58 protein-coding genes (2 of these 58 only partly in view) are annotated in these 57,369 nt (G+C 46.5%); 33 read left to right on the top strand and 25 right to left on the bottom strand.

The genetic code is table 11. The annotated features are described in order from the left end of the window. The 4 genes from rpoD to rpsU all read right to left on the bottom strand — a co-directional run. A protein-coding gene (rpoD, locus tag OH458_RS17430) for an RNA polymerase sigma factor RpoD (RefSeq protein WP_269979261.1) crosses the window boundary here: on the bottom strand, positions 1-236 show its start. It extends 1,624 nt beyond the left edge of the window; only the first 236 of its 1,860 coding nucleotides appear in the window; its start codon is at positions 234-236; its stop codon lies off the left edge, out of view. Positions 237-334: 98 nt separating this feature from the next. Next, positions 335-2,092: a DNA primase gene (dnaG, locus tag OH458_RS17425; RefSeq protein ID WP_038214537.1), complete on the bottom strand. Its 1,758-nt coding sequence runs from the start codon at positions 2,090-2,092 to the stop codon at positions 335-337. A 100-nt stretch (positions 2,093-2,192) separates the two neighbouring features. After that, positions 2,193-2,636, bottom strand: a complete 444-nt coding sequence (locus tag OH458_RS17420; RefSeq protein ID WP_269979260.1) for a GatB/YqeY domain-containing protein — start codon at positions 2,634-2,636, stop codon at positions 2,193-2,195. A gap of 26 nt (positions 2,637-2,662) precedes the next feature. Then, positions 2,663-2,878 carry a 30S ribosomal protein S21 gene (rpsU, locus tag OH458_RS17415; protein WP_001145625.1) on the bottom strand — a complete coding sequence of 72 codons (216 nt, stop codon included), beginning with the start codon at positions 2,876-2,878 and terminating at the stop codon, positions 2,663-2,665. A 231-nt stretch (positions 2,879-3,109) separates the two neighbouring features. On the opposite strand from rpsU, the gene tsaD reads away from it, so the two are divergent. Both tsaD and OH458_RS17405 read left to right on the top strand, forming a co-directional pair. Further along, on the top strand, positions 3,110-4,126 hold the full coding sequence (tsaD, locus tag OH458_RS17410) for a tRNA (adenosine(37)-N6)-threonylcarbamoyltransferase complex transferase subunit TsaD (RefSeq protein WP_269979259.1): 1,017 nt from the start codon (positions 3,110-3,112) through the stop codon (positions 4,124-4,126). Between the two features lie 132 nt (positions 4,127-4,258). Continuing rightward, positions 4,259-5,074, top strand: a complete 816-nt coding sequence (locus OH458_RS17405; protein ID WP_269979258.1) for an alpha/beta fold hydrolase — start codon at positions 4,259-4,261, stop codon at positions 5,072-5,074. Between the two features lie 25 nt (positions 5,075-5,099). Here OH458_RS17405 and plsY read toward each other — a convergent pair whose 3' ends face one another. Continuing rightward, positions 5,100-5,714: a glycerol-3-phosphate 1-O-acyltransferase PlsY gene (gene plsY, locus OH458_RS17400; RefSeq protein WP_038137680.1), complete on the bottom strand. Its 615-nt coding sequence runs from the start codon at positions 5,712-5,714 to the stop codon at positions 5,100-5,102. 146 nt (positions 5,715-5,860) lie between these two features. Between plsY and folB the strand changes: the two genes are divergently transcribed. The 11 genes from folB to rpoS all read left to right on the top strand — a co-directional run bounded on the left by folB (position 5,861) and on the right by rpoS (position 13,560). After that, positions 5,861-6,214, top strand: coding sequence for a bifunctional dihydroneopterin aldolase/7,8-dihydroneopterin epimerase (gene folB, locus OH458_RS17395; protein ID WP_038191337.1), 354 nt, complete (start codon positions 5,861-5,863; stop codon positions 6,212-6,214). Further along, positions 6,211-6,705: a 2-amino-4-hydroxy-6-hydroxymethyldihydropteridine diphosphokinase gene (folK, locus tag OH458_RS17390; protein WP_269979257.1), complete on the top strand. Its 495-nt coding sequence runs from the start codon at positions 6,211-6,213 to the stop codon at positions 6,703-6,705. Before folB ends, folK (OH458_RS17390) begins: the two co-directional genes overlap by 4 nt. Before the next feature lie 9 nt (positions 6,706-6,714). Further along, positions 6,715-7,518: an undecaprenyl-diphosphate phosphatase gene (locus OH458_RS17385; protein ID WP_038137674.1), complete on the top strand. Its 804-nt coding sequence runs from the start codon at positions 6,715-6,717 to the stop codon at positions 7,516-7,518. 113 nt (positions 7,519-7,631) lie between these two features. Beyond that, positions 7,632-7,910 (top strand): cell division protein FtsB, encoded by a 279-nt coding sequence (gene ftsB, locus OH458_RS17380; protein ID WP_038137671.1) that lies wholly within the window; start codon positions 7,632-7,634, stop codon positions 7,908-7,910. Between the two features lie 24 nt (positions 7,911-7,934). Then, the gene (ispD, locus tag OH458_RS17375) at positions 7,935-8,618 is read left to right on the top strand and encodes a 2-C-methyl-D-erythritol 4-phosphate cytidylyltransferase (protein ID WP_269979265.1); all 684 of its coding nucleotides are present in this window, start codon (positions 7,935-7,937) and stop codon (positions 8,616-8,618) included. 3 nt (positions 8,619-8,621) lie between these two features. Further along, the gene (gene ispF / locus OH458_RS17370) at positions 8,622-9,098 is read left to right on the top strand and encodes a 2-C-methyl-D-erythritol 2,4-cyclodiphosphate synthase (RefSeq protein ID WP_269979256.1); all 477 of its coding nucleotides are present in this window, start codon (positions 8,622-8,624) and stop codon (positions 9,096-9,098) included. Positions 9,099-9,154: 56 nt separating this feature from the next. Next, entirely contained in the window at positions 9,155-10,198 is a 1,044-nt protein-coding gene (truD, locus tag OH458_RS17365) for a tRNA pseudouridine(13) synthase TruD (RefSeq protein WP_269979255.1), read from the top strand. Next, positions 10,198-10,956 carry a 5'/3'-nucleotidase SurE gene (surE, locus tag OH458_RS17360; RefSeq protein WP_005476467.1) on the top strand — a complete coding sequence of 253 codons (759 nt, stop codon included), beginning with the start codon at positions 10,198-10,200 and terminating at the stop codon, positions 10,954-10,956. The genes truD and surE overlap by 1 nt, the downstream gene beginning before the upstream one ends. Before the next feature lie 2 nt (positions 10,957-10,958). Next, on the top strand, positions 10,959-11,585 hold the full coding sequence (locus tag OH458_RS17355; protein ID WP_038137661.1) for a protein-L-isoaspartate(D-aspartate) O-methyltransferase: 627 nt from the start codon (positions 10,959-10,961) through the stop codon (positions 11,583-11,585). A 2-nt stretch (positions 11,586-11,587) separates the two neighbouring features. Further along, the gene (locus OH458_RS17350) at positions 11,588-12,493 is read left to right on the top strand and encodes a peptidoglycan DD-metalloendopeptidase family protein (protein WP_269979254.1); all 906 of its coding nucleotides are present in this window, start codon (positions 11,588-11,590) and stop codon (positions 12,491-12,493) included. 71 nt (positions 12,494-12,564) lie between these two features. Further along, positions 12,565-13,560 carry an RNA polymerase sigma factor RpoS gene (gene rpoS, locus OH458_RS17345; RefSeq protein WP_269979253.1) on the top strand — a complete coding sequence of 332 codons (996 nt, stop codon included), beginning with the start codon at positions 12,565-12,567 and terminating at the stop codon, positions 13,558-13,560. 80 nt (positions 13,561-13,640) lie between these two features. On the opposite strand, the gene OH458_RS17340 is transcribed toward rpoS, so the two are convergent. Beyond that, on the bottom strand, positions 13,641-14,909 hold the full coding sequence (locus tag OH458_RS17340; protein WP_005476496.1) for an HlyC/CorC family transporter: 1,269 nt from the start codon (positions 14,907-14,909) through the stop codon (positions 13,641-13,643). A gap of 122 nt (positions 14,910-15,031) precedes the next feature. Then, positions 15,032-15,826, bottom strand: coding sequence for a cytochrome C assembly family protein (locus OH458_RS17335; RefSeq protein WP_005476452.1), 795 nt, complete (start codon positions 15,824-15,826; stop codon positions 15,032-15,034). Between the two features lie 208 nt (positions 15,827-16,034). Here OH458_RS17335 and ffh point away from each other — a divergent pair, with 208 nt between their 5' ends. The 5 genes from ffh to rplS all read left to right on the top strand — a co-directional run bounded on the left by ffh (position 16,035) and on the right by rplS (position 19,626). Then, positions 16,035-17,414, top strand: coding sequence for a signal recognition particle protein (ffh, locus tag OH458_RS17330; protein WP_269979252.1), 1,380 nt, complete (start codon positions 16,035-16,037; stop codon positions 17,412-17,414). Between the two features lie 207 nt (positions 17,415-17,621). Next, complete coding sequence (gene rpsP / locus OH458_RS17325; protein ID WP_005438039.1) at positions 17,622-17,870, top strand: 30S ribosomal protein S16; 249 nt, start codon at positions 17,622-17,624, stop codon at positions 17,868-17,870. 27 nt (positions 17,871-17,897) lie between these two features. Then, positions 17,898-18,446, top strand: a complete 549-nt coding sequence (rimM, locus tag OH458_RS17320) for a ribosome maturation factor RimM (protein WP_005476454.1) — start codon at positions 17,898-17,900, stop codon at positions 18,444-18,446. 27 nt (positions 18,447-18,473) lie between these two features. Next, complete coding sequence (gene trmD, locus OH458_RS17315; protein ID WP_038137653.1) at positions 18,474-19,223, top strand: tRNA (guanosine(37)-N1)-methyltransferase TrmD; 750 nt, start codon at positions 18,474-18,476, stop codon at positions 19,221-19,223. A 49-nt stretch (positions 19,224-19,272) separates the two neighbouring features. Next, entirely contained in the window at positions 19,273-19,626 is a 354-nt protein-coding gene (gene rplS, locus OH458_RS17310; RefSeq protein ID WP_269979251.1) for a 50S ribosomal protein L19, read from the top strand. A 283-nt stretch (positions 19,627-19,909) separates the two neighbouring features. On the opposite strand, the gene yacG is transcribed toward rplS, so the two are convergent. The 8 genes from yacG to nadC all read right to left on the bottom strand — a co-directional run bounded on the left by yacG (position 19,910) and on the right by nadC (position 26,959). Next, the gene (gene yacG, locus OH458_RS17305) at positions 19,910-20,104 is read right to left on the bottom strand and encodes a DNA gyrase inhibitor YacG (protein ID WP_038137647.1); all 195 of its coding nucleotides are present in this window, start codon (positions 20,102-20,104) and stop codon (positions 19,910-19,912) included. Between the two features lie 51 nt (positions 20,105-20,155). Next, on the bottom strand, positions 20,156-20,896 hold the full coding sequence (gene zapD / locus OH458_RS17300) for a cell division protein ZapD (protein WP_005476491.1): 741 nt from the start codon (positions 20,894-20,896) through the stop codon (positions 20,156-20,158). Positions 20,897-20,930: 34 nt separating this feature from the next. Continuing rightward, complete coding sequence (gene coaE, locus OH458_RS17295) at positions 20,931-21,539, bottom strand: dephospho-CoA kinase (RefSeq protein ID WP_269979250.1); 609 nt, start codon at positions 21,537-21,539, stop codon at positions 20,931-20,933. A gap of 1 nt (position 21,540) precedes the next feature. Next, positions 21,541-22,410: a prepilin peptidase gene (locus tag OH458_RS17290; RefSeq protein WP_269979264.1), complete on the bottom strand. Its 870-nt coding sequence runs from the start codon at positions 22,408-22,410 to the stop codon at positions 21,541-21,543. Between the two features lie 59 nt (positions 22,411-22,469). After that, on the bottom strand, positions 22,470-23,696 hold the full coding sequence (locus OH458_RS17285; protein ID WP_269979249.1) for a type II secretion system F family protein: 1,227 nt from the start codon (positions 23,694-23,696) through the stop codon (positions 22,470-22,472). Between the two features lie 12 nt (positions 23,697-23,708). Next, positions 23,709-25,397, bottom strand: a complete 1,689-nt coding sequence (gene pilB, locus OH458_RS17280) for a type IV-A pilus assembly ATPase PilB (RefSeq protein WP_269979248.1) — start codon at positions 25,395-25,397, stop codon at positions 23,709-23,711. A 5-nt stretch (positions 25,398-25,402) separates the two neighbouring features. Beyond that, complete coding sequence (locus OH458_RS17275; RefSeq protein WP_269979247.1) at positions 25,403-25,816, bottom strand: pilin; 414 nt, start codon at positions 25,814-25,816, stop codon at positions 25,403-25,405. Between the two features lie 255 nt (positions 25,817-26,071). Next, positions 26,072-26,959, bottom strand: coding sequence for a carboxylating nicotinate-nucleotide diphosphorylase (nadC, locus tag OH458_RS17270; protein WP_269979246.1), 888 nt, complete (start codon positions 26,957-26,959; stop codon positions 26,072-26,074). A 141-nt stretch (positions 26,960-27,100) separates the two neighbouring features. Between nadC and ampD the strand changes: the two genes are divergently transcribed. Then, positions 27,101-27,649 (top strand): 1,6-anhydro-N-acetylmuramyl-L-alanine amidase AmpD, encoded by a 549-nt coding sequence (gene ampD / locus OH458_RS17265; RefSeq protein ID WP_269979245.1) that lies wholly within the window; start codon positions 27,101-27,103, stop codon positions 27,647-27,649. A gap of 62 nt (positions 27,650-27,711) precedes the next feature. Here ampD and fldB read toward each other — a convergent pair whose 3' ends face one another. Then, on the bottom strand, positions 27,712-28,233 hold the full coding sequence (gene fldB, locus OH458_RS17260) for a flavodoxin FldB (protein WP_269979244.1): 522 nt from the start codon (positions 28,231-28,233) through the stop codon (positions 27,712-27,714). A 163-nt stretch (positions 28,234-28,396) separates the two neighbouring features. Here fldB and xerD point away from each other — a divergent pair, with 163 nt between their 5' ends. The 7 genes from xerD to lpdA all read left to right on the top strand — a co-directional run bounded on the left by xerD (position 28,397) and on the right by lpdA (position 39,407). Continuing rightward, complete coding sequence (gene xerD / locus OH458_RS17255) at positions 28,397-29,293, top strand: site-specific tyrosine recombinase XerD (RefSeq protein ID WP_038214572.1); 897 nt, start codon at positions 28,397-28,399, stop codon at positions 29,291-29,293. A 28-nt stretch (positions 29,294-29,321) separates the two neighbouring features. Next, positions 29,322-30,065 (top strand): thioredoxin fold domain-containing protein, encoded by a 744-nt coding sequence (locus OH458_RS17250; protein ID WP_038191314.1) that lies wholly within the window; start codon positions 29,322-29,324, stop codon positions 30,063-30,065. A 107-nt stretch (positions 30,066-30,172) separates the two neighbouring features. Then, entirely contained in the window at positions 30,173-31,909 is a 1,737-nt protein-coding gene (gene recJ / locus OH458_RS17245) for a single-stranded-DNA-specific exonuclease RecJ (protein WP_269979243.1), read from the top strand. Positions 31,910-32,265: 356 nt separating this feature from the next. Further along, the gene (gene pdhR, locus OH458_RS17240) at positions 32,266-33,033 is read left to right on the top strand and encodes a pyruvate dehydrogenase complex transcriptional repressor PdhR (RefSeq protein WP_005475680.1); all 768 of its coding nucleotides are present in this window, start codon (positions 32,266-32,268) and stop codon (positions 33,031-33,033) included. A 48-nt stretch (positions 33,034-33,081) separates the two neighbouring features. Further along, a complete protein-coding gene (aceE, locus tag OH458_RS17235; protein ID WP_269979242.1) occupies positions 33,082-35,745 on the top strand; it encodes a pyruvate dehydrogenase (acetyl-transferring), homodimeric type in 2,664 nt (887 codons plus the stop codon). A 30-nt stretch (positions 35,746-35,775) separates the two neighbouring features. Further along, positions 35,776-37,710 carry a pyruvate dehydrogenase complex dihydrolipoyllysine-residue acetyltransferase gene (aceF, locus tag OH458_RS17230; protein WP_269979241.1) on the top strand — a complete coding sequence of 645 codons (1,935 nt, stop codon included), beginning with the start codon at positions 35,776-35,778 and terminating at the stop codon, positions 37,708-37,710. 269 nt (positions 37,711-37,979) lie between these two features. After that, positions 37,980-39,407 carry a dihydrolipoyl dehydrogenase gene (lpdA, locus tag OH458_RS17225; protein WP_005475672.1) on the top strand — a complete coding sequence of 476 codons (1,428 nt, stop codon included), beginning with the start codon at positions 37,980-37,982 and terminating at the stop codon, positions 39,405-39,407. 114 nt (positions 39,408-39,521) lie between these two features. On the opposite strand, the gene OH458_RS17220 is transcribed toward lpdA, so the two are convergent. Then, positions 39,522-40,136: a LuxR/HapR/OpaR family quorum-sensing transcriptional regulator gene (locus tag OH458_RS17220; protein WP_005475688.1), complete on the bottom strand. Its 615-nt coding sequence runs from the start codon at positions 40,134-40,136 to the stop codon at positions 39,522-39,524. 301 nt (positions 40,137-40,437) lie between these two features. Here OH458_RS17220 and hpt point away from each other — a divergent pair, with 301 nt between their 5' ends. Beyond that, positions 40,438-40,968, top strand: coding sequence for a hypoxanthine phosphoribosyltransferase (hpt, locus tag OH458_RS17215; protein WP_038137618.1), 531 nt, complete (start codon positions 40,438-40,440; stop codon positions 40,966-40,968). Positions 40,969-41,038: 70 nt separating this feature from the next. On the opposite strand, the gene can is transcribed toward hpt, so the two are convergent. Beyond that, a complete protein-coding gene (gene can, locus OH458_RS17210; RefSeq protein WP_005475685.1) occupies positions 41,039-41,707 on the bottom strand; it encodes a carbonate dehydratase in 669 nt (222 codons plus the stop codon). Positions 41,708-42,065: 358 nt separating this feature from the next. On the opposite strand from can, the gene OH458_RS17205 reads away from it, so the two are divergent. From OH458_RS17205 to OH458_RS17195, 3 genes are all read left to right on the top strand, one after another. Then, the gene (locus OH458_RS17205; protein WP_269979240.1) at positions 42,066-43,736 is read left to right on the top strand and encodes a SulP family inorganic anion transporter; all 1,671 of its coding nucleotides are present in this window, start codon (positions 42,066-42,068) and stop codon (positions 43,734-43,736) included. A 159-nt stretch (positions 43,737-43,895) separates the two neighbouring features. Further along, a complete protein-coding gene (locus OH458_RS17200) occupies positions 43,896-44,813 on the top strand; it encodes an ABC transporter ATP-binding protein (RefSeq protein WP_269979239.1) in 918 nt (305 codons plus the stop codon). A gap of 1 nt (position 44,814) precedes the next feature. Beyond that, the gene (locus tag OH458_RS17195) at positions 44,815-45,585 is read left to right on the top strand and encodes an ABC transporter permease (RefSeq protein WP_005475692.1); all 771 of its coding nucleotides are present in this window, start codon (positions 44,815-44,817) and stop codon (positions 45,583-45,585) included. A gap of 70 nt (positions 45,586-45,655) precedes the next feature. Here OH458_RS17195 and panC read toward each other — a convergent pair whose 3' ends face one another. The 7 genes from panC to sfsA form a co-directional block, all read right to left on the bottom strand. Next, positions 45,656-46,558 carry a pantoate--beta-alanine ligase gene (panC, locus tag OH458_RS17190; RefSeq protein ID WP_038191306.1) on the bottom strand — a complete coding sequence of 301 codons (903 nt, stop codon included), beginning with the start codon at positions 46,556-46,558 and terminating at the stop codon, positions 45,656-45,658. An 11-nt stretch (positions 46,559-46,569) separates the two neighbouring features. Then, complete coding sequence (panB, locus tag OH458_RS17185) at positions 46,570-47,364, bottom strand: 3-methyl-2-oxobutanoate hydroxymethyltransferase (protein ID WP_269979238.1); 795 nt, start codon at positions 47,362-47,364, stop codon at positions 46,570-46,572. 22 nt (positions 47,365-47,386) lie between these two features. Continuing rightward, positions 47,387-47,872, bottom strand: coding sequence for a 2-amino-4-hydroxy-6-hydroxymethyldihydropteridine diphosphokinase (folK, locus tag OH458_RS17180; RefSeq protein ID WP_269979263.1), 486 nt, complete (start codon positions 47,870-47,872; stop codon positions 47,387-47,389). Continuing rightward, the gene (gene pcnB / locus OH458_RS17175; protein ID WP_269979237.1) at positions 47,872-49,236 is read right to left on the bottom strand and encodes a polynucleotide adenylyltransferase PcnB; all 1,365 of its coding nucleotides are present in this window, start codon (positions 49,234-49,236) and stop codon (positions 47,872-47,874) included. Before pcnB ends, folK (OH458_RS17180) begins: the two co-directional genes overlap by 1 nt. Positions 49,237-49,316: 80 nt before the next feature. Continuing rightward, the gene (gluQRS, locus tag OH458_RS17170; RefSeq protein WP_269979236.1) at positions 49,317-50,207 is read right to left on the bottom strand and encodes a tRNA glutamyl-Q(34) synthetase GluQRS; all 891 of its coding nucleotides are present in this window, start codon (positions 50,205-50,207) and stop codon (positions 49,317-49,319) included. Between the two features lie 62 nt (positions 50,208-50,269). Further along, on the bottom strand, positions 50,270-50,716 hold the full coding sequence (gene dksA / locus OH458_RS17165) for an RNA polymerase-binding protein DksA (protein WP_005475686.1): 447 nt from the start codon (positions 50,714-50,716) through the stop codon (positions 50,270-50,272). 137 nt (positions 50,717-50,853) lie between these two features. Further along, entirely contained in the window at positions 50,854-51,567 is a 714-nt protein-coding gene (gene sfsA, locus OH458_RS17160; protein WP_269979235.1) for a DNA/RNA nuclease SfsA, read from the bottom strand. A 55-nt stretch (positions 51,568-51,622) separates the two neighbouring features. On the opposite strand from sfsA, the gene hrpB reads away from it, so the two are divergent. From hrpB to OH458_RS17145, 3 genes are all read left to right on the top strand, one after another. Then, complete coding sequence (gene hrpB, locus OH458_RS17155; RefSeq protein ID WP_269979234.1) at positions 51,623-54,082, top strand: ATP-dependent helicase HrpB; 2,460 nt, start codon at positions 51,623-51,625, stop codon at positions 54,080-54,082. A gap of 2 nt (positions 54,083-54,084) precedes the next feature. Further along, a complete protein-coding gene (gene mrcB / locus OH458_RS17150; protein WP_269979233.1) occupies positions 54,085-56,451 on the top strand; it encodes a penicillin-binding protein 1B in 2,367 nt (788 codons plus the stop codon). Between the two features lie 79 nt (positions 56,452-56,530). Next, on the top strand, positions 56,531-57,369 hold the 5' end (the start) of the coding sequence (locus tag OH458_RS17145) for a patatin-like phospholipase family protein (protein WP_269979262.1). Its footprint extends 1,441 nt past the window's final position; 839 of the gene's 2,280 nt are visible here — the first part of the coding sequence; its start codon is at positions 56,531-56,533; its stop codon lies beyond the right edge, outside the window.

Below are 57,369 nucleotides of genomic sequence, written 5' to 3'. Positions count from 1 at the left end.
GCTGCATCTTCATCGGTGATGGTTTCATCGTCATTCAGCGCTAGATCATCCGCATCAGGCGCGGTCTCAACAACACGGATACCCATGTCATTGATCATCTGAATGATATCTTCTACCTGCTCAGAATCTACGATTTCTGCTGGTAGGTGGTCGTTTACTTCTGCGTAGGTCAGATAGCCTTGTTCCTTGCCTTTAAGGACAAGTTGCTTTAGCTGTGACTGCGGATTTTGATCCATAGACGGTATCCAACTTAGTATCTGGTGAAGGAATTAGTATGCGAGTTGCAAACCACACATAATAACAAATTAATTGATTGCTGACTATTCGAACAGGGTTACGCTTTTAAATCTAGCATGAGCGCTAGCAGCTCCCTTCTTTCTTCGGTTGATAAACCGACACTTCTTTCTTTGGCCTGCAGGTTTTCAATTTGTTTTTCAACGCACTGGGCAAGAATTTTGTCCAATGAGTCTAAAAATATATCTTGTTCGTTGTCATCGTCGAGGGGGATTTCCCACCCTGCGAGACGAGATAGTAGAGCCTCATGGCTGCTATTGCGCCAATGTTCTATCAACTGGCCCGTTGTTATATTGGGATGCGAGTGACAATATTCAAGCACTTCGACAAATAAACTTAACCCTGGTACTGTCAACTCTCTCACAGTTGAGAGATCGGGTACCATTTGAGCATAGCTCGGATTTTGGATAAGCAAAGCGATCACTTCTCGCATTGGTGTGCGCTTGATCTCTTTGTGAGGCTGAGGTCGACTTTCTACCTGCTTTTTACGAGGTTGACGAAGTCGGTTGTCAAAACCGGTGCGCTCATCGAGTAGTTTTTCTAGTAACTCTTGGAAATACGGATCTGGGATCTTATCGATCAGGGCGCTGGCGTGAGCCCTCAACGCTGATTTACCCTCATTGGTTCCTAAGTTTAATCGGTGGATCTCGATTAAGTTGTCAAATAGGTAGCTAGAGAGCGGTGTTGCCTGTTCTATTTGTTGCTCGAAAGCTTGTTTACCAAACTTTCTTACATAGCTGTCCGGATCTTCACCATCGGGTAAAAATAGGAACTTTAGCGTATTGCCTGTTTTCAAATACTGAAGAGCATTTTCCAGAGCGCGCCATGCCGCTTCTTTCCCCGCTCGGTCACCATCGTAACAACACACCACAGTGTTCGTTTGCCGGAATAGCAGCTGAATATGATCGCCCGTTGTTGATGTGCCCAGTGATGCGACCGAGTAGTCCACTCCATATTGAGCCAAAGCAACCACATCCATATAGCCTTCAACCACCAAGATCTGACTTGGCTCGCGATGGGCTTGCATCACTTCATATAGGCCGTAGAGCTCTTTGCCTTTATGGAAGATAGGGGTTTCTGGTGAGTTTAAGTACTTTGGTGTGCCATCACCAATTACTCGGCCACCAAAGCCGATCACCCGGCCTCGGCGATCTCGAATGGGGAACATGACTCGACCACGAAAACGATCATAACGATTGCCCTTGTCGTTTTCGATCAGCATACCGCCGGAGACGAGCATTTCCTGCGTTTGTTGCTGTTGCCCAAAATTCTTACGGACCAGATCCCATTCGTCAGCCACGTAACCGATACCGAATTTTTGTACGATCTCGCCAGATAGGCCACGATCTTTTAGGTATTCGATGGCGATCTTACTTGATGATTGCTTAAGTTGATCGCGATAGAACTGAGCAATACTGCCCATAAGATCATACAGAGTACGTTTTTGCGCTGTACTCGCTTGGGGCTGATTGGACTGAAAACCGCCACCTTGGCGCTGCTCTCTTGGAACATCTAAACCAAGAAATGAAGCGAGTTCTTCAATCGCTTCAACAAACTCTAGGCGTTCATATTCCATCAAGAAATCGATGGCATTGCCGTGCACGCCACAACCAAAACAGTGATAAAACTGCTTCTCTTGGCTTACGCTGAACGAAGGGGTTTTCTCGTTGTGGAATGGGCAACAGGCACCGTAGTTTTTGCCTTTTTTCTTAAGTTTTACTCGTGCGTCAATGATGTCGACAATATCAAGTCGAGCAAGTAGATCATCAATAAAGCTGCGAGGGATATGTCCTGCCATAAAACCTTAGAAAAACGCAATAACCATGGAAAAGGGCTAGATACAAACAAGCCGTGCGTTCCAGAGGATAGCACGGCTTGCTGCAATTTGGGTTGGGTAATTAAGCCAGCTTAGCGCGAACTAAACCACTTACTTTACCCATGTCTGCACGCCCTTGAATTTGTGGCTTAAGAACACCCATTACTTTACCCATGTCTTGCATGCCCGCAGCACCTGATTCAGCAATTGCACTTTCTACTAGTGCAGCGACTTCATCTTCAGTCAGCGGTTGAGGCATAAATTCCTCAAGTACAGTAATTTCAGCTTTCTCAGCGTCTGCTAGATCTTGACGACCAGCAGCTTCAAATTGCGTAACAGAGTCGCGACGTTGTTTAACCATTTTTGTCAGCACAGCAAGAATGTCGTCGTCATTCAGAGCAATCTGTTCGTCGACTTCACGTTGCTTAATAGCAGACAGAGCTAAACGGATAGTGCCAAGGCGCAATTTGTCCTTGGCTTTCATCGCTAATTTTTGCTCTTCTTTGAGCGTGTCAATAAGAGCCATAACTATAATCCTTTAGGACTTAGTTATTAGTACAGGCGAACGCGACGAGCGTTTTCGCGAGCTAGCTTCTTAGCGTGACGCTTTTGAGCTGCTGCTTTAGCGCGTTTGCGAACTGTAGTTGGTTTTTCGTAGTGCTCACGACGACGCACTTCAGAAAGGATACCTGCTTTTTCGCAAGAGCGTTTGAAACGACGTAGAGCAACGTCGAACGGTTCGTTTTCACGTACTTTAACTACTGGCATATGCCTTTCACCTCAGGGGTTAATTCGTTAATGCTGGAACGTTAGTGAGCCAAACACTGATGTTCGGTCTCAAACCAGCTTGATCAAAAATGGTGCGGAATTTTAATCCGATCACATAGCCTTTGTAAAGCGTTTTGTTGAGTACAGTTTGCACAAAATTTGTTTGCAAGCCAAAGGCGCGGTAATATTGCGCCAATTTTGAATTTTAGACAAATACATCCTAGGTAACCCATGCGTATTATCGGTATCGAAACCTCTTGTGATGAGACAGGCATTGCAATTTATGATGATGAGAAAGGATTGCTTTCCCATCAACTGTATAGCCAGGTAAAACTGCACGCAGACTATGGCGGTGTGGTTCCTGAGTTGGCTTCTCGTGACCACGTTAAGAAGACCATTCCTCTGATTAAAGCGGCGATGACAGAGGCCAATCTTACACCGAAGGATATTGATGGTATCGCTTATACAGCTGGCCCGGGTCTAGTTGGTGCTCTGCTCGTTGGTGCCACGATCGGTCGTAGTATTGCGTATGCATGGGATATTCCGGCCGTTCCTGTTCATCATATGGAAGGACATTTGCTGGCACCAATGTTAGAAGACAACCCTCCGCCATTCCCATTTGTCGCGGTGCTTGTTTCTGGTGGGCACTCGATGATGGTGGAAGTGAAAGGGATTGGCGAATACACCATCCTAGGTGAGTCAATTGATGATGCGGCGGGTGAAGCGTTTGATAAAACGGCGAAACTAATGGGTTTGGATTACCCTGGTGGACCGCTCCTTTCTAAACTGGCTGAAAAAGGCACGCCAGGCCGATTTAAGTTTCCTCGTCCAATGACAGATCGTCCTGGACTTGATATGAGCTTTTCTGGTTTGAAGACGTTCACTGCCAATACTATCGCTGCCAATGGTGATGATGAGCAAACTCGAGCCGATATTGCTCTAGCGTTTGAAGAAGCGGTGTGTGCGACGTTAACCATTAAGTGTAAGCGCGCATTAGAGCAAACGGGCTTTAAACGTATTGTTATCGCTGGTGGCGTGAGTGCAAACCGTCGCTTACGTGCAGATTTAGAGCAGTTGGCCAAGAAAATTGGTGGGGAAGTTTATTATCCTCGTACAGAATTCTGCACCGACAATGGTGCCATGATTGCTTACGCAGGCATGCAGCGTTTGAAAAACGGTGAAGTCGCGGATCTTTCTGTACAAGCCAAGCCTCGTTGGCCCATTGATCAATTGGATCCGATCAACTAACGATCTCTAACAATCAATAAGGTCGCTCATTATGGCGGCCTTTTTGTTTTGTGGCAGTCTAAGTGTTCCGAGCTGTTAATAGAATTACTGATGGTAAGATCGGGCTGAATAAAAATAGTAGTGGATAACACCATGGAAAGATTTTTGATAGATGGCCGAGAAATGGCGTATCTAGATGTGGGCACTGGCCCTGTTGTTGTTTTTGGTCACAGCTACCTTTGGGATAGTGCCATGTGGGCCCCTCAAGTCGAAGCGCTGAGTCAACATTACCGTTGTATTGTTCCTGAGCTTTGGGCTCACGGCGGATCGGATGCCGCACCAGAGCAGACTCGTTCACTCGGCGATTACGCGAAGCAAATTGTCGCTCTGATGGACCATCTTGATGTAGAGCAGTTTTCTCTTGTCGGTCTGTCGGTTGGGGGCATGTGGGGCTGTGAAGTGGTTTCACTCGTGCCATCACGTGTAACGTCTTTGGTATTAATGGATACCTTTGTTGGTTTAGAGCCTGAAGTTACGCACGCTAAATACTTTGGTATGTTAGATGCAATTAGCACCGCAAAAATGATTCCTGAACCAATTGTTGAAGCCGTCACTCCGCTGTTTTTTGCCCGTAATGTTGAGCAAGATAATCCTGAGTTAGTACGTCTGTTTCGTTCTAAGCTGACGGGTTTAACGGGTGAAGCCGCGGTCGAAACCGCTCGAGTAGGCCGAATGGTATTTGGTCGCCGAGACCAAACGGAAGATATCGAGAAGTTTGCGTTGCCAGTATTAGTGGCTGTGGGGCAAGAAGATATACCTAGACCAGTGCTTGAGTCATACCTTATGCATGACACTATCTCAGGGTCGCAATTGGTTGAAATACCACAAGCCGGTCATATCTCCAACCTAGAACAAGCGGAGTTTGTCACGGATATGCTTAAGGTCTTTTTAGACAAGCATGCGAAATAACGAACAGTATCAAATCAATAAGGCCTCATTGCGAGGCCTTATTTAATTCTTGTTTCTTCTCGCCAATTTTGGGTTCAGATCCATCTAGCAACCGACGGATGTTTTGGTGATGTCTAAATACAATCAGACAACACAACATCGCCACGGGTAAGGTGTATTGGGGCTTAATCATCCAAGTGTAGAGAGGAGCGAGTAACACGGTGACAATTGCTGCGAGCGACGAGTAGCGAAAAACCAGTGCGACCGCTAACCAAGTGGCGATTACCATAGCGGTAAAATCTAAACCTATCGGCGCGATAGCTCCGAGCGCTGTCGCAACCCCTTTTCCGCCTTTAAAATGAAAGAAAAGCGGATACATGTGACCTAAACAAGCCGCAATCGCGATGACACCTAAAATCACAGGGTCGATACCCAAGAAAAAACCACTCCAGACAGGAATGGTTCCCTTTAACATGTCACAAAGCAGAACTGCGGCGGCGGCTTTTTTCCCCCCGATACGCAATACGTTTGTCGCTCCAGGATTGTTGGAGCCCATTTTACGAGGATCAGGAAGACGAAGCATTCGGCAGATCAAAACGGCACTCGATATCGAGCCTAATAAATAGGCAATGATGATCATAACAAGTGCTAGTGGTGTCATATCAAGTTAACTCGTCTTTTGAGGTGTTTGTCAGGCAACTAATTGATATTATATCGACCTTGCCAACCTCAACAATAATGGTTTGGGCACAGGAATAGTAATTCTTTTTGTCAAAATTGGGTATCCGACCTCTAAAGGAAAAACGCATGGATAAGGTATTTATCGAGCAGCTAGAAGTAATTACCACAATTGGTGTTTACGATTGGGAACAAGAAATAAAGCAAAAATTGGTGCTTGATATCGAGATGGCTCACGACAATCGCCCTGCAGGGAAAAGTGACGATGTGGTTGATGCTTTGGATTATGCCGAGGTGAGCGGCGCTGTATTAGCCCATATAGAAGGCGGGCGATTCCTTTTAGTTGAGCGAGTAGCAGAAGAGATTGCCGACCTAATCATGACCCGATTTAACGTGCCGTGGATTAAAATTCGTTTAACCAAGCCAGGTGCCGTCCCTCAAGCAAAAGGTGTTGGCGTTATCATCGAGCGAGGCGCTGCATGATAACGGCTTACGTTGGCATTGGTTCTAACATTGAAAAACGTAAGCATATTCAAGCGGCTATTGATGAGCTTAGCGCGTTAGGCCATGAACTGCGTCTCTCGACCATTTTTGAATGCGAAGCCGTCGACTTTGAAAGCCACCCGTTTTACAACCTTGTCGTAGAAATGAAAACAACGTTAGATTTGGCGGAATTCTCGCGACAACTTCGCCAAATTGAGCTCAAATGGGGCCGAGCTGAAAACGCGGCAAAATATGAACCGCGCACGTTGGATCTCGATATCATTTTATTTGGTGATGTGGTGTCTGACGCTCAACCTGAGCTACCTCGTAGCGACATATTTAAGTATGCTTTTGTCCTTAAGCCCCTTGTCGAGCTGTGCCCCGCACGAGTGGTTCCCCAAGATGGTCGAAGCATCAAACAAATTTGGCAACAGTCGACGTTTGACACTGCACTGGTGCCGGTTCCTCTATGGTTTAACCACAAATTTTAAGAGATTCTAATGAGTTATATTGAAGCCTTCTTACTCGCGTTGATTCAAGGCCTGACTGAGTTTTTGCCTATTTCTAGCTCTGCCCACCTTATCTTGCCTTCGGCAGTGTTGGGTTGGGAAGACCAAGGGCTTGCGTTCGATGTTGCGGTACATGTGGGTACATTGGCCGCTGTTATGATCTACTTCCGTAAAGAAGTCGTGACGTTACTGGGCGCGTTTTTTGGCTCTATCTTTAAAGGTGACCGAAGCAAAGAAGCCAAGTTTGCGTGGATGATTGTTATCGCAACTATCCCAGCCTGTTTACTGGGTTTGTTCCTAAAAGATTTCATTGAACTGTATTTACGCAGTGCTTGGGTGATAGCGACGACGACCATCATTTTTGGTCTGCTGCTTTGGTACGTCGATAGAAACGCGAAACTTGTCGCGGATGAATATCAAGCAGATTGGAAGAAAGCGTTGTTTGTCGGTTTAGCGCAAGCAATGGCGCTTATCCCAGGGACGTCACGCTCTGGAGCAACGATTACTGCCGCGCTGTATCTCGGTTTTACCCGTGAAGCAGCCGCACGGTTCTCGTTTTTAATGTCGATTCCAATCATCTTACTCGCGGGTGGTTACTTAGGTTTAAAACTGGTGACGAGCGGAGAGCCGATTCATTTTGGTTTCTTGATGACGGGGATCATCACCTCATTTGTTAGTGCGTACCTATGTATTCATTTCTTCTTGAAGCTGATTTCTCGTATGGGGATGACACCTTTTGTCATTTATCGATTGATTCTAGGCGTTGGCTTGTTCGGCTTTTTAATGATGTCGTAGTGTAGAGCCCAAATCTTAATTCAATAAGGACCACATCGCCCAATCTCGCGCACCGTGTGACATTGTGGTATATATGTGGTCTTTCTTTATCCCTCTTCTTTGAATCATTGTTTATGCGAATTTTTGCACTCACACTTCTTATCATTTTAGGCTGGCTGCAATTCGAACTGTGGTTTGGTAAGAACGGCATTTCTGATTTCCAACTGGTGAACGCCGACATTGAAGTTCAACATCAAGTGAACGGAAACTTGCAGACTCGCAACAATGAAATGTTTGCTGAAATCGACGACTTGCGCCAAGGTTTAGATGCCATTGAAGAGCGTGCTCGACATGAACTTGGCATGATTAAAGAAGGGGAGACTTTCTATCGTATTATAGGAGAGGATGACTAAGTGTCCGATCTCGCCCCTACGGCCATGGTTGCCATCGTGCCTGCCGCTGGCGTCGGTAGCCGAATGCAAGCTGACCGCCCTAAGCAGTATCTCACTATTCATGGCAAAACCGTATTAGAACATACTGTTGAAAAGCTTCTGTCTCACCCTTTGATTACCCGCGTTATTGTCGCCATTAGTGAGGGTGACCCATACTACCCGACATTGGCGCTTAGCCAGCGACAAGACGTGATTACCGTCGCGGGAGGCAAAGAGCGGGCAGACTCGGTACTGTCTGGTTTGAACTATGTCTGTGAGCACCAGCTTTCAACATGGGTGATGGTGCACGATGCGGCGCGCCCTTGTGTCAGCTTGACGGATATTGATCAACTCATAGCACAGTCACTCCATCATGGTTGCGGCGCAATACTCGCCGCTCCAGTGAGAGATACGATGAAACGAGCGAATGCTCAACAAACCATTGAACACACGGTAGAAAGAGAAGCTTTGTGGCATGCTTTAACTCCACAAATGTTTAAAACTGAGCAATTGACTCATGCCCTCACTTCAGCTTTATCTGAAGGAGTAGCGATTACTGACGAAGCCTCAGCACTGGAATGGTTAGGAGAATCTCCTGCGCTAGTGAAGGGGAGTGCCGAGAATATAAAAATAACCCAACCAGAAGATTTGGCACTTGCAGAGTTTTATCTAACGCGAAATAAAGGATAACGTATGATTCGAATTGGTCATGGCTTTGACGTACACAAGTTTGGTGGTGAAGGGCCCGTCATTATTGGTGGCGTAGCACTTCCTTATGAACAAGGTCTTATCGCTCACTCAGACGGTGACGTTGCATTGCATGCACTGTCTGACGCACTACTCGGCGCCATTGCGGAAGGGGATATTGGTCGTCACTTCCCTGATACTGATGATAAATGGAAAGGCGCAGATAGCCGAGCGTTGCTGCGAGACGTGTATCGTCGAGTGAAAGAAAAAGGCTACGTGCTGGGGAATGCGGACATCACAATAATGGCTCAAGCGCCGAAAATGGCACCATATATTGAAGCAATGTGCCAAGTGATCGCTCAGGACTTAGAAACCGACATCGGTAACGTCAATGTAAAAGCCACCACTACGGAGCGTCTTGGTTTTACAGGACGCAAAGAAGGCATCGCGACAGAAGCGGTCGTATTACTTATTAAAAAATAACTCAGTTACACGCCGTCTATTCTTAAGTGAATAGGCGGCGTGTAATGGAAAACATTATGTCAGATATCTTATCTTCACTGGCTTACCTCAATGGTAAACCGACAGCTACGGCAAAAATTAAAGCGCAACCAGAGCACTTCCAGGTTAACGAAGTGCTGGGTTATGAGTTTACAGGCAGTGGTGAGCACCTCATGGTACGGGTTCGTAAAACCGGTGAGAACACCAGTTTTGTGGCGAATGAGCTTGCGAAGGCATGCGGCGTAAAATCGAAAGACGTCAGCTGGGCCGGATTGAAAGATCGCCATGCCGTGACGGAGCAGTGGTTAAGTATCCATCTGCCTAAAGGCGACACGCCAGACTTCAGTGCTTTCCACGCGCAATACCCAAGTATCGAAATTCTCGAGACGACAAGACACAACAAAAAGCTGCGTCCGGGGGAGTTAGCGGGCAACCAGTTCGTGGTTACATTATCGGAAGTGAGTGATGTCGACGATGTTGTGAAGCGTCTAGAATCGATAGCCCAAACCGGCGTTCCTAACTATTTTGGTAGCCAACGTTTTGGTAACCAAGGCAATAATATTGAAGAAGCAAGACGCTGGGGCAAAGAAAATGTCCGTACTCGCAACCAAAACAAACGCAGTATGTTGTTATCTGCGGCCCGCTCGTGGATTTTCAACCGAATTGTCTCTGCGCGTATTGAGCAAGGCGTCTTCAACCAAGCCATCATCGGCGATTTGGTCCAGACTCCAACGTCTCTGGTTCAAGTTGAGGAAAATGCTCTTGATGAGGTAAACCGTACATTGCTTGCAGGCAACGCTGAGCTTACCGCAGCAATGGCAGGTGACAACGCACTTCCAACGCAAGCTCAGGCTCTTGAATTGGAGCAGCCGCACTTGGACGCAGAACCGGATCTAATGGCGCTGATCCGAGGCAACCGCATGCGTCACGATCGCCGAGCCATATCGTTAAAAGCGCAAGATTTCTCTTGGCAAACGGAAAATGACTGCGTCACTCTACAATTTTCTTTGGATGCAGGGTGTTTTGCGACTTCCATTGTTCGTGAGTTAGTTAATGAGATAGAAGTTGAACGAGTTTACTAATGGGTGAGAAAAAACTGAAAGTTCTTCTCAGTAATGACGACGGCGTACATGCTCAAGGCATTCACGCTTTGGCTGAGAGCTTAAATGACATCGCTGATGTGACGATTGTCGCGCCAGACCGAAATCGTTCGGGTGCGTCCAATTCACTGACGTTAGAGCAACCGCTGCGCGTGAATGAAATTGCGGATGGTGTGTTCTCTGTTCAGGGAACGCCGACCGATTGCGTGCACTTTGCGTTGAATGAGCTAATGAAAGACGATTTGCCGGACTTGGTGTTGTCCGGTATCAACCATGGCGCAAATCTTGGCGATGATGTTCTCTATTCGGGCACCGTCGCGGCGGCAATGGAAGGCCATTTTCTCGGTGTTCAAGCTGTTGCTTTCTCATTGGTGGGTAAGCAGAACTTCGCAAGTGCTGGCAAGATTGCCCGGCATATTGTGGAACAACACCTAGCAAAACCGATCCCGACCAATCGACTGCTCAATATTAATGTGCCAGACCTTCCTTTTGATGAATTAAAAGGTATCGCTGTTACTCGTTTAGGTGCTCGACATCACGCGGAAGCGATGATTAAGCAGCAAGACCCTCGAGGTCATGATATATACTGGCTTGGTCCTCCTGGAAAAGAGCAAGATGCCGGTGAAGGAACGGATTTTTACGCGGTCGATCAAGGGTTTGTGTCTGTCACACCTTTGCAGGTAGATCTTACTGCGCATGAATCGCTAATGAGCATGGAAAACTGGTTGAAGGATCAATAAGCATGGCAAACCCACAAGCAGATAGATTGATCGACTTTCTAGTAGCAAGTGGTATTCATAACTCTGATGTACTAGAAGCGATAAGACGCTTACCTCGAGAGCAGTTTGTTTCTCAAGCGATGATGCATCAAGCCTATGACAACAATGCTTTACCTATTGGGCAAGGGCAAACTATCTCTCAGCCGTATATTGTTGCGAAAATGACTGAAATTCTGGAACTTAGCCGTAAGAGCAAAGTCCTAGAAGTGGGGACGGGTTCTGGTTATCAAACCGCGGTTTTAGCGCAGTTGGTCGATCATGTCTTTTCGGTTGAACGAATCAAATCGTTACAATGGGAAGCGAAACGTCGCTTGAAGCAGTTGGATATCTACAATGTGTCAACGAAACATGGTGATGGTTGGCAAGGTTGGGCAGCGAAAGCGCCGTTTGATGCGATTATCGTCACCGCGGCTGCAGAATCTGTTCCAGAAGCTCTGCTGACTCAGTTGTCGGAAGGTGGCATTTTGGTCATCCCTGTTGGAACCGATGAGCAGCAGTTGCTCAAGATAACGCGCTGCGCTGACTCATTCACATCAGAAGTTATAGAAGTTGTACGTTTTGTTCCTTTGGTTGCTGGTGATCTCGCCTAGATATGTCGCTTAAGTCTCTTTCATTCATTATTGGTGTTTGCAGTGTGCTCCTCGGGTGTGCTGCGCAATCCCCTGCGCCAGTTTCAGGATTAAAGAAAGACTATGATTCAGTCTCTCGAGGTAGCTATAGAGGCAGTTACTACGAAGTCGAGAAAGGCGATACGCTTTATTTTATAGCTTACATCACAGATAAAGATGTAAATGAGATCATTGCTTACAACAAGTTGACAGCGCCATACACCATATATCCAGGTCAGAAACTCAGGCTATGGAAACCTGCATATACCCCGCCAGCCTATGGTGGTACAGGCGCAGGTGCTCCAGTTGTTGCAGTTGCGGCAGTGCCAGCGACGCCAAGTGTAAATTCGAGCAAAAACTCAAATCAAAAGGTTGCGCAACACAGTTCACAAAATGCACCAAAACCGACCAAAAAAGAACCAATAAAGAAGGTTGAACAATCTAAACCAAAGGAGTATGTTAACTCTACAGGTAAACAAAATGTTAATAAGGTAGTCAGTAACGACAAACCTAAAAACACAAAAGTTTCCAAATGGTTATGGCCAACAAAAGGGAGAGTGATTAAAAACTTCTCTGCTGGAGACCAAGGGAATAAAGGCATCGACATTGCAGGACAGCGAGGTCAGCCGATTGTCTCTACAGCAGGTGGCACCGTCGTCTATTCAGGCAACGCATTGCGAGGTTACGGCAATCTTGTGATTGTAAAACATAACGACAACTACCTCAGCGCGTATGCACACAATGACCGGTTGCTAGTACACGAAGGACAGAGTGTAAAAGCAGGCCAGAAAATAGCAACAATGGGAAGTTCTGGAGCAAATAGTGTTCGATTACACTTTGAAATTCGCTATCAAGGTAAGTCGGTGAACCCAAAACGCTACTTACCGTAAAAATTACTGACAAGGTAAAATAGCGACATTAGACGTAGTAATGTCTTGCTAGCTCGCCAGGGGGAGGCGCTATGAGTATCAGCAATGCAGCAACGAAAGTCGAAGAATTCGAAGTAGGACAACAAAACGTTACGGCGTTTGAATCTGAACAAGAATCACCATCCACAAAATCTACACCTGCTGAAGAAGCTAAAGGAAAGGAAGAATTTGACGCTTCAGCAAAAAGTCTCGATGCCACTCAGCTCTATTTGGGTGAAATTGGCTTTTCTCCACTATTAACCGCAGAAGAAGAAGTGCTGTACGCCCGCAGAGCCTTAAGAGGTGATGAGGCTGCAAGAAAGCGCATGATAGAAAGTAACTTGCGTTTAGTGGTGAAAATTTCTCGTCGATACAGCAATCGAGGACTCGCACTTTTAGATCTTATTGAAGAAGGTAACCTAGGTCTTATTCGAGCTGTTGAAAAGTTCGATCCTGAGCGTGGTTTCCGTTTTTCTACCTATGCCACTTGGTGGATTCGTCAGACCATTGAACGAGCTCTAATGAACCAGACTCGCACGATTCGTTTGCCAATTCATGTTGTGAAAGAGCTAAACATCTATCTACGTACCGCGCGCGAACTTTCTCAAAAGCTAGACCATGAACCGACTGCTGAAGAGATTGCGACCCAACTAGATAAGCCGGTGGATGATGTCAGCAAAATGCTTCGTCTCAATGAGCGAATCAGTTCGGTTGATACACCAATTGGTGGGGATGGCGAAAAAGCGTTGTTGGATATTATTCCAGACGTTAATAACTCAGACCCTGAGGTATCGACGCAAGATGACGATATTAAAAGCTCGCTTGTGCATTGGTTAGATGAACTTAACCCGAAACAAAAAGAAGTCTTAGCTCGTCGCTTTGGTCTGCTGGGTTATGAACCATCGACACTTGAAGAAGTAGGACGTGAAATCAATCTAACTCGAGAACGAGTGCGTCAAATTCAAGTAGAAGGCCTACGCCGTTTAAGAGAGATTTTGATTAAACAAGGCTTGAGTATGGAAAGTTTGTTTAGCGTCACCGAAGATTAGGAGCAAAAAGCCTTGGCAGTGCCAAGGCTTTTTTCATTTGCTTAGTTGCGGCCCTGAAATGTGCCTACATAGGTAAAATATTATGCCCTACGCTTAGGAAAGACACGAACTGACTTAATTCGATTCTCTTCTAGTTCAACAATTTCCATTGGGTGACCAGAGACTTGAACGCTCAAGTGACTCTCTGGGATATCCTCTAAATGTTCTAAGATAAGCCCGTTTAATGTTCTAGGGCCATCAGTTGGCAGTTTCCATTTTAACCCTTTGTTGATATCGCGAATGTTGGCACTACCATCGATTAGGAAGCTACCATCGCCTTGAGGCGAAATTTCTTCCGAAAGGCTTGGTGTAATTGATGTGGTGAACTCGCCAACAATCTCTTCTAGAATATCTTCCAAAGTAATTAGGCCGATAATGTCGCCATACTCATCAACGATTAGACCAATACGCTGCTTATTGCGCTGGAATTTTAGCAGTTGAACGTTGAGTGGCGTACTCTCTGGAATGAAGTAAACTTCATCAGCTGCTCTTAATAAGGTCTCTTTAGTGAACTCATTTTTCTCTAACATCAATCGGTACGATTCTCGTAGGCGTAGCATACCAACCACTTCGTCGATTTGGTCGCGATACAACACCACTCGACCATGAGGTGAGTGAGTCAGCTGTCGAACAATAGATTTCCAATCATCATTGATATCGATGCCCGTAATCTCGTTTCGTGGCACCATGATGTCATTCACCGTCACATGTTCAAGATCCAAAATGGAAATCAACATATCTTGGTGGCGTCTAGGAATAAGACTGCCAGCTTCGTTCACTACGGTTCTCAACTCTTCAGAGCTTAGGTGGTCGTCTCCGCCATGATCTGCCTTTATACCGAGTAAGCGGATAAAGCCATTAGTAATGAAGTTCACCAACATGACGAGAGGAGAGAGCAGTTTCATCAAGATGGTGAGAACAATACTGCTCGCGTAAGACACGCGCTCTGGATAAAGTGAGGCTAGGGTCTTCGGGGTGACTTCGGCAAACACGAGCACGACCATCGTGAGGGCCCCCGTTGCAATTGCGACACCTAGGTCGCCATATAAACGCATACCCAGAATTGTCGCGATAGCTGAAGCAAGAATATTGACAAGGTTGTTGCCGATAAGAATAAGACCAATTAAGCGGTCTGGGCGGTCGAGTAGTTTCTCGACGCGTTTTGCACCTTTATGCCCGTGGTTTGCTAGGTGCTTGAGGCGGTATCGGTTCAAGGACATCATCCCTGTCTCTGAACCCGAAAAATATCCTGAAATTACGATAAGACACGCGAGTAGCGCAAATAAGATACCCGTTGATATGTCGTCCAAAGCTTATCTTTTCCTTGTTGAGTTTGGTTAATTTATGACCTAATTATCAAAGTAAGTCAATTTAGATTAGGGTGGGCTGTATTGTAAAAGAAAGGTGCAATTGGTGCACCTTTGACTCGTTATTAACCCAGAATTATCTCGCGAACAAATCGACTGCCAAAATAGGCTAGAGTGAGCAAGGTTGCACCAGCAACCGCAAACCATGTAATTTTGCGTCCGCGCCACCCTTTTTGATAATGCCCCCACAATAAAGTGGTGTATATCAGCCATGCAATAAAGGAAAGAATACCTTTATGTGCTTTCCCCTGAGCAAACATATCTTGGACAAACACAAAACCCGTTATTAGCGTGCCGGTCAGCAGCAAGGTGCCAAGCAGGATGATGTTAAACAATTGACGTTCAACCATCAGCAAAGGCGGTAAGTTTGGGTTTATCGCCAGTGCTTTTTTGGCTTTCAATTTATGATCGAGCCAAGCAAGTTGCAGCGCATACAGCGCTCCTATCGTCAGTGTTGAGTATGAAAACAACGCTAGCGAGATATGAATCAGCAGCTTAGGGTCTTGTTCAAGGTGAGTAATAAAGGTACTCGGAAGAAATGCGGCAGCGGAGAGGTTAATCGCAGCAAAGCTATAGACAACTGGCAGTAAAAACCACAACCGAGTTTTGAGCATGGCAATGCTCATCACCAATGAAATGATAAAACTAATTAACGAAGCCACATTGAGAATGCTCAGGTTCTGCCCTGAGGCTTCTATGATCAAATCACTGAGCAACCAAGCATGAAAAGCCAATGCTAAAAAGGCACTGACTAAGACGGTTTTAGCTCTGATACCGGTCTGATTTACAAGCCCAGGTATGATTGTCGCGATTGCTAAAAAATAGAGTATTGCAGCAACAACGGCGATTAAGTTGTCCATGGTTCTCTATAAGCTGGTGGATTTTTAACAAATTATACCCTGCATCAACGACTTGAGCTATGACTTATCTCCCTCATTTACGTGACATGAGATATCAAATGTTATTAATGCTGTGTCCACACTGGGTTGGCTAAGGTATAATCACAGTAATTGTCGCTAAATTTAACGGGTGAGATGTATTAATCCTCGCTCAAAAAAGAGACTTAAGATGTTTGAGAATTTAACGGATCGATTGTCCAAAACGCTGAAAAATATCAGCGGAAAAGGTCGCCTGACCGAAGACAACATAAAAGATACCTTACGTGAAGTACGTATGGCGCTTTTGGAGGCGGATGTCGCGCTTCCAGTGGTACGCGATTTTATTAAACGCGTTAAAGAAGCAGCCGTTGGTGTTGAGGTTTCCAAATCCCTAACGCCTGGCCAAGAGTTCATTAAGATTGTTCAAGGTGAACTTGAAGCCGTAATGGGTGAATCAAATGAAGCTCTAAATCTTGCTGCGCAGCCACCTGCTGTTATTTTGATGGCAGGTCTACAAGGTGCGGGTAAAACCACATCGGTCGGTAAGCTATCTAAGCTTTTAAAAGAGCGTGATAAGAAGAAGGTACTGGTTGTTTCTGCTGACGTTTATCGCCCAGCTGCGATCAAACAGCTTGAAACGTTAGCGTCAGATATTGGTGTCGACTTCTTCCCGTCTAGTGCGGATCAAAAGCCAATTGATATCGCTAATGCTGCTATCGATCATGCGAAGAAGAAATTCTACGACGTTTTGGTTGTCGATACTGCAGGTCGCTTGGCCATCGATGAGCAAATGATGGGAGAAATCAAAGAGCTTCACTCTGCGATTGATCCTGTTGAGACGCTATTCGTCGTCGATGCGATGACAGGTCAAGACGCGGCAAACACTGCGAAAGCATTTGGTGATACGCTGCCACTTACGGGCGTGATCTTAACCAAAGTAGATGGTGATGCTCGTGGTGGTGCGGCGCTTTCTGTTCGCCATATTACGGGTAAACCGATCAAGTTCTTAGGTGTAGGTGAAAAGACGGATGCACTTGAACCTTTCCACCCAGATCGTGTGGCATCACGTATCTTGGGCATGGGTGACGTCCTATCTCTAATCGAAGACCTGCAACGTAATGTTGACCAAGAAAAAGCAGAGAAACTGGCGAAAAAGTTCAAAGAGAAGAAAGGTTTTGACCTTGAAGACTTCCGTGAGCAGCTAGGTCAGATGCAAAACATGGGCGGTATGATGGGCATGATGGATAAGCTACCGGGTATGAGCAACTTGCCTGACAATGTGAAAGACAAAGTCGACGACAAGATGTTCAAACAGATGGAAGCGATCATCAACTCGATGACCATGAAAGAGCGTCAACGCCCAGAACTGATTAAAGGTTCACGTAAAAAACGTATCGCTGCAGGTTCTGGCACCCAGGTGCAAGATGTTAACCGTCTACTCAAGCAGTTCACTCAGATGCAGAAAATGATGAAGAAAATGCAGAAAGGTGGAATGAAAGGCATGATGCGCAACATGCAAGGCATGATGGGCGGCATGGGCGGTGGCGGTTTCAATCCGTTTGGCCGTTAAATCAGACCTGCAATAAAAATTTCAAGGTGTTAGCTGCGTCACAAACTTAGGTTTCGTTTTATGTTGGTGAAAAAGTAGCTAAAGACCTTGCATTGCTCCGGAATAAGAGTAAAATTCCGGAGCTTTATTTTGGCACGAGCCCCAAATCATTTAGCGATAAATGGTTTCTGGGGTTAATTTTATTTTTGAGAAAGCAAAGAGGACGACATGGTAACCATTCGTTTGGCACGTCACGGCGCTAAGAAGCGTCCATTTTATCAAATCGTAGTAGCGGACAGCCGCAATGCAGCAACTGGCCGTTTCATCGAGAAAGTTGGTTTCTTCAACCCAACTGCTAAAGGTCAAGAAGAAGGTCTACGTCTAGACCTAGATCGCGTTAACCACTGGGTTGGTCAAGGCGCATCTCTATCTGACCGCGTTGCTAAGCTAGTAAAAGACGCTCAAAAAGCGGCTTAATTCTTACTTGAAAGAAGAAATTAGCTTATGTCGATGAAAGGTAAAGAAACAATGAGTGAAGACAAGATTGTTGTAGGTAAGTTAGGTGCTTCTTACGGCATTCGCGGCTGGCTTAAAGTTTTTTCCTACACAGACAATGCTGAAAGCATGTTTGATTACACCCCATGGTTTATTAACCAAGGTGGTAAGTGGGTTGAATACAAGGTTGAGAGTTGGAAGCGCCATAACAAAGGTTTGGTGGTGAAACTCGAAGGTCTGGATGTGCGCGAAGATGCGCAATTACTGACAAACTTTGAAATCTCTATTGACCCTGCTGTTCTTCCAGAATTGCCATCAGATGAATTCTATTGGCGTGATTTGATTGGGATGCACGTAGTAACCGACAAAGGTTACGATCTAGGCACTGTCTCTGACATGCTAGAAACGGGTTCCAACGATGTTTTGGTTGTAAAAGCAAATCTAAAAGATGCTTTCGGGCAAAAGGAACGATTAATTCCGTTCCTTGAAGAGCAAGTGATCAAACATATTGATCGCGAAGCTCAACGGATCGAAGTTGACTGGGATCCTGGATTCTAAACTCCAAAATTTCAGAGCGAGATAAACATGTGGGTTGGCGTAATAAGCCTTTTTCCTGAAATGTTCCGTTCTGTTACTGATTATGGAGTAACAGGTCAAGCGGTTAAAAAAGGTCTTTTGTCGATTGAGACTTGGAATCCTCGCGATTTCACGCACGACAAACATCGCACTGTTGATGATAGACCTTACGGTGGCGGCCCTGGCATGCTCATGATGGTTCAGCCTTTGCGCGATGCTATTCATGCAGCCAAGCAAGCTTCACCGGGTAAGACGAAAGTCATTTACCTTTCTCCTCAAGGTCGAAAGCTCGACCAAAAAGGAGTTGAAGAGCTGGCAACAAATGAGAACTTGCTTTTGATTTGTGGCCGCTATGAAGGGGTAGATGAGCGTATCATCCAATCTGAAGTTGACGAAGAATGGTCAATTGGGGATTTCGTGATGACGGGTGGTGAGATTCCAGCCATGACGTTGATTGATTCAGTGTCTCGGTTTGTGCCGGGAGTGCTAGGAGATTTTGCGTCAGCAGAGGAAGACTCCTTTGCTAATGGCTTGTTAGATTGCCCTCACTATACGCGTCCTGAGGTGTTAGATGACAAAGAAGTACCTTCGGTGCTGATGTCAGGTAACCACAAGGAAATTCGTCGCTGGCGACTTAAACAGTCGTTAGGCCGTACTTGGCTAAGAAGACCAGAACTCCTGGAAAACCTAGCTCTGACTGACGAACAGGAACAATTACTGGCCGAATTTATTAAAGAGCACCGCTCTGGTAAAAAGTAAGCAGTAACCTATTAAATTTAGTATCAGTTTATTCTAGGAATTTATTAAAATGAGTAACATCATCAAGGCTCTTGAAGAAGAGCAACTAAAATCAGACCTACCTAAATTTGCACCAGGTGACACTGTTGTAGTTCAAGTTAAGGTAAAAGAAGGTGACCGTGAGCGTCTACAGGCTTTCGAAGGCGTTGTAATCGCAATCCGTAACCGTGGTCTACACTCTGCTTTCACTGTACGTAAGATCTCTAACGGTGAAGGTGTTGAGCGTACGTTCCAAACACACTCTCCAATCGTTGATAGCATCAAAGTTAAACGCCGTGGTGCAGTACGTCGTGCCAAGTTGTACTACCTACGTGAGCGTTCTGGTAAGTCTGCTCGTATTAAAGAGAAACTTGCTAAGAAGTAATGCTATAACTAGCGTTCTCATAGTATTAGCGGAGCCCTGTGGCTCCGCTTTTTTATTCTTTGCTTATAACTTGCCACTTCTCTCTACCGTTGTCATCGGTATTCATTTACTGGCCCTATTTGTTCAAAGAAAGGTCCGAGATTCTTCCTAGGTAGAAAGAAAAATATCTACGTTCTAAGTTAAAAATTGTATTTGATATAACAACCTAAGTAATACGCTGGATACAAAAAGAGCCGATGTTTTCACACCAGCCCTCTAGTCAGTTTAAATCACATTGTCTCAATCAATATTGGTCTTCTGACCAGCCATCTGAATCAGACATATCCGGTGCGCCTGGGATGCTGTTTTCTTCATCTGCCCATTCACCAAAATCGATCATTTGGCATTGTTTGCTGCAAAACGGACGATAAGGGCTTTGTTCCCCCCAAGTCACGTCTGTACCACACTGTGGGCAGGGAACGATAGTAATCTTAGTCATAATCAACTCATTGTCGAAGATCGGGTTTAGAGATGAGTTTAGCGGAAAGGCTTAACAACACACCGCTAATTTAAACTCTATGTTTGCAGTCGATGCCTGCCCAGAAGCAAATTCGATAAATTTGATCGCAAATCTATTCTTGTGCCCTGAGATCATTGGGTAGACACCAAACTCCATCGGAATCTCCAAGCGTAAAATATTGGCTTCATCGGCATCACTCTGATAGAAACCAGCCGGCGCATTATACGCGCGGAAGTGACCAGTTTCACGAGTCAGTCTTAGCCATAGCTTCAACGCTTGTGCTAGGGGCAATAAACTACCGAGCCATTTGTTAGCGTCGGCTTGTTTTTGATTGATAGGTAAGTGCAGCCAATGATGTAGGGCGGGCAAGTCAAAGCAACATGAGCCACCAGGCAAGTTAAAACGCTGGCGAATTGCACTTAGGAATCGGTCCTCTTTTAAGCTCTGGCCAAATCGTTCAGCGGCCATGAGATGGCTATGCGCTTCGTCGACTTCACGCAAAATACCGAGGAGCATTTCCTGATCGACGCCATCAACATTCAGCCAGTTGCGATAGGTTAAACGTTGCTTCTCAATATCCTTAGCAAGCTCACTTTTTAGCTGTATTTGCTCAAAGATCTCTAGCAGGTCAAATAGAGAACGATAAAAAACCAAATGCTGCATATCGTCACTGAATTCTGCAGCCAAACGCAACTGGTTGAGCAGTGCTTCGACTCTCAAGTAGATGCGGGTTTTTTCGTTCAATGGATGTTCGAAGTAGTGAGTGGTCATTAAAATGCAGTCGTGAATGGTTCTACCTTTATTCTCACCGATTTGCCCTACCGATTTCTAGGAACTTTTGATGCAATTCTGTGATTTGAGGCAAAAGTTTTTGGTTTTCTGTATTATTTTTAATCACGAAGTCCGCAATGGCTAATCGTTGCTCTCTGCTTGCTTGAGCTGCAACAATGGCTTGTGCTTGCTCAAGCGCCACGTTGTCTCGCATCACCGTCCTTTCTAACTGAGTTGACTCATCGACATCGACGACAACAACTTTGTCCGCTAGATGTTGTAAGTGATTTTCAACCATCAAAGGAATGACTAAAAGCGCATACTCTGAGGTAGTGTTTGCTAACTCAGCGAGCATGTTTGCGCGAATCATCGGATGTAGTAATTGGTCTAGCCAGGCCTTTTGGCTTGGGTCTGAGAAGATGATCTCTCGAAGTTTACTTCTGTCGAGATTGCCGTCTTCTAGTAAAACAGAGGGGCCAAATCTGTTCTCTATGGTTTTTAATCCTTCACTGCCTGGCGCCACTACGTCACGAGCGATGACGTCAGCGTCCACAATTTCGATGCCAAAGTGCTGATGAAAAAGGTTTGCGACGGTCGTTTTGCCACTGGCAATCCCACCGGTTAACCCCACAACAAAGGTCATATTAGAGTCCTAAAAAATGAGTCAGATAAAAGCCCCATATCTGAGAGCCCCACATCATGCTTATCCAACCTGCTATCGCCAAGTAAGGGCCAAATGGAAAGGCTTTATCGATACCTTGGCGTTTTAGTCGCAGTTGAATCAGGCCAAATACCAGTCCGACTAAAGAAGAGAATAGGATAAGCATGGGAAGTTGTTGCCATCCGAGCCAAGCGCCTAGAGCCGCCAGCAGTTTAAAGTCACCGTAACCCATACCTTCTTTACCGGTAGCTAGTTTAAACAGCCAATATACCGACCAAAGGGATAGATAACCGGCCATCGCGCCAATAACCGAGTCTTGCAGTGAGATAGGGCTTATTTGAAACAGGGCCAACGCGATACCCGCCCAAGTGAGGGGTAGGGTAAGGGAGTCTGGCAGCAGCATGGTATCGAGGTCGATAAAGGTTGCCGCAATCAATACGAACGTAAAAATCAGTAGGGCGAGTGTGAAGTAACTAAAGCCAAGTTGATACGATACAACGAAGCTTAAGCCGCCACTGAGCAGCTCAATCAGAGGGTAGCGGGCGCTGATTGGATTATCACACTGTCGACACTTCCCTCTTAGCAGTAACCAACTTACCACAGGAATATTATCTATAATGCGGATTGGGGTGTGGCATTTAGGGCAAGTTGAACGAGGAACACTGAGGTTATAAGTTCCCTTTGGTGCTTCTATGTTGTACTCGGGAAAGCTTTCGGCGCACTCTTGTCGCCACTCTCGCTCCATTATTTTCGGTAGACGATATATGACCACGTTGAGAAAACTACCAATGATAAGGCCAAAAACGGTCGCCATGGTTGGAAATAACCAAGGGTAGTAATGAAATTGCTCGATCAAACCAATATCGCCCTAGATGAAAGAAAGTGCCAAGCACAAAATAGTAAAGGCTAATACTATCCTAATACACTCATTAAGTTAAAGATCGGCAAGTACATAGCGACCACTAAGCCTCCTACTACCACACCAAGGAAAATAATAATCATAGGCTCTAGGACTTTTCCTAGATTATCGACGGTGTTATCAATTTCAAACTCATAGATGGTGGCGACTTTATTGAGCATGTCATCTAAGCTTCCCGATTCTTCGCCAATCATCACCATTTGCAGCACCATTTCAGGAAAGGTTTGTGAGTTTCGCATCGCAATGTACATCGGCATGCCTGCTGCCGTATCGGCATAAACTTGCTCGATCGCGTTTTGATAGTGAATATTATTGGCGGTTTTCGCTGATGTTTTTAAGCATGAAAGTATCGGGATGCCAGCACTAAAACTCGTTGCCAACGTTCGGCTAAACTTCGCAATGGAAGCTTTGCTAATGATAGTACCAATTATTGGGATGTTTAAGCTTGCTCGACTTGTTGCCAATTGAATGCGAAAGGATTTTTTTCGTCCGAGTTTTAACAGCAAAAACGCGATGGCAAGCGCAATAAACACCATGCCTGAATAAGATTGAACCCAGTGAGAGAGAATAAGAACCTGCGCGGTAAACCAAGGCAATTCAGCGCCAAATCCGGAAAACATTGATTCAAACTCTGGTATGACGACGGTTAACATTAAATAAGTGACCGATAACGCGGTAATCACAACCATGGATGGGTAGATCAGAGCTTTGATTACTTTTGCCCTCAGTTGTTCTGACTTTTCTCGATAAGTTGCAATTCGTTCAAACACTTCGGCTAGGTTACCAGATTGTTCACCTGTTGCGACAAGGTCTACGTATAGGGTGTCAAAATGCGTGCTCGCTGTTCGTAGCGTTTTTGATAGCGGTGTGCCAGACTCAACCCCTTTTACTATTTGGGACAAAATCGATTTCATCTCGGCTTTACGGTGATTATCTGCGACTAACTTAAGCGCCTGAATCAACGGCACGCCCGTCATCAGCATTGTCGCTAACTGCCTGGTTAAAATCGTAATGTCTTTGCGTTTTACTCGCTGCGTGACGCGTTTGTATAAGGAAAGATTGCGCTTTTTCAGCTTTTTGACTTGAATATGTTGTTCTTTCAGTTTGTCCCGCACCTCGTTTTCGTTCAGCGCTAATAGCTGACCTGAAACTGGTTTGCCGATGCTATTGAGACCTCGCCAATGGAAGCTTTTTAATTGGTTCTTGTATCGATTTTTCACACGAACTTCCCGCTATAAGTAGAGTACGCGTTGCAGCTCAGAGACACTGGTAATGCCCAAACGCAACTTTTCTAAGCCAGATTCTTTTAATGTCGCCATCCCTTCACTACGGGCAAGTTGCTCTAGGGTTTGGATTGAAGTGCCCTGCGCGATGGTTTGAGATAAGGTAGGGGTAAAGGACATGACTTCGTAGATGCCAACACGTCCTACGTAGCCGTTATTACATTCTGAACACCCATCGCTAGATGCACGATAAAGAGTTTCACCTAGGGTAAGTTCAAGCCCTATCGCCTGAGTGTGATCGACTTGATAAGCGATTTTGCAATGATTACACAAACGTCGCGCAAGCCGTTGGGCGATAATCAAACTGAGTGAAGAGGCGATATTAAAGGGTTCTACGCCCATATTGCTGAGTCTAGCGACACTTTCTGCGGCAGAGTTTGTGTGCAAAGTCGAGAGCACGAGGTGGCCAGTTTGGGCGGCTTTAACGGCAATCTCTGCGGTCTCAATATCTCGGATTTCACCCACCATGACGATGTCTGGGTCTTGGCGGAGAAATGCGCGTAAGGCCTGTGCAAAACCAAAGCCGATTTGAGGTTGGACTTGGACTTGATTGATACCAGAGAGGTTGATTTCTACGGGATCTTCCGCTGTCGCGATGTTCACTTCCGCCGTGTTTAAGAGTTTTAATCCGGTATAGAGTGAGACGGTTTTACCACTGCCCGTTGGTCCCGTCATAAGGATTAGCCCTTGTGGGCGGCGCAGTGCATTCAGGTATTGCTGTTTTTGTGTGTCATTATATCCGAGGGCATCAATGTTAAGACTCGCCTCACTGCTGTCTAGCAAACGGAGGACGATTTTTTCTCCCCATAAAGTGGGCAATGTTGAAACGCGCATATCAATTGCGGTATTGGTGCCGATTTTTAGTTTAATACGCCCATCTTGCGGAAGTCGCCGTTCTGCGATGTCGAGTTTGGAGAGAATTTTCAATCGGGCGGCTAAACGTCGGCTTAAATGATGTGCAGGTTGCTGGATTTCAACCAATATACCGTCACAGCGAAGCCTGACGCGATAGGAATCTTCATAGGGCTCAAAGTGGATGTCGGATGCCCCTTTTCGTACAGCATCAAGCAGAATTTGATTGATGTAACGACTTACCGGAGCGGTGTCTAAGCTGAGATCTTCAATAGTACCGATTTCATCATCGGAAACATCGACTAGCTGTTCGAGGTCTTGCTCGTTGAGCTCTTTTTTTGCTGATAATCCCGTCTCTATTGTTCGGCCATAGAGTTTACGAATTGCACTATGAAGCGCTTTTATATCGGCAAGAACTAGCTCAATTTGCCGACCTGTCGCAAAGCGAAACTCATCTTCTAGTTCAAGGTTTGTCGGATCGGCAATGGCAATAGTGAGTTGCTGAGCACTTTCATAGAGTGGCAAGGCTTGGTGGCGGGTGATGAGTTCCCTCAGCCCTAACTTTTGACACATCGCAGCGTAGTCAAATTGGTCAATCTCTACTTTCGGCAGGCCAAAGATGTGTGCGAGTTGCTCGGTCAGTTGCTGGTGTTCAATGAGGTTGAGAGTGAGCAAAGCCTCCGGCACGGATTGACCGGAGGCTTGACACTGTTCGATAACGCTCGCTTCTTGCGCCGCATCCAAAAGGCGGGCTTGGCGTAAGATAGCCGGGAGGTTGGTTAGCATCAAGGTTAGATGTTGTTATCGTAGAGGCAACCAGTGACGTTGATATCTGTGCCGTTGTGTTTACATGTCCATTGTCCTGAAGTAGAGCGCGATAGTTTAACTTTACTACCTGTGCCGGCACCTTGAGTGACTTCTGCAAGGATACTATTCGCTGAACTAACCGCACCAGAGGTGGCGTTAATTGTCCCAATCCCAAAAGCGGCAGAAATCGAAGGGAATTGATTTTGAAACGCTATCGTATCTTCAGCTTGCGTTTTGTATGCTGAAGCCGACGCAAGGGCTGTACCCAAAGCGCTTTTCTTAACGTATCCCTGATATTGAGGGATGGCAATCGCCGCCAATACGCCGATAACTGCCACTACTATCATTAGCTCAATCAGCGTAAAACCCTTTGCTTTACGGTTATTCGTTCGTTTCATTGTGCTCTCCAAAGTGAAAAAGATTATGTGCCTGAGAGCATAAAAGGGTTGGGTGGAGTGGGGTATGTGGGAAAAGGCGCTTTCCGAGTGGATTAGGGAAAGTTAATGTTTAGTTGCAGTGTGGCGGCAAAAGTTTTCGAGATATCGCACGGTTTAATGTGGTGTTTCTTATGATTGAAACAAAAACAGAGGCTTTGATGCCTCTGCTTAATAATTGAAAAATATGATTTTTATTCCAGAATCAATTGCTGCTATTTATTTAAATCGCATTGAAAGGTCGAGCGCTTTCAGGTGTTTGGTGAGTGCGCCAACTGAAATGTAATCTACGCCAGTCTCTGCATATTCACGCAGTGTCGCTAACGTCACGTTTCCTGAGTTTTCTAGAGCGGCACGACCGGCATTGATTTTTACTGCTTCTCGCATCATTTCTGTCGTAAAGTTATCGAGCATGATGATGTCAGCGCCGGCATCGATGGCTTCTTGCAGCTCTGCCAAGCTTTCCGTTTCAACTTCAACAGGCTTACCAGGGTTGAGCTCTTTGGCCGTTTTGATGGTTTGAGAAATGCCACCATTAGCAATAATGTGATTTTCTTTAATTAGGTAAGCATCAAACACGCCAATGCGATGGTTAAAACCACCACCACAGGCAACGGCATACTTCAAAGCGCTGCGTAAACCAGGAATGGTTTTGCGTGTGTCGAGAAGGCGACAGTTTGTCCCCTCAAGCTCGGCTGCGTATTGGGCGGTGATGGTTGCACAACCGGAGAGTGTTTGAATGAAGTTCATCGCATTACGTTCGCCTGTCAATAACGCGCGCGAAGGACCTTCTAGGGTACACAATACTTGGTTTGGCTCGACTTTGTCGCCATCTTGCACATGCCAAGTAATCGTGACTTGACCACCGAGTTGCTTAAACACTTCATCAGCCCATGCTTGGCCACAAAATACACCGTGTTCGCGAGTGATAATGGTTGCTTCATTACGAGCGTCAGCAGGAATTAGACTTGCGGTGATGTCTGCGGCTGGATCGAGAGTCCCACCTAAATCTTCTTTTATGGTGTCAGCGACAGCACGTGAGATTTCTAGAGGAAGTTGCTGCTTCAAATATTCGAGGCGTTCTTGGCTGTTGTGTGTTTTTTTCATCGCAAATCTAATACGCAGTTGGACAAGAGGTGGGCATGATACGCTGACTGTGGATGAAATTCAGCCTTTAATCTCGCATTTCATTGCCAAAGGGATAAAATCACAGAAAACTCAAAGAGTAACTTCAGAAAGAGCTCAGCTATGATTGATGATAGAGGTTGGTATCGACCTGCACGCCATGTTCCCTCGCCATTTTTTGATCAAAGAAGTGATGAGACGGATATTTCGCTATTGGTCGTGCACAATATTAGTCTGCCACCGGGGCAGTTTGGCGGGCCGTATATCGAGCAGTTCTTCACTGGCAAGCTCGATCCCAACGCGCATCCCTTCTTTAAGGTGATTCATACTATGGGCGTATCGGCACATTGCCTTGTTCGCCGTGATGGTGAGATCATTCAGTTTGTGTCTTTTAATGCCAGAGCTTGGCACGCGGGCGTATCGAGTTTTGCTGGCCGAGAAAAATGCAACGATTACTCGATTGGCATTGAGCTAGAAGGCTGTGATTACGTGGCTTATACCGATGCACAATACCAATCGCTGACAGAATTGACTCAACAGTTGCAATTGCGTTATCCGCAGATCACTTCCTCAAGAATCACTGGCCACCAGTATATTGCGCCGCTTCGCAAGAGTGACCCGGGCTTAGTCTTTGATTGGCGACGTTTTCATGATCTATTGAAACGTTCGTGAGAGCTGAGTTCAAGCCGATTCGAAAAGGGTTGGCTTTTTATGACCAACCCCTAAAGCAATTGTTAAAGCGTCTCTTGATACTCAATCAGAACTTGTTCAACCCAAGTCGCGATGCGTTCGTCGCTGAGCTCGTATTGAGAGTCTTCATCTAGCGCTAAGCCGACAAACTTGTTCTGGTCTTCAGTTAGGGCTTTTGATGCTTCAAACTCATAGCTGTCGTCGTTTGGCCAGTATCCGATAAAATTCACGCCCGTTGCTTTGAGCTCATCGTGCAGCATGCCCATCGCGTCAAGGTACCATTCACCGTAACCTTCTTGGTCACCCAAACCAAACAGCGCCACGGTTTTTCCAGCAAGAGAGAGGCCGCTGACCTGATCCCAAAGTTCATTCCAGTCTTCTTGAATTTCACCGAAGTCCCATGTAGAGATGCCAAGGAGCAGAAGATCGTAGTCAGCCATTAGGCTAAGGGTAGAATCTTTTACGTTGTGGATGTCGACAAGATCTTCACCGATGATCGCGCGAATTTTTTCTGCTGCCATCTCGGTGTAGCAGGTAGTTGAGCCGTAAAATAGACCGATTTTCATAGCTTTTTGTTCTTTACTCGGGAGTTGATAGCGAATTCTAACCACAAATTGGCGAGGTTTGCAGCGAATATCGAAGGGAAAGGACAAATTTTATGGCTTTATTGCTTAGCCACACTTACATTGGAGCCATGTCGAAGAATTGAGGAATACCGTGTCTGAGGTAATGTCTCCTGAACAAGGACTTGTTGAACAGTTTTTAGATGCGATGTGGATGGAACGCGGGTTATCCGAAAACACATTGGCGTCTTACCGCAACGATTTAAGCAAACTGCTTCAATGGATGAGTAAGCATAACTATCGTCTAGATTTCATTAGCTTATCAGGTTTGCAGGAATATCAAACTTGGTTGGTAGACGAAGGGTACAAGCAAACTTCTCGTGCTAGAATGCTGTCGGCGATTCGTCGGTTATTTCAGTATTTGCATCGAGAGAAAATCCGCGCGGATGATCCCAGCGCCTTACTCGTAAGCCCTAAATTGCCTAAGCGTTTACCCAAAGATCTCAGTGAAGCGCAGGTAGACGCGTTGCTTGATGCCCCCGATCCTAATGATCCCATGGAGCTTCGTGATAAAGCGATGCTGGAACTTTTGTACGCTACCGGGCTACGTGTAACCGAGTTAGTGAGCCTTACCATGGAAAACATTAGCCTACGTCAGGGGGTGGTTCGTGTTACGGGTAAAGGGGGCAAGGAACGCCTTGTTCCGATGGGAGAAAACGCAGTCGATTGGATTGAAACTTTTCTTGAGCAGGGGCGGTCTGAGTTACTAGGTGAAAATACTTCCGATGTGGTCTTTCCAAGCAAACGGGCTCGGCAGATGACTCGCCAGACGTTTTGGCACCGGATAAAACATTACGCCGTGATAGCGGGTATTGATAGCGAAAAGTTGTCACCTCACGTATTACGGCATGCGTTCGCGACGCACTTACTCAACTATGGTGCTGACTTACGGGTTGTGCAGATGTTACTTGGACATAGTGACTTGTCGACCACGCAAATTTATACTCATGTCGCCACAGAGCGATTGAAACAATTACACAGCGAGCACCACCCAAGGGCGTAGGCTCTCGCACAAAATGAAGGTGAACTTAATGAGCGTATTACGCCGTATGACTCTACTGACTCTGCCGTTGCTCCTTGCTGCCCAGAGTGTTTCTGCAAACGAAGTGACATTTGACAAAGCTCAGCTTGAGGCGCGCTTTGCGAAACTGGGTTTGGAAGTGAAGCAAGTGGTTCCTGCTGATATTGACGGTCTCGTGGAAGTGCAAACAACCGGTGGGGTGTTATTCGCTTCACCAACGGGTGATTACTTTCTTGCCGGGACCTTGTACAAGTTAGATGGGAATGGTCAGTACGAAGATGTACTTGCCAAGCGCCAGGCACCTATTAATGCGGCCAAAATTGAATCGTTCAAGGACAGCATGATCGAATTCAAAGCCGACAACGAAAAGTACGTAGTGACGGTATTTACTGACATCACGTGTGGTTACTGTGTTCGCCTACATAACCAGATGCAAGGATACAATGAGCTGGGTATTACTGTTCGCTACATGGCATACCCACGTCAAGGTGGAACGGGTTCCGTCGCGGATCAAATGGCAGCCATTTGGGGGGCTGAGAATCCTCAGTCTGCGATGCATGACGGAAAAGTAAACCGCAAGTTCCCAGAACAGAGCAAAGACTTTGCCAAGTATCAAGACATCATCAAACAGCATTATGCGTTAGGTCGAGAACTTGGTATTAGTGGAACGCCTGCTATCTTCCTTCCTAACGGCGAAATGGTGGGTGGCTACTTACCGCCAGCTCAGCTTTTACAGCGCCTTGAGCAGATTTAATAATGTGCTAACTTGATTGAATAAGATTGGGAGCGTCGTATTGCTCCCTTTTTGTTTATACTCAGACCAAGTACCTTAGGTTTCCCCAACAAGACCTCACGATATTTATGATAGAAATTCAACGACGACCGGAAGTCGATCTCTCTCTGCTCCCTGACACCATTGCGCCTCTGTTAAAACGCGTTTATATCAGCCGCGGAATTACATCGCCTGAGCAACTCGAGACAACGGCAAGAGCGCTGCACTCTTATCAAAAACTGCACGGGATAGAGGCTGCTGTTGAGCTGCTTTTCAACGCAATTGCGGAGCAAAAGCGAATTATTGTGGTGGGTGATTTTGATGCCGATGGTGCAACCAGCTCTGCGCTTTCTGTGCTTGCGCTGCGCATGCTCGGCTCAAACAATGTTGATTATCTCGTCCCTAACCGCTTTGAAGATGGCTATGGCTTAAGCCCAGAGGTGGTAGATCAAGCGATCGAAATTGGCGCCGAAGTGATCATGACGGTCGACAACGGCGTCTCTTCTATTGATGGTGTGCGTTATGCCAAAGAGCAAGGGCTAAAGGTATTGGTGACTGACCACCATTTACCTGGTCATGAACTGCCAAATGTTGATGCTATGGTGAACCCTAACTTGCAAGAATGTGCGTTTCCATCAAAAGCATTAGCAGGTGTGGGCGTGGCGTTTTATCTGATGATGGCACTTTGTGTCCATATGCGTAAAAACGGTTGGTTTGCCCAGCAAGGAATGGCAGAACCGAAATTGATGGAGCTGATTGACCTAGTGGCGCTAGGTACAGTGGCTGACGTCGTGCCGCTGGATGAAAACAACCGTATTTTAGTCCATCAGGGATTGCAGCGAATTCGCGCAGGTAAAGCGCGCCCGGGAATTCAAGCCTTGATTGAAGTCGCTAAACGTGATGCAAGGCGATTGGTGGCGTCTGACTTTGGATTTGCTTTAGGTCCGCGCATTAATGCCGCGGGGCGTTTGGATGATATGTCGTTTGGGGTGGAGCTTTTGATGGCGAGTAACATCCACGCAGCGCGCCGAATGGCGAGTGAGTTGGATGGGCTAAATCAAACGCGCAAAGAGATCGAAGAGGGCATGAAGCAAGAAGCAATGGCTTTTTGTGAGCGCCTACAGTTTGGTGATAGCGATATGCCCCATGGTTTGGTCTTGTTCCAACGCGATTGGCACCAAGGCGTGATTGGGATCTTAGCATCGCGAATCAAAGAGAAGTTTCATCGCCCTGTAATAGCGTTTGCTGATGGAGGTGAGGGAAGCATTAAAGGCTCATGTCGTTCGATTCCTGGCCTGCATATGCGTGATGTGCTCGATCGCATCGATACTCAAAATCCAGGTTTGATTGTGAAGTTTGGTGGTCATGCGATGGCGGCAGGCTTGACGATTATGGAAAGCAACTTTGAGCGTTTTGCTAAGCTGTTTGATGAGGCGGTGAAACAGGACTTAGACGAGGCTGCTCTAAAAGGTGTGATCCTTTCTGATGGAGAGCTAAAACCGGAGGAGTTCTCTATGCACACAGCGGAAATGCTTCGTGCTGGTGGTCCTTGGGGACAGGCGTTTCCAGAGCCTTTGTTCGATGGCGAGTTTAAAGTCTTACATCAGAATTTGGTGGGAGAGAAACATCTCAAATTGATGCTTGAGCCTCTACACAAAGGCCACCCAACCAATATCATGATCGATGGGATTGCCTTTAACGTTGATTTGCGACGTTGGCCGGATGCGTCAGTCAAGACCGTTCACTTAGCTTATAAGCTAGATATCAATGAGTTTCGTGGCAATCAGTCATTGCAGTTGATGATTGACCATCTGGAAGCCCGCTAACATTTTGCGCTTGGTAGGTTAACGACAGGGTTGATGCGTTCCATCAACCCTTTTTGATTTTCTAAGGCTGCGCATCTTTCTTCTCATTCCCTAATAACCTTTCATATTTATTTAAAACTCGCCTATCAAACTGTGATAGCTAGCACGGTTTCTTCCCATCTGTTTACAAATTGTAATTGGTCAGACCAATTTGATTGGTGTTTTAATCCACTATTGTTATCAAGATGTTGAAGCGGGACCTGTTCTATGATTTAGGTCAACTTTTGTCTGGAACTTGCGTTTTAATTATGTTAATTTCCTCGCCAACATAAAATTGGTATTACCAATTGACTGCAAAGAGTAGAAGAATAACAACTATGGCTTATCAAAGGATTCGTCAGCCAAAACTTTCTGATGTCATTGAACAAGAGTTAGAAAGGCTGATTGTGGAAGGAACATTGTCTCCGGGGCAACAATTGCCGCCAGAGCGCGAGCTGGCTAAACAGTTTGATGTGTCTCGTCCTTCAATCCGTGAGGCAATTCAACGCCTTGAAGCGAAGCGTCTTCTTACTCGTCGACAGGGTGGTGGCACATTCGTTAGCGAAAACATCTGGACCAGCTTTTCAGATCCTCTGCTAAATTTATTGTCTAGCCACTCAGAGACTCAGCTTGATCTACTGGAAACGCGTCATGCGATGGAAGGTATCTCAGCGTACTTTGCAGCCGTTCGTGGTACTGAAGAAGATTTCGCTCGTATCGAGGCAAGCCTCGAAAAAATCAGTGAGCAACAAACTGAGAAAAACATTGAAGCGGAAGCCGCTGCAGTTATGCAGTTTCTGATCGCTTTAACGGAAGCGGCGCACAACGTAGTGCTGCTGCATATTGTTCGCAGTTTAGCGCCATTGCTTGAGCAGAATATCTTACAGAATTTAAAGCTCTTACATCGCCGCGATGAAGTGGTCGAAAAAGTAAGTAAACACAGAGCTAATATCGTGGAAGCGATCGTTTCAGGTAAGCCAGAAAAGGCGCGTGAAATGTGTCATTCACACTTAGCTTATATTGAAGAAACATTGTTGGATTTGACTCGTGAAGAGTCGCGCAGAGAGCGCTCTTTGCGTCGAATTCAACAAGGTAACGACTCTTGAAGTCGTTGCGTAAATAACTAGATCCAACCAACAGAAGGATAGATCGCCATGTCTGACATGAAGCATGACGTAGACGCACTGGAAACTCAAGATTGGCTGCAAGCCCTAGAGTCAGTAGTACGTGAAGAAGGTGTAGAACGTGCACAGTTCCTACTAGAAACTGTTCTAGAGAAAGCACGTCTAGACGGCGTTGATATGCCAACTGGTATCAACACGAACTACATCAACACGATTCCGGCAGCACAAGAGCCAGCATACCCAGGTGATGTGACTCTTGAACGTCGTATTCGCTCAATCATTCGCTGGAACGCAATCATGATCGTATTGCGTGCATCTAAGAAAGACCTAGACCTTGGTGGTCACATGGCTTCTTACCAATCAGCGGCTGCATTCTACGAAGTCTGTTTCAACCACTTCTTCCGTGCTCCAAATGAGACGGACGGTGGCGATCTAGTTTACTACCAAGGTCATATCTCACCGGGTATCTACTCTCGTGCATTCGTTGAAGGTCGTCTAACTGAAGAGCAGCTAGATAACTTCCGTCAAGAAGTAGATGGCAAAGGTATCCCATCATACCCGCACCCTAAACTAATGCCTGAATTCTGGCAGTTCCCAACAGTATCTATGGGTCTTGGTCCAATCTCTGCGATCTACCAAGCACGCTTCCTTAAGTACCTAGAAGGTCGTGGTCTTAAAGATACTTCTGCTCAACGTGTATACGCTTTCCTAGGCGACGGTGAGATGGATGAGCCAGAATCACGTGGTTCTCTATCTTTCGCAGCACGTGAAAAGCTAGACAACCTAACATTCCTAATCAACTGTAACCTACAGCGTCTAGATGGCCCTGTAATGGGTAACGGTAGCATCATCCAAGAGCTAGAAGGTCTGTTCAAAGGCGCTGGCTGGAATGTTGTTAAGGTTATCTGGGGCAACAACTGGGATGCACTACTGGCGAAAGACACGTCAGGTAAACTTCTACAGCTAATGAACGAAACTGTAGATGGCGACTACCAAACATTTAAATCTAAAGATGGCGCATACGTACGCGAGCACTTCTTTGGCAAGTACCCAGAAACCGCTGCACTGGTTGCAGACATGACTGATGACGAAATCTTCGCACTTAAGCGTGGTGGTCACGATTCTTCTAAACTGTACGCAGCTTACAAGAACGCAGCAGAAACTAAAGGTCGTCCAACAGTAATCCTAGCGAAGACTGTTAAAGGTTACGGCATGGGTGAAGCGGCTGAAGGTAAGAACATCGCGCACCAAGTTAAGAAGATGGACATGACTCACGTACTACACCTACGTGATCGCCTAGGTCTTCAAGACATCCTAACTGACGAAGCGGTGAAAGAACTTCCATACCTGAAACTTGAAGAAGGTTCAGCGGAATACGAATACCTACACGCTCGTCGTAAAGAACTAAAAGGTTACACGCCACAGCGTCTACCTAAGTTCACTCAAGAATTCAAAGTGCCTGAGCTAGAAGAATTCGCTCCGCTACTAAGCGAGCAGAAGCGTGATATCTCTACGACAATGGCTTACGTTCGTACTCTTAACATCCTGCTTAAGAACAAGAACATTGGTAAGAACATCGTTCCTATCATCTGTGACGAAGCTCGTACGTTCGGTATGGAAGGTCTGTTCCGTCAGATCGGTATTTACAACCCACACGGTCAGAACTACACACCTCAAGATCGCGACATCGTTTCTTACTACAAAGAAGCAACGTCAGGTCAGGTTCTACAAGAAGGTATCAACGAACTAGGTTCAATGGCATCTTGGGTTGCAGCTGCGACTTCATACAGCACCAACGATCTGCCAATGATCCCGTTCTACATCTACTACTCTATGTTCGGTTTCCAACGTGTTGGCGACATGGCGTGGATGGCTGGTGACCAACAAGCTCGCGGTTTCCTACTAGGTGCTACTGCAGGTCGTACTACGCTAAACGGTGAAGGTCTACAGCACGAAGATGGTCACTCGCACATCATGGCGAACACGGTTCCTAACTGTATCTCTTACGACCCAACATTCGCTTACGAAGTTGCAGTAATCATGCAAGACGGTATCCGTCGCATGTACGGTGAGAACCAAGAGAATGTGTTCTACTACCTAACGGTAATGAACGAAAACTACGCAATGCCAGCAATGCCAGAAGGCGCTGAAGAAGGCATCCGTAAGGGTATCTACAAGCTTGAGTCTTACGCAGGTGACAAGTCTAAAGTTCAGCTAATGGGCTCTGGTACTATCATGAACGAAGTACGTAAAGCAGCGACTATCCTGAGCGAAGAGTACGGCATCGCATCTGATGTGTTCTCTGTAACATCGTTCAACGAGCTAACTCGTGACGGTCAAGACGCAGAGCGTTACAACATGCTTCACCCAGAAGCGGAAGCGAAAGTACCTTACATTGCACAAGTAATGGGCAGCGAGCCAGCTATCGCAGCGACTGACTACATGAAGAACTACTGTGAGCAAGTTCGCGCGTTTATGCCTTCTGAGTCTTACAAAGTACTTGGTACTGATGGTTACGGCCGTTCTGACAGCCGTGAGAATCTACGTCGTCACTTCGAAGTTAACGCGGGCTACGTAGTTGTTGCAGCTCTTACTGAGCTAGCGAAACGTGGTGATGTTGAGAAGTCAGTAGTCGTTGAAGCGATTGCTAAGTTCAACATCGACACTGAAAAAACTAACCCACAATACGCTTAATACAGCGCTTAACTAGAAGGTAAATAAGCAATGGCAATCGAAATTAATGTGCCTGACATCGGTGCGGATGAGGTTGAAGTTACTGAGATTCTTGTAAGTGTTGGCGACAAGGTTGAAGAAGAACAGTCTCTGATCACTGTTGAAGGCGACAAAGCTTCTATGGAAGTTCCAGCGTCTCAAGCAGGTATCGTTAAAGAAATCAAAGTATCAGAAGGTGATTCTGTTACGACTGGTTCTCTAATTATGATTTTCGAAGCTGAAGGTGCCGCTGTAGAATCGGCTCCTGCAGCAGCTCCAGCAGTTGAAGCAGCACCAGTTGCAGCTCCTGCAGCAGCGGCAGAACTGAAAGAAGTTCACGTTCCAGATATCGGTGGCGACGAAGTCGAAGTGACTGAAATCATGGTTGCAGTTGGCGACACAGTAGAAGAAGAGCAATCTCTTCTAACTGTTGAAGGCGACAAAGCATCAATGGAAGTACCAGCACCATTCGCAGGTACGGTTAAAGAGATCAAGATCGCTTCTGGTGACTCAGTATCAACTGGTTCTCTAGTAATGGTATTTGAAGTGGCTGGCTCTGGCGCTCCAGTAGCTGCGGCTCCTGCAGTTGAAGCGGCTCCAGCAGCAGCTCCTGCGGCATCAGCAGAAAAAGAAGTAAACGTTCCAGATATCGGCGGTGACGAAGTAGAAGTTACTGAAGTAATGGTAGCGGTTGGCGACACAGTAGAAGAAGAGCAATCTCTAATCACTGTTGAAGGTGACAAAGCTTCAATGGAAGTTCCAGCTCCATTCGCTGGTACAGTAAAAGAAATCAAGATTGCAGCTGGCGATAAAGTAACGACTGGCTCTCTAATCATGACGTTCGTTGTAGAGGGCGCAGCGCCTGCTCCTGTTTCAGCACCTGCACAAGCAGCAGTTCCAGCACCTGCACAAGCAGCAGTTCCAGCACCTGCGGCGGCTCCTGCTCCAGCAGCAAAAGCTGAAGCGGCACCTGCAGCGAACGACTTCCAAGGCTCTGGTTTCGAAGAGAATAACGACTACGCACATGCGTCTCCTGTTGTTCGTCGTCTTGCTCGTGAATTTGGCGTTAACCTATCTAAGGTTAAAGGTACTGGTCGTAAGAGTCGTATCCTTAAAGAAGACGTTCAGTCTTACGTTAAAGAAGCACTTAAGCGTCTTGAGTCTGGTGCTGCGGCATCTGGCAAAGGCGGTGACGGCTCTGCTCTTGGTCTTCTACCTTGGCCAAAAGTTGACTTCAGCAAGTTCGGCGAAACTGAAGTTCAGAAGCTTTCTAAGATCAAGAAGATCTCTGGTGCAAACCTACACCGCAACTGGGTAATGATCCCTCACGTTACACAGTGGGACAACGCTGACATTACTGAGCTAGAAGCATTCCGTAAAGAGCAGAACGCTATCGAAGCGAAGAAAGATTCAGGTATGAAGATCACGCCACTTGTGTTCATCATGAAAGCGGTTGCTAAAGCGCTAGAAGCGTTCCCAGCGTTTAACTCTTCTCTTTCTGAAGATGGCGAAAGCATCATTCTTAAGAAGTACGTAAACGTAGGTATCGCAGTAGATACGCCTAACGGTCTAGTTGTTCCAGTATTCAAAGATGTGAACAAGAAAGGCATTTACGAGTTATCTGAAGAGCTAATGGCTGTGTCTAAGAAGGCACGTGCTGGTAAGCTAACGGCTGCTGACATGCAGGGCGGTTGTTTCACAATCTCTAGCCTTGGCGGCATCGGCGGTACGGCATTTACACCAATCGTAAATGCACCAGAAGTTGGTATTCTAGGTGTGTCTAAGTCTGAAATGAAGCCAGTGTGGAACGGTAAAGAATTCGAACCACGCCTACAACTTCCACTGTCTCTATCATACGACCACCGTGTGATTGATGGTGCGGAAGGTGCTCGCTTCATCACGTTCTTGAACGCAGCGCTATCAGACATTCGTCGTCTAGTTCTTTAATAGAAGTCAGATGATTGAGAGGCGGCACATTTAGCCGCCTCTACTAATAATAATTACCAAACAATTTGATTGCAGACCTTAGACTCAATAAGGTTTTCTCAAGCGAATTGTTGTCTAGCTCACAGGCTAAATTGATTTACTTTTCACACCATTAACATCTCTGTAAACTGATGGCGGTCTGAAAATAACTGTTTAAAACAAAACTGACTTGAACATAGTGAATCAATACCCACTCAGCCTGTTAGGGATTATGACTACAAGAGGTCAAAATGAGCAAAGAAATTAAAGCCCAAGTAGTAGTACTTGGTGCAGGTCCTGCTGGTTACTCTGCCGCATTCCGTTGTGCAGACTTAGGTCTAGAAACTGTTCTTATTGAACGTTACAGCACTCTTGGTGGTGTTTGTCTGAACGTGGGTTGTATCCCATCGAAAGCACTACTACACGTATCTAAAGTAATCGAAGAAGCGAAAGCACTTGCTGAGCACGGCATCGTGTTTGGTGAGCCGCAAACTGATATCGATAAGATCCGTAAGTGGAAAGAAAAAGTTATCAACCAACTAACTGGCGGTCTTGGCGGTATGGCTAAGATGCGTAAAGTTAACGTGGTTAACGGTTTTGGTAAATTTACTGGTCCTAACACGATTGAAGTGGATGGTGAAGAAGGCAAGACAGTCGTTAACTTTGACAACGCGATCGTTGCAGCGGGCTCTCGTCCAATCAAACTGCCATTTATCCCACACGAAGACCCACGTATTTGGGACTCAACTGACGCACTTGAACTGAAAGAAGTTCCTGGAAAACTACTTATCATGGGCGGTGGTATCATCGGTCTAGAAATGGGTACGGTTTACCACTCTCTAGGTTCTCAAATCGACGTTGTTGAAATGTTCGACCAAGTTATCCCAGCTGCGGATAAAGATATCGTGAAAGTTTACACTAAGCGTATCAAGAACAAGTTCAACCTAATGCTTGAAACCAAAGTAACCGCAGTTGAAGCGAAAGAAGACGGTATCTACGTTTCAATGGAAGGCAAAAAAGCACCAGCAGAAGCTGAGCGCTACGATGCTGTTCTGGTTGCTATCGGTCGTGTACCTAACGGTCAACTTCTTGATGCAGAAAAAGCCGGTCTAGAAGTAGATGAGCGCGGTTTCATCAACGTTGATAAGCAAATGCGTACTAACGTTCCTCACATCTTTGCTATCGGTGATATCGTTGGTCAACCGATGCTTGCGCACAAAGGTGTGCATGAAGGTCACGTTGCTGCTGAAGTTATTGCAGGTAAGAAGCACTACTTCGATCCTAAAGTTATTCCTTCAATTGCTTACACTGAGCCAGAAGTGGCGTGGGTTGGTAAGACTGAGAAAGAAGCGAAAGCTGAAGGCATCAACTACGAAACAGCGACATTCCCATGGGCTGCTTCAGGTCGTGCAATCGCATCTGATTGTGCAGATGGTATGACTAAGCTTATCTTCGACAAAGAGACTCACCGCGTAATTGGTGGTGCTATCGTTGGTACTAACGGTGGTGAACTACTAGGTGAAATCGGTCTTGCAATCGAGATGGGTTGTGATGCAGAAGATATCGCGTTAACTATCCACGCTCACCCAACTCTACACGAGTCTGTTGGTCTAGCGGCGGAAGTGTTTGAAGGGACAATCACTGACCTTCCAAACCCGAAAGCGAAAAAGAAAAAGTAATTTTTCTTGAAGATTGATAGTAAAAAACCGCTGATGATTCAGCGGTTTTTTTATACCTGACAGAAATAAAAAAGCTGATACCTGAGTATCAGCTTTACCAGTAGTGAGCTGTGATCAGTGGTCACGTTTGTAGATGCACAGCATATCCAAGTAACTTTGGGTTAGCTTAGACAGTGCATCTGTGTTTTGTACACGATTTGCTTGTACAAACAGCGAGTAACAAATGCCGTGGAACAGTGTCGCAAGATCGGCTGGATCATGCTGGTCACAGACTTCACCACGTTCAATGGCTTTGATAAACATGTTCTGTACTAGAAGCTGATTTGTGCGGTTAGTGGTGACAAACAGTGGCCATACTTCATCGCGCGTTGATGCACTCCACTCAAACCACACTTTTAGCCAGTGGCAATCATTGGCAACGAGGTTCACCATTGCCGATGTGAGGTTCTCTAGGTTGTCTTTCGCGTGCAGATCTAAATCAATATTGTCTGATAGAAAATTCGAGAACTGACGCACGACATAGTTTAGTACGTCATCAACGAGATCTTCACGAGTCGGGAAATAGTTAAATACGGTTGCGACTGAAACCTGAGCGATTTCAGCAATATCTGCGTGACCTCCACGTCCGATACCACGACGAGCAAATACCTCTAGAGAAATCTCCATCAGTTGCTGTTTACGTTTTTGCGGAGACAGACGCGTGCGCGGTCTTTTCGCTATTGAGTCCATATCAATATCCTTGCCAATTGAGTTGTTTGTATTGGGCTTTGCCCTATTTAGTATTTTATTATTTGCTTAGAAGCATAATGAGTGTAATGGTGCATATAAAGAAGGTCAACGTTTTCAGTACACTTTATAACCACAATTGTTAATATACGTGCGGAACGTCATAGGGTTTAGTTGATGTGTGTGGCTTTTCTGATGCATGAGACTCTTTCTTTGTTGTTCCGCAATCGTTAAACTAGGCGCTTGAAAACATCAGCTACTATTTCAGAAATGAATGTTAGCCCACGCGATAAATGAGATTGGTATGAAACATACAGTAGAAGTAATGATTTCTGAGCAAGAAGTCAGCGAACGAGTGAAAGAGTTAGGCAAACAAATCAGTGAACACTACAAAGGCAGCGAGGATCTTGTTCTTGTTGGTCTTCTACGTGGTTCATTTGTGTTTATGGCTGATTTGGCTCGTGCGATCGATCTGACTCACCAAGTCGATTTCATGACAGCATCGAGCTACGGTAATACCATGGAAAGTTCACGCGATGTTCGTATTCTTAAAGATCTTGATGATGACATCAAAGGCAAAGACGTTTTACTTGTTGAAGACATTATCGATACAGGTAATACCTTGAACAAAGTGAAAGAGATCCTGACACTGCGTGAGCCAAAGTCTGTAGAGATTTGCACTCTTTTGGATAAACCATCTCGTAGAGAAGTGGATGTCGATGTTAAGTGGATTGGCTTCGAAATTCCTGATGAGTTTGTTGTCGGTGTGGGTATCGATTACGCACAAAAATACCGCCATCTACCATACATCGGTAAAGTTGTGCCTCAAGAGTAATTCAGTTCAGTAAGTCAGATGCAAAAACGCCCGTGATATGTTCACGGGCGTTCTTTTTTAGGCTTGGTAGTTATCGGCAAAGAAGCTGCTGATCTGGATTGAGAATAGATTCCATCGCTTTTTGATATGAGGTTTCCACACTTTCTCTTGAGCTAGAACGCACCCCCAAGTACTGCAACTTACCATCGCCAATGCCGTAGACAACGCCATGAATTTCGACGTCTTGGCCGCGCTCCCAAGCATTTTGCATAATCGTTGAATTCCCCAAGTTATACACTTGCTCCGCGACGTTTATCTCTCCGAGCTTATCAGCTTTATCCTCAGGAGCCATGCGATCTAGGTAGTCCCTATGCTTGAAGTACAAATCGCGAATGTGCAGCAGCCAGTTATTGATCAGCCCCAGTTGTGGGTTATCTATGGCCGCATTGACCCCGCCGCAGCCATAGTGTCCGCAGACGATGATGTGTTTGACCTTAAGTACGTCAACCGCGTATTGAACAACGGATAAACAGTTTAGGTCGGTATGGATTACCTGATTCGCAACGTTGCGGTGGACGAACAATTCACCTGAATAAAGCCCCGTTAAACGTTCAGCAGGCACTCGGCTATCAGAACAACCAATCCAGAGGAATCCGGGGTTTTGACCTTCTTCAAGTTTCGTGAAGTATTCTGGTCGCTCAGCTTTAATTGACTCAGACCATTTCGAGTTATTTTCAAATAGCTGTTTAATTTCCGGCATCTCGTTCGCAATCCTTAAAAAATTCTTGCATCACTATACACAATGTTACAATTTCGTTCCTATGATAATTGGTCGAAAAGGCACTCATCTGACTTGTTTGAGCGCTAAAAATCATAAACTTAGCACTCATCCTAACCAAAGGTTATAAAGTATGAGTTATGAGATGCAATTAACACTTATCCCTACTAGATAACATTTGGTAGAGTGATGAAAATAGCGACATTTCGCAGCAAATCGCTAATATTTCTCGTTATGTTTCGCTACAAAAAGAGTGGTTATTAGGCTTAGTTTTTGAGCCTGTATAGGATAACCCAGAAAGTAAGGCGTCGTAGCCAAATTTTAAGCATGGAGCTGAGTTGTGTTTGGAAGTCGTTTTGAAGATATCAATCTCAAAGGAGATCTGTTTGGTGGTGTGACTACCGCCATCATCTCCTTACCATTAGCACTGGCATTTGGTGTCGCCTCAGGAGCTGGCGCTGAAGCCGGGCTTTGGGGAGCCATAATGGTGGGGTTGTTTGCCTCACTCTTTGGTGGCTCGAATACGTTAATATCAGAGCCTACTGGCCCTATGACGGTGATCATGACTGCCGTTTTAACCAGTATGATGGCGAAGTACCCTGAGACGGGGATGGCAATGACGTTCACTGTCGTGATGATGGCAGGTGCGTTTCAGATCTTGCTGGGTACGCTAAAGTTAGGAAAGTACGTAACTTTGATGCCATATAGCGTCATCTCCGGTTTTATGTCGGGAATTGGCGTGATTCTGATTATTCTCCAATTATCCCCCCTCCTGGGTCACGCTGCCCCTGCTGGTGGTGTGATTGGCACCTTATCTGCGTTACCTGATACGGTCGCCAATATGAAATTCAGTGAGCTATTTCTTGGCTTGCTGACTCTCGGGATCTTGTTTTTCTTTCCTAAGCGTTATCGTAAGTACGTTCCAGCTCAACTGGTCGCGCTTGTTGCTGTCACACTGCTTTCCGTCATTCTGTTTGATACAGACTCGATTCGTCGTATTGGCGAAATTCCTGCAGGACTGCCTTCTTTAGTGATACCGCACATCGATGCGTCTATGTTTACAGAGATGGTTATTGATGCTTTGGTGCTCGGCACTCTTGGTTGTATTGATACCTTGTTGACTGCGGTTATCGGTGACTCATTAACGCGGAAAGAACACGATTCAGACAAAGAGCTTCGCGGCCAAGGGTTAGCGAACATGATTTCCGGTTTGTTTGGTGCATTGCCAGGCGCTGGTGCCACTATGGGAACAGTAACAAACATTCAGGTTGGTGCACGTTCGCCTCTGTCTGGGGTTATTCGTGCGCTAATGCTTGCATTAGTTGTACTGGTAGCCGGTGGCCTAACTGAGCCGATTCCGATGGCGGTTCTGGCGGGTATTGCGGTTTATGTTGGTTTCAACATCCTGGATTGGAGTTTTATCCAGCGTGCTCACCGAGTCAGTTTTGCCGGTATGGCGATTATGTACGGCGTGATGCTGCTGACTGTGTTTGTCGATTTGATTGTGGCAGTTGGTTTGGGGGTATTTATCTCAAACATCATCATTATCGAGCGTTTGAGCCGTGAACAAGCGCGTCAAGTGAAAGCGATTAGTGATGCGGATGAAGATGACGTACCGCTGTCTGACAGTGAACGCGGCTTGCTAGACATGGCCAATGGTAAAGTACTGTTCTTCTATCTTTCTGGACCCATGATATTTAGCGTGTCGAAAGCGATTTCACGTCAGCACACCAGTATTTCTGATTACGAGGTGATGATTCTTGATTTGACCGACGTTCCGATGATCGACGTCACCGTGGGACTTGCCTTGGAAAATGCAATTAAAGATGCGCAAGATGCTAACTGTGAAGTGTATTTATTGTGTCCTAATGAAAAAACGCGCCAGCAACTGGAGAAGTTCCATGTGCTTGATTTGGTACCAGCTGCCAACACTTATAAATTCCGCTATGAAGCGCTTAAAACGGCTATTCGTCATGTAGATACAGATGAAGGTCAGCCAGAGCTAGTTTAGCCGCTAATTTTTAGAGAATGTCACTCCACGCCGCAGATGCTTCTGCGGCGTTTTTTTTGAATAATTTTTATATTTCTAAAATATTCGAAAGGTTTAATTGTAATCATCGTTACTCAACGATAAACTAATTTGGTTAATTCAAAGAAATGATAGTTTGTTATGTATGCATTAGAGATTGAACAGCTGCGTAAGACCTACGCAGGTGGGTTTGAAGCACTGAAAGGCGTCAGCCTAAATGTGGAAAAAGGGGACTTTTACGCACTGCTTGGTCCCAATGGCGCGGGTAAATCGACCACCATTGGCGTCATCTCCTCTTTGGTCAACAAGACATCAGGTAACGTTAAGGTATTCGGTTTTGATATCGATCGCGATTTAGAACTTGCAAAGCAAAACCTAGGCTTGGTACCGCAAGAATTTAATTTCAACCAATTTGAAACGGTGAAGCAGATCGTCATGCAGCAAGCGGGCTACTACGGGGTGTCTAAATCACTGGCGGAAGAAAGGGCTGAAAAGTACTTAACTAAACTCGATTTGTGGGAAAAGCGTAACGAACGTGCAAGAAATCTATCTGGCGGAATGAAGCGCCGTTTGATGATTGCTCGAGCGCTGATGCATGAGCCGCAACTACTGATTTTGGATGAGCCGACCGCAGGGGTGGATATCGAGCTGCGTCGTTCAATGTGGGAGTTCCTTAAAGAAATTAACTCTGAGCAAGGGATTACCATCATACTCACCACTCACTATTTAGAAGAGGCGGAGATGTTGTGTCGCAACATCGGCATCATCAGCAAGGGTGAGCTGATCGAAAACACCACCATGAAAAGTCTGCTTAACAAACTGCAGGTGGAGACCTTTATTCTTGATTTGGAAGATGGTGCCCCTGAACCAAGACTGGAGGGTGTCAACAAGCAGCAGTTTAGCGCAGGCTCGTTAGAGATTGAAATTGAGAAAACACAAGGGCTCAACGGTATTTTTACTCAGTTGACCGAACAAGGGGTGAAGGTGTTATCAATGCGCAATAAGGCCAACCGATTGGAAGAGCTGTTCGTTAGCATTGTGAGAGAGGGGAGCGACTAACATGTATCAGTTGTATTGGACCGCTTTTCGCAGTTTATTAGCCAAAGAGATCAATCGCTTTACCCGCATTTGGGTGCAAACCTTGGTTCCACCGGCGATCACCATGACGCTATATTTCATCATTTTTGGCAGCTTGATCGGCTCTAGAATTGGTGAGATGAACGGTTTTAGCTACATGGAGTACATTGTTCCTGGCTTGATTATGATGTCGGTGATTACTAACTCATACTCGAATGTAGCATCATCGTTTTTCAGTGCTAAGTTCCAAAAAAACATTGAAGAGTTGTTGGTTGCGCCTGTACCCAACTATGTGATCATTTTAGGATTTGTGATGGGTGGTGTAGTGCGAGGTTTGCTCGTCGGCACCATCGTTACTGTTGTCTCACTGCTGTTTGTTGATCTTCAAGTTGAGCACTGGGGCATAATCATCGCCACCGTTTTTATGACCTCTGTCGTGTTTGCTTTGGGGGGCTTGATCAATGCGGTGTTCGCGAAGACGTTTGATGATATCTCGATCATCCCGACTTTTGTCTTAACGCCTTTGACCTATCTTGGTGGCGTGTTTTACTCCATCAGCTTGTTACCTGAGTTTTGGCAGGGCGTGTCGAAAATCAATCCGATTGTCTACATGGTTAACGCATTCCGCTACGGCTTTTTGGGGGTATCTGATGTTGGTATTGTCACTTCATTTGGTGTATTGAGTATTTTCGTTGTCGTGTTGTACGCGATCGCGCACTACTTAGTGACTAAGGGGATCGGCTTAAGAAGCTAGGTGACGAGTTCACTTGAAACAAAAAAGGCTTGGTACGCAGCACCAAGCCTTTTTAAACGATAGTAGGCGATTACTCGCTCTTTTCATCAGAGGTTGACGCTTCTTCCTCTTCTTTTGTTTCCACTGTCATCTCAACCACTTGGTTATCGATCAGACGTGCCTTGCCTAAGAATGCAGACATCAGAATCACGGCTTGAGTGGTTTCGGCTGTAATCGCTTGGAGCGTGCGAGCATCGCGGATAAATATTTCATCAGGCTGGAGACCTGCGGCACGCAGCTGATCGCTGGCATCTTCAATCACAGAGGCGTAGTCATCACGACCACCGCGGATTGCACTGCTGATCCAGCGCATGGTACGAGCCAGAACTGGTGCGCGCTGACGCTCATCTAGAGTCAACAGACCGTTGCGAGAGCTCATTGCAAGGCCATCCATTTCACGAACTGTTGGCACACCAATGATCTCGATATCGAGCGCTAAGTCTTCAGTCATCTTTCGGATGACGGCTAACTGTTGAAAATCTTTTTCGCCAAAGCAAGCCACATCTGGCTGAACAATGTTGAACAGTTTGGTGACGATCGTTGAGACGCCACGGAAATGACCAGGGCGTGATGCACCTTCTAGAATGGTCGATAAACCTGGAACATCAACCGATGTCTGTTTATCTAGCCCTTCTGGGTAGATGATTTCAGGCGTTGGGGTGAAGACCAATTCTACCGCCTCACCGCTTAGCTTGGTGAGGTCATCTTCTAATGTGCGAGGGTAGTTATTGAGATCGTCAGCACGTTCAAATTGCATAGGGTTAACGAAAATACTCACCACAACCACATCAGCGTGCTCGCGAGCTTTGCGTACTAACGTTAAGTGACCTTCGTGTAGGTTGCCCATCGTTGGTACAAACGCGATTGTTCGGCCATCTCTTTTATACTGTTTAATTTGCTCACGAAGAGCAGCAATTTCAGCAAAAGTTTGCATGAACATTATCCTCAGGCAATAGTGTGTGCGTCGTCAGGGAACGCACTGCTCTCAACGTCTTGTTTGTATTTGGCAACAGCTTTACGCATGTCTCCGGTTTCAGCAAGGAAGTTTTTCGAGAACTTTGGCATGTAGTTAGCGGCAATACCAAACATGTCGTGCATCACTAATATTTGACCATCTGTCACGTTACCTGCGCCAATACCAATCACTGGTACATCACACACTTCTGTGATGCGAGCTGCCAGCTCTTTAGGGACACATTCCAGTAGGATGATTTGCGCGCCTGCCTCTTGGAGCGCTAGGGCATCGCGAACCATGCGATCCGCTTTTTCTTGGTCGCGGCCTTGTACCTTGAAGCCACCAAAAATGTTGACTGACTGAGGCGTTAAGCCAAGATGAGCACAAACTGGTACGGCACGCTCTGTCAGCATTTTTACGGTCTCGACTAACCAGTCGCCACCTTCGATTTTCACCATATTTGCACCCGCACGCATTAGCTTTCCTGCGTTCTCACACGCTTGCTCAGGCGTTGCGTAACTCATAAACGGCATATCAGCCATTAGAAGGCAGTTTGGGCTTCCTGCGCGTACACAGCGCGTGTGGTAGGCTAACTCTTCTACTGTGACTGGCAGCGTTGACGATTCTCCTTGAAGAACCATGCCAAGTGAATCACCGACGAGTAGCACGGGCATTTCTTGGCTTTCAAACAACTGCGCAAAACTTGCGTCATAAGCGGTAGAAGTGGCAAATTTACGACCTTCCTGCTTCCATTTCATCAGATCGCTAATGGTTATTTTTTTCATGATTTTTCCTTATAGGAGTTGGCTATGATTGCCAAATACGCAGACCGTTTTGCTCAACGACTTTAAGTAAGTCTTCCAGTCTGGTCCCACATGGGAGGGTTAAATTTGGTGCGATTTCGGCAAGCGGGTAGAGCACAAACTCGCGCTCTTTCATTCCATAGTGGGGAACGACGAGACGCTCCGAATCAATCACCTCATTGCCGTAAAGAATGATGTCGAGATCTAAGGTTCTTGGGCCCCAGCGCTCTTCTTTACGGACGCGCCCTTGTTCTAGTTCAATGGCTTGTGTGCAATCGAGTAGCTTAAGTGGCGTTAATTCTGTTTTTATTTCAACAACGGCATTAATGTAGTCAGGCTGATCCTGCGGCCCCATGGGCGTACTGCTGTATAAGCTAGATGCTCGTACAAGCTCTGAGCGAGGCAGGCTTTTGAGCGCTTGAATGGCTTCATTCGCTTGAGTAACAGGATCGGCAAGGTTACTACCAACCGCAATAAAGACGGTGTTCATCATGATGCTTTCGACTTTTTCTTGCGATACGTTTTACGGCGACGCTGTCTTGGCTTTTCATCGCTGCTGGCATCTAAATCAGCCACCATGGCTTGACGCATGTTACGACCCGCATTTTGGAAGGTTTCCCACCATTTGGCGAGTTGCTGGGTTTCGCCTTGCTCAATTTCACCGCGCATTTCTAAGAAATCGAAGCCTGCACGGAACTTATTGAGCTCCATCAGGCGGAACGCTCGTTTACCATTGCGGCGAGGCATGCGAAGTTGCAGTTGCCAAATTTCGCGGATGGTCGCGGTGTGGCGACGCGGAATGGCGATGGAACGCACTTGATCATCGAGAACCTGGTTGCTCGCTTCCATGATTGCATCGTAGTAAGCGAGTTTGCGTTTCTCCATCAACTGCTGCGCTTTTGCTTGTAGCGGATACCACAGCATGGCGGCGAACATAAACGCAGGGTTGATACGTTTACCTTCTTCGATACGTTGATCGGTCGAATCGAGAACCAAATCTAGCATCTGCTCAGTTGGTGAGTCGTACTCTTCGGTGAAGAACTCGGCGATGGTTGGGAACAGTTGCTGAAACAAGTTGTATTCACGCATCAGGTGGTAGGTTTCTAGACCGTGGCCTGATTGCAGCATCTTGAGTGATTCTTCGTAGAGTCGTGCTGGTGGAATATCGCGCAGTAAGACTGCCATATCTTCGATTGGCGCTGCGGTATCTTCCTCGATGTCGAAGTCTAATTTTACCGCGAATCGAATTGCGCGCAGCATACGGACTGGGTCTTCGCGATAACGCGTTTCAGGATCGCCAATCAGACGAACCAATTTGTCTTCAAGATCTTCGATGCCGCCTGCATAATCGTGAATTGAGTAGTCGGCAATGCTGTAGTACATCGCATTGATGGTAAAGTCGCGACGCTCGGCGTCTTCATCAATGGTGCCGTACACATTGTCACGGAGCAGCATCCCTTCTTTGGATTGCTGAGAAACGTTCTTGCTCGGTTCTTGGTGGTGACCGCGGAATGTGGCTACTTCAATGATATCGCGACCAAACATAATGTGCGCGAGACGGAATCGGCGTCCGATTAGGCGACAGTTTTTAAATAACTGGCGAATTTGCTCTGGCGTTGCGTTGGTCGCAATGTCAAAGTCTTTTGGTTGTTGGCCGAGTAGAAGGTCTCGAACTCCGCCCCCAACAAGATATGCGTCAAAGCCTGCTCCATGAAGTCTGTACAGCACTTTCAGTGCATTATCACTGATCTTCTTACGAGAGACGTTGTGCTCTTGGCGAGTGATGATATTCAGAGAAAGCTCTGGGTATATGTTCTTTTCGCTTGGTGTATCGTCGTTTTTGTTCATGTGCATCTGGCAATAATATGGTGAAAACCAACCTTGCTACAGGCTTAATTTGTGCCTAATAAGGCGAATTTGCGGCTAATAATAGCTTACGGCGAGCGGTTTGAGAATCTTGGTGTGATCTCGGTCGATGCTGGCAACTGCTGCAAGTGCCAATTTTTAACGCCCCAATCAATGATCTCACTCACGCTCAGCTGTTTGATATCTTGTGGCATTTCAAAGCCTAAAAAGCGCATTGCGTCTAACAGAGCGGGCTTTGGATTGCGATTATCAATGGCTGGCGCATGATTCTGCTTGGACAACTTCTGACCATTGTCTCCTAGCGCCAGTGGAAGATGAAGATAGCTCACAGGCGCTTTGCCTAGCATATGGTACAAGCTAATTTGGCGTCCTGTAGGTTCAATCAGGTCTGCGCCACGAACCACTTCAGTGATGCCTTGGTCAATGTCATCCAATACTACCGCAAGGTTGTAAGCAAATAACCCATCGCGGCGTTTTATAATGAAATCTTCATCTGCTAGGGCGGTTGGAATCGTCAGTTGACCGTGCTTCTCATCTTCAAATTGATAAATAGGATGTGTCATTTTTAGGCGAATGGCACAGTTATCTGGTTGATTGAGCGTTAAATCACGGCAAGTGCCTTGATAAAAGCCACCCGTTGCTTTGATTTGTTTACGTGTACATTGGCAATAGTAGGCTTGACCTGATTGCAGCCAGTATTCGATTTGGTGCTGGTATAAGTCATGGCGTTGGCTTTGATAAACGACTTTGCCATCCCAATGCAGTTGGTACGCTTCCAGTGTCTCAAGGATCAAGCTAGCCGCCCCGGGCATCTCTCTTGGAGGGTCAAGATCTTCAATTCGAACCAACCATTGACCTTGCTGTGACTTGGCTTGGAAGTAACTGCCTAACGCGGCAACTAAGGAGCCAAAGTGCAAAGGTCCAGAGGGTGACGGGGCAAAACGGCCAATGTAACTCATAGCAATTCACTAAACCAAAAAGGGAGCGAATGCTCCCTTTATAATTAACAGAATGGAGGTGATTAACCTTGCATTTGTTTCTCTTTGATCTCTGCAAGTGTTTTACAGTCGATACAAAGGTCTGCAGTTGGACGGGCTTCCAAACGACGAATGCCAATCTCAATGCCACAAGAATCACAGAAACCAAACTCATCTTCTTCGATTTTGTTTAGTGTCTTTTCAATCTTCTTGATTAGGCGGCGCTCACGGTCACGGTTTCGAAGTTCAAGGCTGAACTCTTCTTCTTGAGACGCGCGGTCAACTGGATCTGGGAAATTCGCTGCTTCATCCTGCATGTGGTGAACAGTGCGATCAACTTCTTCCCTGAGCTGGTTGCGCCAAGCTGTCAAAATTTTTGTAAAATGAGCCATTTGCTCTGGTGACATGTACTCTTCACCAGCCTTCTCTTGATATGGCTCAACCCCTGCAATGGCTAGGATGCCTAGCGCTTTTTTCTTTGATTCTGGCATGCAGCATCTCCTACTAACACCTAGTCAACTGCGCTCGCAGTTAATTTAAGGCGGGTATCTATAGCAAAAAGAACTTATCGAGGCAAACTCTGAATCGTAAAGTTGTTGTCAATGTGAAGGTGACACCACTTTTTCTGTCAATTGATAAATTCAATTGCGTTGACCAGTTTCATCTCTGAGTTGGAAAGCTTGGCCTTGTAGCACAGGACTTCCACCCCTTGTTCTTGCGCAGTTTTCAGTAATTGTGAATATTTGGCGTCTATATGGTGTGCGGCAGACACTTTTTCAATACCCGAATGTAAAACAGTGAACAAAAGTACCGCTCTATGTCCACTTTGTGCCATTTCTGAGAGTTCTCTCAGATGCTTTTGGCCTCTTGTCGTGACAGCGTCGGGGAAATAACCTTGCCCAGCAAGTTTTTCGTCCAGTAAGGTGACACTCTTAACTTCTATATAGCATTTTGGTTTATTTTCTGAATTGAGCAAGATATCGATTCGACTATTTTCATTGCCATATTTTACTTCTGTTTGAAGTTGATCATACCCTTGCAACTCACAGATGGTACCTGATTGGATAGCTTCTACTGCCAATTGGTTCGCGCGTGCTGTGTTTATACAAATGCGATGCCCTTGTGCTGTTTCGGTCAACTCCCAGCTGTTGGGGTACTTACGTTTAGGGTTGTCGGAAGTGGAATACCACACGGCATTGCCGGGCGTAGCACAACCCGTCATCGCTCCGGTGTTGGCGCAATGAATGGTGCGCTCACTGCCATCAGGCAAGGTAATGTCAGCGAGAAAGCGCTTGTATCGTTGAATAAGTGTGGCAGGTTCTAATGCGGGCTCGAACTTCATTTGGCACTGTTTTTATGTACAATAGTTGCCAACATTACACCACAAGGCTTTCCCATTGTCACAACTGCCTATTGAAGGCGTGATGCCTGAGTTACTCTCGGGTGTTCGCGACTGCGCTCAACTGATCCTCAAAGCGGCCCCCGGCGCGGGTAAATCGACCCATTTCCCCTTACAGCTCGTCAAGCAAGGGGTGATCGCGGGCAAAATCATCATGCTGGAACCAAGAAGGCTGGCGGCGCGTAATATTGCGCGTTATTTGGCTCAGCAGTTGGGCGAGAGTGTTGGCCAGCGAATAGGATATCGAGTTCGTGGCGAAACCAAAGTGAGTGCCGCAACCCAACTAGAGATAGTGACAGAAGGGATCCTAACTCGCATGATTCAGTCGGATCCTGAGTTGAACGGAGTGGATCTCATTCTGTTTGATGAGTTTCATGAACGCAGCATCCATGCCGATACGGCACTTGCGTTTTGTTTAGAGATTCAAGAAGCGCTGCGTGATGATCTTAAGTTAGTGGTGATGTCGGCAACGCTCGATCAAGCGGCGCTGTGTCGATTGCTTCCTGAGGCGCGTTATATCGAATCTCAAGGTCGAAGCTATCCAGTTGAGTTTCGCTATCAGCCTGGGAAAGCCAATGATCGCCTTGAAGAGCTAATGAGCAAGCAAATCGCTAGCTTAATGAATCAAGAGAGCGGCTCTCTGCTTGCATTTTTGCCTGGTGTGGCTGCCATTAAACGCGTGGAAGAAAGGCTTGCGGGCTTGCCTCAAGACATTCAAATTTGCCCCCTTTATGGCCAGTTAAATTTTGCTCAGCAGCAGATGGCGATTCAACCCGCGGAGCCCGGCAAGAGAAAAGTGGTGTTGGCAACCAATATTGCGGAGACCTCGTTGACTATTGAAGGCATACGCTTGGTGGTGGATTCGGGGCTTGAGCGGGTGGCCAAGTTCGACCTAAAAAGTGGCGTAACACGCCTAGAGCAAGTTCGTATTGCCAAATCTTCAGCCGAGCAACGTGCCGGTCGAGCAGGGCGTTTGGAAGCGGGCATTTGTGTGCGCTTATATAGTGAGAGCCAACTCAATCAGCAGCCGGATGTGCCCCCTGCGGAAATTCTTCATTCTGATTTGGCAAACCTAGCGCTTGAGCTCACCCAGTGGGGAGCGCAGGATGTGAATGATTTGCTCTGGCTCGACACTCCGCCAAAAAGTGCCATAGAGCAGGCGCGCTCCCTGTTGAGATCGTTGCATCTGCTAGATGAGAAGGGGCAACTGACCCAAGCAGGATCGCTTGCGGTGACGCTTGGGGTAGAGCCGCGTATTGCCGCGATGCTCTCGACGGCGAAAGCTCACCAATGTATTGATACTGGAGTGATGGTTGCGGCGCTGCTTGAAGAGCCCGAGCGTAATCAAGTCGATTTTTCTCACAGCGTCCATCACTTTAAGCAAAGGAAATATGCCAAGCAACATCTGGTTGAGCAGCGTGCGCGCGCTTTGGCGAAAAAATTATCGGCAGACTTTTCGTTGTCGCGCTGCGATGAATCCTTGGTTGCAGTGCTGTTATCCAGTGCTTTTCCTGATCGCATTGCCAAGGCTCGAGACAATCAAGTCGGACGCTTTCTACTTGCCAATGGCCATGGCGGAGAAATGCGCATGGAAGAAGGGCTATCAAGTTGCGATTATATTGTGGCGATTGAGCTGATGCGCAGCCACTCTGATTCTTCAACTATTTTCTCGGCGATCGAACTCGACATTCATCAACTTGAACAGATGTGTCCAGATGCGTTTATCGATCTGGATGTCGTTGATTGGGATGAACAAAAGGGACGCTTAGTCGCTGAGCGCCAGCAAAAGTTAGGTAAGCTCATTGTTTCAAAAGTGGCCCTTCCAGAGCCATCAAACGAAAAAATGACGCAAGCTTTACTCAATTTTATTCGTCGTAAAGGCTTATCAGTATTAAATTGGACGCCAAAAAGTATCGCGGAGCTAGAGCGATTTCGCTGTGCGGCGGACTGGTTGCCTGAACACAATTGGCCTCAATTATCGGATGCCGCTTTGCTTGAGCAACTCGATGTTTGGTTAGAGCCTTATTTGACGGGAGTGAGCTCGGTCAAAGCTCTTGGGAAAGTGGACGTTCTGGCAGCGTTGACGGCGTTTCTCGGTTGGCCGCTTAATCAAGAGATCGAAGAGTGGCTACCCACACATTACACATTACCGACAGGTACGAAGAAAGCGATTCGCTATCAACAAGGCCAAGAGCCTGTGCTCTCGGTAAAGATGCAAGAAGTCTTTGGTGAGAAAACTTCACCTCAAATCGCTCTTGGTCGAAAGACCATTGTGTTAGAGCTGCTGTCTCCAGCTCAGCGTCCTTTGCAAGTGACGCGGGATCTCGCCAGTTTTTGGCAAGGTGCCTATAAAGAGGTGCAAAAAGAGATGAAAGGGCGTTATCCCAAGCATGTCTGGCCTGACGATCCAGCAACTCATATCGCGACAACTAAGACCAAAAGACAGTTAAAGCAGTAATCATGACCAAGAAAAACACCACCACGAGCAGCAAAGCGAAAACGACCAAAAAGCCCGCTCGCAAGCGTGCCAGTACGACAAAAAAACGCACGCCAAAAGCCAAAGCTCAGCGAACATGGTTGAAAACCTTGTGGGGAATCAGTTGGAAGTTGGGGCTAGCAGGATTGGCCGTTTTACTGTTTGTCGGCATCTATTTAGATAGTGTGGTCAAACAGCGTTTTGAAGGGCAACTGTTTGATTTACCGACAGTGGTTTACGCGCGTATTTTACACTTAACACCCGGAGACGCGATTTCCATTCAAGAAGTGCGTAATGAGTTGGATGTGCTGAATTATCGAAAAGTGCGTCAACCTCGTTATCCCGGTGAGTACTCGTCCTCTTCGACCAAGATAGAGTTAATCCGTCGTCCGTTCGAGTTTACGGATGGACCAGAGCCAGATCGTCATGTGATGCTGCATTTCAATCAAGGCGAGTTAACGCGTATTGAGTCTCTCGAGCAAAAAGGTGACATGGGTTACCTTCGTATTGAGCCAAAAATGCTCGGTATGCTAGAGAAAAATCATGATGAGCAACGACTGTTTTTACGTCGTGACCAGTTCCCTGAAGTGATGGTTGATGCGCTTCTCGTGACAGAAGATCGAAACTTCTACCAACATGATGGTGTATCACCTTTAGCAATTGCGCGGGCATTGGTGGCCAACGTAAAAGCGGGTCGTACAGTACAAGGCGGCTCGACGTTAACGCAACAGCTAGCGAAAAACATCTTCCTTTCTAGCGACCGAACCTTATGGCGTAAAGTTCGTGAAGCCTACATTGCGCTGGTTCTCGATCATCGATACAGCAAAGATCGTATTCTTGAAGCTTATTTAAACGAAGTGTATTTAGGTCAGAGCCGTGGAGAGGCTATCCACGGGTTTGGTTTGGCATCGCGTCTGTATTTTGGTCAGCCCATCCAAGAGCTTCGTATTGACCAGCTTGCGCTGCTAGTCGGTATGGTTAAGGGACCGTCGTATTACAATCCAGTGCGCTTTCCTGAACGAGCAAAAGAACGACGCGATCTCGTCCTGCGCTTGATGATGCAGCAAGGTATCTTGAGTGCCAATCAGTTTGAAATGGCTGCGGATAGACCGCTTGATATCCAAGACAATCCACGTATTGCGAGCCGTCAGCCTGCGTATTTCCAGCAACTTAAAATCGAACTCAACCAAAAAGTCGGTGATGTGTTTCAATCTGATGTCGGTCTGAGAGTGTTTACGTCGCTTGACCCGGTTTCGCAACAAGAGTTAGAAGCAGCCATTGCCAAGAAAGTCCCCGAGCTAAGTAAAGTCGCGGGTAAATCACTGGAGGGCGCGGCGGTTGCAGTGGATCGTCATACCGGTGAAATTCGTGCGATGGTGGGGGGGAAACGGACCGGTTATGATGGATTTAACCGAGCGCTAAATGCCAGTCGACAAATCGGCTCACTGGCCAAACCGGCGGTTTACTTAACGGCCTTAGAGCAGCCAGATAAATATAATCTCGCGACCACTTTGAATGATAAACCGCTGAGCTTAAAAGGCAGCAAAGGCTCCGTTTGGTCCCCTCGCAACTACGATCGAAAATTCCGTGGCGATGTTCCACTCTACATGGCGTTGGCGAAGTCACTCAATGTGCCGACGGTTCAGTTGGGTATGCAGCTTGGCATTCCGAGCGTCGTCGATACGCTAGAAAAACTCGGTGTGGACAGAAACGAAGTGCGTCCGGTGCCTTCGATGTTTTTGGGCTCGTTTACCCTGACACCGTTCCAAGTGGCGCAGATGTATCAAACGCTGACTAACTCAGGGCGTCGCGCTGAGCTTTCGGCACTTCGCTCTGTGGTTGATCTTGATGGACAGGTGCTATTCCAATCACTGCCGCGATCGTCGCAAACGGTCGATCAACAAGCCGCTTGGCTCACCACCTACGCGATGAAGCGCGGAGTTTTGGAAGGCACGGGGCGTTATCTCAATAGTCAATTTGGCTGGGCGGCTCTTGCTGGCAAAACAGGGACCAGTAACGATACTCGCGACAGTTGGTTTGTCGGTGTTGATGGTCGCGAAGTGACGACGATTTGGCTTGGTCGAGACGATAACAAACCAACCAAACTGACAGGCTCAAGTGGCGCGTTGCGAGTGTATGCCGAATACTTGAAGCACCGCATTCCTGAGAAGCTAACACTACCTTGGCCGCAGAATGTTAGCACGGTAGGGTTCGCCAAATCTGCCCAAGGGAACTTGCAACTCGATTGTCAAAACTCGTTCAAATTGCCTATCTGGGATGCAAACGGAAAATTCAAACAACAGTGTGATGATCAACCTGCGCAATGGATAAAAAAACTATTCACATGGTAATCAGTAGGTTATAAGAATAGACTCGATTAACGCTCCATCACTTCATTAGCAAAAGGATTTTAGTGTGAAAAAACTGGCTATGTTGTTATTGGCTGGCTTGTGGTCAGTGTCTGCTTTGGCGCAGTCCGAGTATCAAGACAGCGAACACTCAGAACAGCGCACAAAAGTCGCGGTGGTGTTGGCGGGTGGTGGAGCAAAAGGTGCTGCGCATATTGGTGTCTTAAAGGCTCTGGAAGAGATGCGAGTGCCGGTTGATTTTATTACTGGTACCAGTATGGGCGCATACGTAGGTGGTTTGTACGCCACGGGGATGAGCGCTGATGAAATTGAAAGCTTCATCGATACGGTTGACTGGAACACTGGTTATCGCGACCGCGTGAATCGCAGTGAACGACGGGTGCGAGATAAAGAGTATGAAGACCGCTACCAACTGACCACCGATCTTGGTTTGCGTTGGGGAGAAATGCGGGCTCCGCGTGGTATTGTGCAAGGTCAGGGGATGCTCAAGATTTTGCGCGAAACAACGGGAAACTTACCGCCTTTGGTCTCTTTTGATGATTTAGCCATTCCTTATCGCTCTGTCGCAACCGATATTATCGAGCTGGAACCGGTCATTATCAGCAATGGCTATTTGGTTGATGCCATGATGGCGAGTATGTCGGTCCCAGGAGCACTCCCTCCGTATGAAGTGAATGGTCGCATGTTGGTCGATGGCGGAGTGACTAACAACATGCCCGTAGACGTTGCACGTGAACTTGGCGCAGAGGTTGTGATCGCGGTGGATATCAGCACCGACTACAAAGAAGAAGATGACTTCACTACTTTTCTGACTGTGGCGGATCAGTTGTCCAACTATCTGGTTCGTAGCACGACCAACCGTCAAGCCGAAACCCTCACTGACGAGGATGTGTTTTTACG

The organism is Vibrio sp. MarTm2, assembly GCF_027587055.1.
Lineage (GTDB): Bacteria > Pseudomonadota > Gammaproteobacteria > Enterobacterales > Vibrionaceae > Vibrio > Vibrio sinaloensis_D.
The sequence above is the reverse complement of the archived record's forward strand: the minus strand, read 5'-3'. Positions and strand labels throughout refer to the sequence as shown.

Excerpts from the sequence above, each read along its gene's own strand:
- rimM (WP_005476454.1), top strand. The coding sequence starts at position 17,898 with ATGTCGATGAAAGGTAAAGAAACAATGAGTGAAGACAAGATTGTTGTA.
- folK (WP_269979257.1), top strand. The coding sequence starts at position 6,211 with ATGATAACGGCTTACGTTGGCATTGGTTCTAACATTGAAAAACGTAAG.
- rpoS (WP_269979253.1), top strand. The coding sequence starts at position 12,565 with ATGAGTATCAGCAATGCAGCAACGAAAGTCGAAGAATTCGAAGTAGGA.
- ffh (WP_269979252.1), top strand. The coding sequence starts at position 16,035 with ATGTTTGAGAATTTAACGGATCGATTGTCCAAAACGCTGAAAAATATC.
- ampD (WP_269979245.1), top strand. The coding sequence starts at position 27,101 with ATGATTGATGATAGAGGTTGGTATCGACCTGCACGCCATGTTCCCTCG.
- zapD (WP_005476491.1), bottom strand. The coding sequence starts at position 20,896 with ATGACCACTCACTACTTCGAACATCCATTGAACGAAAAAACCCGCATC.
- dksA (WP_005475686.1), bottom strand. The coding sequence starts at position 50,716 with ATGCCAGAATCAAAGAAAAAAGCGCTAGGCATCCTAGCCATTGCAGGG.
- tsaD (WP_269979259.1), top strand. The coding sequence starts at position 3,110 with ATGCGTATTATCGGTATCGAAACCTCTTGTGATGAGACAGGCATTGCA.
- ispF (WP_269979256.1), top strand. The coding sequence starts at position 8,622 with ATGATTCGAATTGGTCATGGCTTTGACGTACACAAGTTTGGTGGTGAA.
- xerD (WP_038214572.1), top strand. The coding sequence starts at position 28,397 with ATGTCTCCTGAACAAGGACTTGTTGAACAGTTTTTAGATGCGATGTGG.
- OH458_RS17385 (WP_038137674.1), top strand. The coding sequence starts at position 6,715 with ATGAGTTATATTGAAGCCTTCTTACTCGCGTTGATTCAAGGCCTGACT.
- aceE (WP_269979242.1), top strand. The coding sequence starts at position 33,082 with ATGTCTGACATGAAGCATGACGTAGACGCACTGGAAACTCAAGATTGG.
- OH458_RS17200 (WP_269979239.1), top strand. The coding sequence starts at position 43,896 with ATGTATGCATTAGAGATTGAACAGCTGCGTAAGACCTACGCAGGTGGG.
- rpsP (WP_005438039.1), top strand. The coding sequence starts at position 17,622 with ATGGTAACCATTCGTTTGGCACGTCACGGCGCTAAGAAGCGTCCATTT.
- fldB (WP_269979244.1), bottom strand. The coding sequence starts at position 28,233 with ATGAAAATCGGTCTATTTTACGGCTCAACTACCTGCTACACCGAGATG.
- pilB (WP_269979248.1), bottom strand. The coding sequence starts at position 25,397 with ATGCTAACCAACCTCCCGGCTATCTTACGCCAAGCCCGCCTTTTGGAT.
- plsY (WP_038137680.1), bottom strand. The coding sequence starts at position 5,714 with ATGACACCACTAGCACTTGTTATGATCATCATTGCCTATTTATTAGGC.
- panC (WP_038191306.1), bottom strand. The coding sequence starts at position 46,558 with ATGCAAACTTTTGCTGAAATTGCTGCTCTTCGTGAGCAAATTAAACAG.
- OH458_RS17420 (WP_269979260.1), bottom strand. The coding sequence starts at position 2,636 with ATGGCTCTTATTGACACGCTCAAAGAAGAGCAAAAATTAGCGATGAAA.
- OH458_RS17250 (WP_038191314.1), top strand. The coding sequence starts at position 29,322 with ATGAGCGTATTACGCCGTATGACTCTACTGACTCTGCCGTTGCTCCTT.
- folB (WP_038191337.1), top strand. The coding sequence starts at position 5,861 with ATGGATAAGGTATTTATCGAGCAGCTAGAAGTAATTACCACAATTGGT.
- rpsU (WP_001145625.1), bottom strand. The coding sequence starts at position 2,878 with ATGCCAGTAGTTAAAGTACGTGAAAACGAACCGTTCGACGTTGCTCTA.
- OH458_RS17335 (WP_005476452.1), bottom strand. The coding sequence starts at position 15,826 with ATGGACAACTTAATCGCCGTTGTTGCTGCAATACTCTATTTTTTAGCA.
- OH458_RS17220 (WP_005475688.1), bottom strand. The coding sequence starts at position 40,136 with ATGGACTCAATAGCGAAAAGACCGCGCACGCGTCTGTCTCCGCAAAAA.
- pdhR (WP_005475680.1), top strand. The coding sequence starts at position 32,266 with ATGGCTTATCAAAGGATTCGTCAGCCAAAACTTTCTGATGTCATTGAA.
- surE (WP_005476467.1), top strand. The coding sequence starts at position 10,198 with ATGGGTGAGAAAAAACTGAAAGTTCTTCTCAGTAATGACGACGGCGTA.
- rplS (WP_269979251.1), top strand. The coding sequence starts at position 19,273 with ATGAGTAACATCATCAAGGCTCTTGAAGAAGAGCAACTAAAATCAGAC.
- OH458_RS17405 (WP_269979258.1), top strand. The coding sequence starts at position 4,259 with ATGGAAAGATTTTTGATAGATGGCCGAGAAATGGCGTATCTAGATGTG.
- hpt (WP_038137618.1), top strand. The coding sequence starts at position 40,438 with ATGAAACATACAGTAGAAGTAATGATTTCTGAGCAAGAAGTCAGCGAA.
- trmD (WP_038137653.1), top strand. The coding sequence starts at position 18,474 with ATGTGGGTTGGCGTAATAAGCCTTTTTCCTGAAATGTTCCGTTCTGTT.
- coaE (WP_269979250.1), bottom strand. The coding sequence starts at position 21,539 with ATGACCTTTGTTGTGGGGTTAACCGGTGGGATTGCCAGTGGCAAAACG.
- gluQRS (WP_269979236.1), bottom strand. The coding sequence starts at position 50,207 with ATGAGTTACATTGGCCGTTTTGCCCCGTCACCCTCTGGACCTTTGCAC.
- ftsB (WP_038137671.1), top strand. The coding sequence starts at position 7,632 with ATGCGAATTTTTGCACTCACACTTCTTATCATTTTAGGCTGGCTGCAA.
- OH458_RS17355 (WP_038137661.1), top strand. The coding sequence starts at position 10,959 with ATGGCAAACCCACAAGCAGATAGATTGATCGACTTTCTAGTAGCAAGT.
- sfsA (WP_269979235.1), bottom strand. The coding sequence starts at position 51,567 with ATGAAGTTCGAGCCCGCATTAGAACCTGCCACACTTATTCAACGATAC.
- ispD (WP_269979265.1), top strand. The coding sequence starts at position 7,935 with ATGGTTGCCATCGTGCCTGCCGCTGGCGTCGGTAGCCGAATGCAAGCT.
- OH458_RS17195 (WP_005475692.1), top strand. The coding sequence starts at position 44,815 with ATGTATCAGTTGTATTGGACCGCTTTTCGCAGTTTATTAGCCAAAGAG.
- lpdA (WP_005475672.1), top strand. The coding sequence starts at position 37,980 with ATGAGCAAAGAAATTAAAGCCCAAGTAGTAGTACTTGGTGCAGGTCCT.
- yacG (WP_038137647.1), bottom strand. The coding sequence starts at position 20,104 with ATGACTAAGATTACTATCGTTCCCTGCCCACAGTGTGGTACAGACGTG.
- panB (WP_269979238.1), bottom strand. The coding sequence starts at position 47,364 with ATGAAAAAAATAACCATTAGCGATCTGATGAAATGGAAGCAGGAAGGT.
- recJ (WP_269979243.1), top strand. The coding sequence starts at position 30,173 with ATGATAGAAATTCAACGACGACCGGAAGTCGATCTCTCTCTGCTCCCT.
- can (WP_005475685.1), bottom strand. The coding sequence starts at position 41,707 with ATGCCGGAAATTAAACAGCTATTTGAAAATAACTCGAAATGGTCTGAG.
- pcnB (WP_269979237.1), bottom strand. The coding sequence starts at position 49,236 with ATGCACATGAACAAAAACGACGATACACCAAGCGAAAAGAACATATAC.
- OH458_RS17350 (WP_269979254.1), top strand. The coding sequence starts at position 11,588 with ATGTCGCTTAAGTCTCTTTCATTCATTATTGGTGTTTGCAGTGTGCTC.
- aceF (WP_269979241.1), top strand. The coding sequence starts at position 35,776 with ATGGCAATCGAAATTAATGTGCCTGACATCGGTGCGGATGAGGTTGAA.
- folK (WP_269979263.1), bottom strand. The coding sequence starts at position 47,872 with ATGAACACCGTCTTTATTGCGGTTGGTAGTAACCTTGCCGATCCTGTT.
- OH458_RS17275 (WP_269979247.1), bottom strand. The coding sequence starts at position 25,816 with ATGAAACGAACGAATAACCGTAAAGCAAAGGGTTTTACGCTGATTGAG.
- mrcB (WP_269979233.1), top strand. The coding sequence starts at position 54,085 with ATGACCAAGAAAAACACCACCACGAGCAGCAAAGCGAAAACGACCAAA.
- dnaG (WP_038214537.1), bottom strand. The coding sequence starts at position 2,092 with ATGGCAGGACATATCCCTCGCAGCTTTATTGATGATCTACTTGCTCGA.
- nadC (WP_269979246.1), bottom strand. The coding sequence starts at position 26,959 with ATGAAAAAAACACACAACAGCCAAGAACGCCTCGAATATTTGAAGCAG.
- truD (WP_269979255.1), top strand. The coding sequence starts at position 9,155 with ATGTCAGATATCTTATCTTCACTGGCTTACCTCAATGGTAAACCGACA.